48 protein-coding genes (1 of these 48 running past the window's edge) are annotated in these 57,671 nt (G+C 70.7%); 22 read left to right on the forward strand and 26 right to left on the reverse strand.

Annotated elements, in window-relative coordinates:
- Positions 1-724: 724 nt before the first annotated feature.
- Positions 725-1,510: a LytTR family DNA-binding domain-containing protein gene (locus VGC13_RS19965; protein WP_331127050.1), complete on the reverse strand. Its 786-nt coding sequence runs from the start codon at positions 1,508-1,510 to the stop codon at positions 725-727.
- The gene (locus tag VGC13_RS19970) at positions 1,482-2,642 is read right to left on the reverse strand and encodes a sensor histidine kinase (RefSeq protein ID WP_331127051.1); all 1,161 of its coding nucleotides are present in this window, start codon (positions 2,640-2,642) and stop codon (positions 1,482-1,484) included. Before VGC13_RS19970 ends, VGC13_RS19965 begins: the two co-directional genes overlap by 29 nt.
- 431 nt (positions 2,643-3,073) lie before the next feature.
- On the opposite strand from VGC13_RS19970, the gene VGC13_RS19975 reads away from it, so the two are divergent.
- The 9 genes from VGC13_RS19975 (at position 3,074) to VGC13_RS20015 (ending at position 14,832) form a co-directional block, all read left to right on the forward strand.
- Positions 3,074-5,830, forward strand: a complete 2,757-nt coding sequence (locus VGC13_RS19975) for a DUF5916 domain-containing protein (protein WP_331127052.1) — start codon at positions 3,074-3,076, stop codon at positions 5,828-5,830.
- Between the two features lie 443 nt (positions 5,831-6,273).
- On the forward strand, positions 6,274-6,657 hold the full coding sequence (locus VGC13_RS19980; protein ID WP_331127053.1) for a hypothetical protein: 384 nt from the start codon (positions 6,274-6,276) through the stop codon (positions 6,655-6,657).
- 246 nt (positions 6,658-6,903) lie between these two features.
- The gene (locus VGC13_RS19985; RefSeq protein ID WP_331127054.1) at positions 6,904-7,389 is read left to right on the forward strand and encodes a nuclear transport factor 2 family protein; all 486 of its coding nucleotides are present in this window, start codon (positions 6,904-6,906) and stop codon (positions 7,387-7,389) included.
- Positions 7,386-9,032, forward strand: coding sequence for a S41 family peptidase (locus VGC13_RS19990; RefSeq protein ID WP_331127055.1), 1,647 nt, complete (start codon positions 7,386-7,388; stop codon positions 9,030-9,032). The genes VGC13_RS19985 and VGC13_RS19990 overlap by 4 nt, the downstream gene beginning before the upstream one ends.
- Positions 9,033-9,106: 74 nt before the next feature.
- A complete protein-coding gene (locus VGC13_RS19995) occupies positions 9,107-10,843 on the forward strand; it encodes a M28 family metallopeptidase (RefSeq protein WP_331127056.1) in 1,737 nt (578 codons plus the stop codon).
- Positions 10,844-11,256: 413 nt separating this feature from the next.
- Positions 11,257-12,648, forward strand: coding sequence for a tyrosinase family protein (locus tag VGC13_RS20000; RefSeq protein ID WP_331127057.1), 1,392 nt, complete (start codon positions 11,257-11,259; stop codon positions 12,646-12,648).
- 107 nt (positions 12,649-12,755) lie between these two features.
- A complete protein-coding gene (locus tag VGC13_RS20005) occupies positions 12,756-13,277 on the forward strand; it encodes a hypothetical protein (RefSeq protein ID WP_331127058.1) in 522 nt (173 codons plus the stop codon).
- 122 nt (positions 13,278-13,399) lie between these two features.
- Entirely contained in the window at positions 13,400-13,837 is a 438-nt protein-coding gene (dtd, locus tag VGC13_RS20010) for a D-aminoacyl-tRNA deacylase (RefSeq protein ID WP_331127059.1), read from the forward strand.
- Positions 13,834-14,832 carry a nucleoside triphosphate pyrophosphatase gene (locus VGC13_RS20015; RefSeq protein ID WP_331127060.1) on the forward strand — a complete coding sequence of 333 codons (999 nt, stop codon included), beginning with the start codon at positions 13,834-13,836 and terminating at the stop codon, positions 14,830-14,832. The genes dtd and VGC13_RS20015 overlap by 4 nt, the downstream gene beginning before the upstream one ends.
- Positions 14,833-15,596: 764 nt before the next feature.
- Here the strand turns inward: VGC13_RS20015 and tnpA are convergent.
- Positions 15,597-16,058, reverse strand: coding sequence for an IS200/IS605 family transposase (gene tnpA / locus VGC13_RS20020; protein ID WP_331127061.1), 462 nt, complete (start codon positions 16,056-16,058; stop codon positions 15,597-15,599).
- A gap of 512 nt (positions 16,059-16,570) precedes the next feature.
- On the opposite strand from tnpA, the gene glpK reads away from it, so the two are divergent.
- Positions 16,571-18,061, forward strand: coding sequence for a glycerol kinase GlpK (gene glpK / locus VGC13_RS20025; RefSeq protein WP_331127062.1), 1,491 nt, complete (start codon positions 16,571-16,573; stop codon positions 18,059-18,061).
- A gap of 7 nt (positions 18,062-18,068) precedes the next feature.
- Here glpK and VGC13_RS20030 read toward each other — a convergent pair whose 3' ends face one another.
- The 4 genes from VGC13_RS20030 to VGC13_RS20045 all read right to left on the reverse strand — a co-directional run bounded on the left by VGC13_RS20030 (position 18,069) and on the right by VGC13_RS20045 (position 20,042).
- The gene (locus VGC13_RS20030) at positions 18,069-18,539 is read right to left on the reverse strand and encodes a hypothetical protein (protein ID WP_331127063.1); all 471 of its coding nucleotides are present in this window, start codon (positions 18,537-18,539) and stop codon (positions 18,069-18,071) included.
- A gap of 170 nt (positions 18,540-18,709) precedes the next feature.
- Positions 18,710-18,886 (reverse strand): hypothetical protein, encoded by a 177-nt coding sequence (locus tag VGC13_RS20035; RefSeq protein ID WP_331127064.1) that lies wholly within the window; start codon positions 18,884-18,886, stop codon positions 18,710-18,712.
- 288 nt (positions 18,887-19,174) lie between these two features.
- Positions 19,175-19,357 carry a hypothetical protein gene (locus tag VGC13_RS20040; protein WP_331127065.1) on the reverse strand — a complete coding sequence of 61 codons (183 nt, stop codon included), beginning with the start codon at positions 19,355-19,357 and terminating at the stop codon, positions 19,175-19,177.
- 373 nt (positions 19,358-19,730) lie between these two features.
- Positions 19,731-20,042, reverse strand: a complete 312-nt coding sequence (locus tag VGC13_RS20045; protein ID WP_331127066.1) for a hypothetical protein — start codon at positions 20,040-20,042, stop codon at positions 19,731-19,733.
- A gap of 130 nt (positions 20,043-20,172) precedes the next feature.
- Here VGC13_RS20045 and VGC13_RS20050 point away from each other — a divergent pair, with 130 nt between their 5' ends.
- Positions 20,173-20,592, forward strand: a complete 420-nt coding sequence (locus VGC13_RS20050) for a hypothetical protein (protein ID WP_331127067.1) — start codon at positions 20,173-20,175, stop codon at positions 20,590-20,592.
- A 253-nt stretch (positions 20,593-20,845) separates the two neighbouring features.
- Here VGC13_RS20050 and VGC13_RS20055 read toward each other — a convergent pair whose 3' ends face one another.
- Both VGC13_RS20055 and cysK read right to left on the reverse strand, forming a co-directional pair.
- A complete protein-coding gene (locus VGC13_RS20055; RefSeq protein WP_331127068.1) occupies positions 20,846-21,223 on the reverse strand; it encodes a hypothetical protein in 378 nt (125 codons plus the stop codon).
- A gap of 387 nt (positions 21,224-21,610) precedes the next feature.
- The gene (cysK, locus tag VGC13_RS20060; protein ID WP_331127069.1) at positions 21,611-22,606 is read right to left on the reverse strand and encodes a cysteine synthase A; all 996 of its coding nucleotides are present in this window, start codon (positions 22,604-22,606) and stop codon (positions 21,611-21,613) included.
- Positions 22,607-22,836: 230 nt separating this feature from the next.
- Between cysK and VGC13_RS20065 the strand changes: the two genes are divergently transcribed.
- Entirely contained in the window at positions 22,837-24,966 is a 2,130-nt protein-coding gene (locus tag VGC13_RS20065) for a S9 family peptidase (protein ID WP_331127070.1), read from the forward strand.
- Positions 24,967-25,618: 652 nt separating this feature from the next.
- The gene (locus VGC13_RS20070) at positions 25,619-26,545 is read left to right on the forward strand and encodes a lysyl oxidase family protein (protein ID WP_331127071.1); all 927 of its coding nucleotides are present in this window, start codon (positions 25,619-25,621) and stop codon (positions 26,543-26,545) included.
- A 401-nt stretch (positions 26,546-26,946) separates the two neighbouring features.
- On the opposite strand, the gene VGC13_RS20075 is transcribed toward VGC13_RS20070, so the two are convergent.
- From VGC13_RS20075 to VGC13_RS20110, 8 genes are all read right to left on the reverse strand, one after another.
- The gene (locus tag VGC13_RS20075; protein ID WP_331127072.1) at positions 26,947-29,583 is read right to left on the reverse strand and encodes a DUF5916 domain-containing protein; all 2,637 of its coding nucleotides are present in this window, start codon (positions 29,581-29,583) and stop codon (positions 26,947-26,949) included.
- A 125-nt stretch (positions 29,584-29,708) separates the two neighbouring features.
- Positions 29,709-31,745, reverse strand: coding sequence for a M56 family metallopeptidase (locus VGC13_RS20080; RefSeq protein WP_331127073.1), 2,037 nt, complete (start codon positions 31,743-31,745; stop codon positions 29,709-29,711).
- On the reverse strand, positions 31,742-32,140 hold the full coding sequence (locus VGC13_RS20085; RefSeq protein WP_331127074.1) for a BlaI/MecI/CopY family transcriptional regulator: 399 nt from the start codon (positions 32,138-32,140) through the stop codon (positions 31,742-31,744). Before VGC13_RS20085 ends, VGC13_RS20080 begins: the two co-directional genes overlap by 4 nt.
- A 491-nt stretch (positions 32,141-32,631) precedes the next feature.
- Positions 32,632-32,784 carry a FeoB-associated Cys-rich membrane protein gene (locus VGC13_RS20090; RefSeq protein WP_331127075.1) on the reverse strand — a complete coding sequence of 51 codons (153 nt, stop codon included), beginning with the start codon at positions 32,782-32,784 and terminating at the stop codon, positions 32,632-32,634.
- A 25-nt stretch (positions 32,785-32,809) separates the two neighbouring features.
- Positions 32,810-34,984 (reverse strand): ferrous iron transport protein B, encoded by a 2,175-nt coding sequence (gene feoB, locus VGC13_RS20095; RefSeq protein ID WP_331127076.1) that lies wholly within the window; start codon positions 34,982-34,984, stop codon positions 32,810-32,812.
- A gap of 12 nt (positions 34,985-34,996) precedes the next feature.
- Positions 34,997-35,218 carry a FeoA family protein gene (locus VGC13_RS20100; RefSeq protein ID WP_331127077.1) on the reverse strand — a complete coding sequence of 74 codons (222 nt, stop codon included), beginning with the start codon at positions 35,216-35,218 and terminating at the stop codon, positions 34,997-34,999.
- Complete coding sequence (locus VGC13_RS20105; RefSeq protein ID WP_331127078.1) at positions 35,215-35,493, reverse strand: FeoA family protein; 279 nt, start codon at positions 35,491-35,493, stop codon at positions 35,215-35,217. The genes VGC13_RS20100 and VGC13_RS20105 overlap by 4 nt, the downstream gene beginning before the upstream one ends.
- Positions 35,494-35,909: 416 nt before the next feature.
- Entirely contained in the window at positions 35,910-36,461 is a 552-nt protein-coding gene (locus tag VGC13_RS20110; RefSeq protein ID WP_331127079.1) for a DUF2314 domain-containing protein, read from the reverse strand.
- A gap of 224 nt (positions 36,462-36,685) precedes the next feature.
- On the opposite strand from VGC13_RS20110, the gene VGC13_RS20115 reads away from it, so the two are divergent.
- On the forward strand, positions 36,686-40,579 hold the full coding sequence (locus tag VGC13_RS20115) for a bifunctional RecB family nuclease/DEAD/DEAH box helicase (RefSeq protein WP_331127080.1): 3,894 nt from the start codon (positions 36,686-36,688) through the stop codon (positions 40,577-40,579).
- Here the strand turns inward: VGC13_RS20115 and VGC13_RS20120 are convergent, their stop codons facing one another.
- Positions 40,580-40,801: a hypothetical protein gene (locus VGC13_RS20120; RefSeq protein ID WP_331127081.1), complete on the reverse strand. Its 222-nt coding sequence runs from the start codon at positions 40,799-40,801 to the stop codon at positions 40,580-40,582.
- Positions 40,802-41,157: 356 nt separating this feature from the next.
- On the reverse strand, positions 41,158-41,592 hold the full coding sequence (locus tag VGC13_RS20125; protein ID WP_331127082.1) for a hypothetical protein: 435 nt from the start codon (positions 41,590-41,592) through the stop codon (positions 41,158-41,160).
- 309 nt (positions 41,593-41,901) lie between these two features.
- On the opposite strand from VGC13_RS20125, the gene VGC13_RS20130 reads away from it, so the two are divergent.
- The 8 genes from VGC13_RS20130 (at position 41,902) to VGC13_RS20165 (ending at position 49,578) form a co-directional block, all read left to right on the forward strand.
- Entirely contained in the window at positions 41,902-42,063 is a 162-nt protein-coding gene (locus VGC13_RS20130) for a hypothetical protein (RefSeq protein WP_331127083.1), read from the forward strand.
- 35 nt (positions 42,064-42,098) lie between these two features.
- On the forward strand, positions 42,099-42,725 hold the full coding sequence (locus tag VGC13_RS20135) for a hypothetical protein (protein WP_331127084.1): 627 nt from the start codon (positions 42,099-42,101) through the stop codon (positions 42,723-42,725).
- A gap of 40 nt (positions 42,726-42,765) precedes the next feature.
- Positions 42,766-43,413 (forward strand): hypothetical protein, encoded by a 648-nt coding sequence (locus VGC13_RS20140; protein ID WP_331127085.1) that lies wholly within the window; start codon positions 42,766-42,768, stop codon positions 43,411-43,413.
- The gene (locus VGC13_RS20145) at positions 43,410-44,549 is read left to right on the forward strand and encodes an FAD-binding oxidoreductase (RefSeq protein WP_331127086.1); all 1,140 of its coding nucleotides are present in this window, start codon (positions 43,410-43,412) and stop codon (positions 44,547-44,549) included. Before VGC13_RS20140 ends, VGC13_RS20145 begins: the two co-directional genes overlap by 4 nt.
- A gap of 506 nt (positions 44,550-45,055) precedes the next feature.
- A complete protein-coding gene (locus VGC13_RS20150; RefSeq protein WP_331127087.1) occupies positions 45,056-45,793 on the forward strand; it encodes a hypothetical protein in 738 nt (245 codons plus the stop codon).
- A 165-nt stretch (positions 45,794-45,958) separates the two neighbouring features.
- On the forward strand, positions 45,959-46,405 hold the full coding sequence (gene msrB / locus VGC13_RS20155) for a peptide-methionine (R)-S-oxide reductase MsrB (RefSeq protein WP_331127088.1): 447 nt from the start codon (positions 45,959-45,961) through the stop codon (positions 46,403-46,405).
- A 238-nt stretch (positions 46,406-46,643) separates the two neighbouring features.
- Entirely contained in the window at positions 46,644-47,861 is a 1,218-nt protein-coding gene (locus VGC13_RS20160) for an ROK family protein (RefSeq protein ID WP_331127089.1), read from the forward strand.
- 514 nt (positions 47,862-48,375) lie between these two features.
- Positions 48,376-49,578 carry a hypothetical protein gene (locus tag VGC13_RS20165; protein WP_331127090.1) on the forward strand — a complete coding sequence of 401 codons (1,203 nt, stop codon included), beginning with the start codon at positions 48,376-48,378 and terminating at the stop codon, positions 49,576-49,578.
- A gap of 244 nt (positions 49,579-49,822) precedes the next feature.
- Here the strand turns inward: VGC13_RS20165 and VGC13_RS20170 are convergent, their stop codons facing one another.
- The 7 genes from VGC13_RS20170 to VGC13_RS20200 all read right to left on the reverse strand — a co-directional run.
- A complete protein-coding gene (locus VGC13_RS20170) occupies positions 49,823-51,043 on the reverse strand; it encodes an ROK family protein (protein ID WP_331127091.1) in 1,221 nt (406 codons plus the stop codon).
- Positions 51,044-51,200: 157 nt separating this feature from the next.
- Positions 51,201-51,482: a hypothetical protein gene (locus tag VGC13_RS20175; RefSeq protein WP_331127092.1), complete on the reverse strand. Its 282-nt coding sequence runs from the start codon at positions 51,480-51,482 to the stop codon at positions 51,201-51,203.
- Between the two features lie 236 nt (positions 51,483-51,718).
- Positions 51,719-52,957, reverse strand: a complete 1,239-nt coding sequence (locus VGC13_RS20180) for a HAMP domain-containing sensor histidine kinase (protein ID WP_331127093.1) — start codon at positions 52,955-52,957, stop codon at positions 51,719-51,721.
- Positions 52,954-54,414: an ATPase domain-containing protein gene (locus VGC13_RS20185; protein ID WP_331127094.1), complete on the reverse strand. Its 1,461-nt coding sequence runs from the start codon at positions 54,412-54,414 to the stop codon at positions 52,954-52,956. The genes VGC13_RS20180 and VGC13_RS20185 overlap by 4 nt, the downstream gene beginning before the upstream one ends.
- 559 nt (positions 54,415-54,973) lie before the next feature.
- A complete protein-coding gene (locus VGC13_RS20190; protein WP_331127108.1) occupies positions 54,974-55,504 on the reverse strand; it encodes a GNAT family N-acetyltransferase in 531 nt (176 codons plus the stop codon).
- Positions 55,504-56,454: a glutathione S-transferase family protein gene (locus VGC13_RS20195; protein ID WP_331127095.1), complete on the reverse strand. Its 951-nt coding sequence runs from the start codon at positions 56,452-56,454 to the stop codon at positions 55,504-55,506. The genes VGC13_RS20190 and VGC13_RS20195 overlap by 1 nt, the downstream gene beginning before the upstream one ends.
- 414 nt (positions 56,455-56,868) lie before the next feature.
- Positions 56,869-57,671 carry the 3' portion of an EamA family transporter gene (locus tag VGC13_RS20200; protein WP_331127096.1) on the reverse strand. 82 nt of this gene lie beyond the right edge of the window, so only the last 803 of its 885 coding nucleotides appear in the window; its start codon lies beyond the right edge, outside the window; it ends in the stop codon at positions 56,869-56,871.

A 57,671-nucleotide genomic window follows, 5' to 3' on the forward strand; every position in this document is an offset into this window, starting at 1 on the left:
CGTTCTGCTGGCGAGGTCCTTCGGTCGGCGCCAGGGCGCAGCGTACAAGCGAGCTGCGGGGCGGCGCCTCCCTCAGGAAGTCAATCACGCCAGGAGGTTTGGCAACACCCTCTGAGGGAGCGCACCCCGTGTAGCCGGAAATCACACAACCGCCTGCGCGCGACCGAAGGACCTGCTTTCCGGCGAGGCGGGGCCGGCTCCAAGCCGCGGGACCAGCCCCGTCGTTCTGCCGGCGAGGTCCTTCGGTCGGCGCCAGGGTGCAGTGTACAAGCGAGTTATGGGCGGCGCCTCCCTCAGAGGGTGTTGCTAAACCCCAAACTCACAAAGAAGCGGTGACTTCCTGAGGGAGCGCACCACGTAACCCGATTTCACACAACCGCCTGCGCGCGACCGAAGGATCTCGTCTCGGTGGCGCAGGGGCCAGATCCAGGGCACGGGACCAGCCCCGTCGTTCTGCTGGCGAGGTCCTTCGGTCGGCGCCAAGGTGAAGCGTACAAGCGGGTCGCGGGGCGGCGCCTCCCTCAGGAAGTCAATCACGCCGGGAGGTTTGGCAACACCTCTCAGGAAGTCAATCACGCCGGGAGGTTTGGCAACACCTCTCAGGAGGTCAATCACGCTGGGAGGTTTGGCAACACCCTCTCAGGGAATCAATCACGCCGGGCGGTCTGGCAACACCCTCTCAGAAGTCAAATTCTCGTAGGAGGTCAACAACCGCTCTCCGGCTTCACAGCAGCCGGTCGCGGTAGCGGCGGCTCAGGCGCAGCTCGCCGCCGTCATGCAGCTTGACCATGTAGTCGCCCGCGAACCACGGGCGCACCTCCTTGACCCGGTCCAGGTTCACGATGGTGCCGCGGTGGATGCGCGTGAAGCGCCGCGGGTCCAGCTGCTCCTCCATCCCCGACAGCGTGGCCCGCACCAGGTGCGCCTCCTTGCCGCAGTGCAGGCGCACGTAGTTGCCCTCGGCCTCCAGCCAGTCGATGCGCTCCACGGGGACGAAGAACATCCGCTCCCCCTGCTTCACCATCACCCGCGTGGTCGGCCCCGGCGCGGGCGGGGCGCCGGAGAGGCGCGCGTCCAAGGCCCGCCGCTCGCGCTCCAGGTGCTCCAGCAGCTCGGCCAGCCGCTCCGCGGGCGCGGCGGGGGGCGCCTGCAGCTGTTTGAGCGCCCGCTGCACCGCCGCGCCCAGCCGCGCCGGGGTGTACGGCTTGAGCAGGTAGTCCAGCGCGTGCACCTCGAAGGCCTGGATGGCGTACTGGTCGTACGCCGTCACGAACACCACCTGCGGCAGCGGCCCGTCGCCCAGCTCGCGCAGCACGCCAAAGCCGTCCATCTCGGGCATCTGCACGTCCAGAAAGAGGAGGTCGGGCTTGTGCTGCCGCACCGCCCGCACCGCGTCGCGCCCCGTGGCGCAGACGGCCACCACCTCCACCGCGCCGTCCGCTTCCAGCAGGCGCGCCAGCCGCCGGCGGGCCAGCGGCTCGTCATCCACCACCACCGTGCTCATCTTCATGCGGTCGCTCCGGCCAGGGGGGCGCGGCGGGGCCGGAAAGGTCGTCCGGGCCCGCCAGTCTCCAGGGAATCTCGATCAGCACCAGCGTGCCGCCGCCGGGCGCGTCCGCCAGCTCGAAGCGGTGCCCGTCGCCGTACGCCTGCCGCAGCCGCCTGCGCGTGTTGCCCACGCCCACCCGCTCGCGGCGCTGCTCCGGCGGCGGCAGCCCGCGCCCGTCGTCGCGCACCGTAAGCCGCAGTCGGTCGCCCACGCGGCGGGCGGTCAGCGTCACCGTTCCCGGGGCCACGCGCGGGCTAAGCCCGTGGCGCACCGCGTTCTCCACCAGCGGCTGAAGGAGCAGCGTGGGCACCAGCGCATCCAGAACGTCCGGCTCCACCTGTTTTTTGACCGACAGGCGGTCCTGGTAGCGCGTGCGCTCGATTTCCAGGTAGGCGCCCACCAGCTCCAGCTCGCGCGAAAGGGGCACCTCGTGCCGGCCGTCCCCCGCCATCGTCATCCGCAGCAGGTCGCCCAGCTGCGCCACCATCACCTCCGCCGCGTCGGGGTCGGCGTGCACCAGCTCGCTGATGGAGTTCAGCGTGTTGAACAGAAAGTGGGGCTGCAGCTGCATCTCGAGCGCGTGCAGGTGCGCCCGCGCCAGCTGCGTCTCCAGCTGCGCCGCCTGCAGCTCGCGCTCGCGGTAGCGGTGGTGGATGTCCATCAGGTGCCCCGCCGCCGCCACGGCGGCGTACGACATCAGCCCGTAGTGCAGGCTGATCCAGTAGTGGCGCGGCCAGAACGGCCCGTAGACGTAGGTGTAGGTCGAAACCCAGAAGTCGAACCCGATCTCCACGCTGGCCAGCAGCAGCGCGGCCGCCGCGTGGAGGGCCAGGTGCCGCGCCCGCACCCCGCGCCGCACGGGAAAGCGCCGCGCCAGCGCCAGCACCACCGGCGTCAGCAGCGTCCACGCGAACACCGAGGCCGCGTCCTCCACCAGCGCGCGCGGCCAGACCTCGCCCCAGGTGACCTGCGGGTTCACCTGCGTGGCCAGGTTCAGGTAGCTGCGAAAGAAGAAGAAGGCCGCGAAGACGCTCCAGGCGATGAATCCCAGGAGCAGGTCCCGCCGTACGGTCTGCCAGTCGATGCGCCTCATCCGGAGTGCGTGGGGGGAGCCGTGGGGAGCGCGGGGGGAGCGTCCGGAATCTAAGGTGTTCCGCCGCAACGCACTACGGTTTTCCTGGGATGCGGATCGCCTCCGCCGCTCGTCCCCGCCCGGCGGCGGTTCGTCCCCGGCCTGCGGCCGCTCGTCACAAAACACGGGGTCTCGCGCGTTGCAGGGGCGATGGTTCCTGGCGCGTGCGGGAACCGGCCCGGGCAGGGAGGTGGACGATGAAGCTGGCGCGGCGCATCGTGGGATGCTAAGATTTCAGCATCCTGCCCCGGGGACACCCGGAGCGCGGGATACGGGGGGATGCAACCCGGGGCGCACCCGGTGCATCACATTCCCGTCCCACCCGATCGGCACACCCTGAACGTCCCGGCCGGTCCGGACCCGGCCAGACCCTCTCCTGGAGCAGCCACACCATGCCCCTCCGGCATTTCAACCGATCCCTCGGCGCCCTGGCGCTGGCGGCGCTGGCGGCGCTGGCCGCGGCGCCCGCGCGGGCGCAGGGCGTCGCCACCACCGCCCGTCCCGCCGCGTCCTCCCCGCCCGGGCTGGAGGCGCCGCGGGTGATCCGGGCGGTGCGGGTGGACCAGCCCGTCCGCCTGGACGGGCGCTTCGACGAGGCCGCGTGGGCCGGGGTGGACGTGGCGACCGACTTCGTGCAGCAGCAGCCGCAGCCGGGGCAGCCCAGCACCGAGCGCACCGAGGTGCGGGTGCTGTACGACGACGACGCGGTGTACGTGGCCGCGCGGATGTGGGACCCGTCCCCCGACTCCATGGAGGCGCCGCTGGCCCGCCGCGACCAGGCGGTGACGCACTCCGAGTGGTTCAACCTGGTGCTGGACAGCTACCACGACCGGCGCACCGCCTTTCGCTTCGGGGTGAACCCCGCCGGGCTGCGGCGCGACGTGTACCACTACGACGACGGGGCGGCCAGCGACGCCGGGTGGGACGCGGTGTGGGACGTGGCCACGGCCACCGACAGCGCGGGGTGGACGGCGGAGTTCCGCATCCCCCTGTCGCAGCTGCGCTTCGTTCCGCCCGCCGCGGGGGCGGAGCAGACCTGGGGCGTGCAGTTCTTTCGCTACATCGCCCGGCGCGACGAGTGGTCGTACTGGGCGCCGTACCTGCCCACGCAGGCCGGCTTCGTCTCGCGCTTCGGCGAGCTGCGCGAGATCCGCGGGCTGCGCGCGCCGCGCCGGCTGGAGCTGCTGCCGTACACCAGCGCCCGGCTCGACCGCCAGCCCCCGCGCGACGGCGACCCCTTCTACAGCGCCAACGAGCCGGGCGGCTCGGTGGGGCTGGACGTCAAGGTGGGCGTCACCTCGGGCCTTACCCTCACGGGGACGGTGAACCCGGACTTCGGCCAGGTGGAGCTGGACCCGGCGGTGGTGAACCTGACGGCGTTCGAGACGCAGTTCAGCGAGCGGCGCCCCTTTTTCGTGGAGGGCGCGGACGCCTTCCGGTTCGGCCAGCTGCAGAACTTCAACGGCTACGGCAATCCGCAGTTCTTCTACTCGCGCCGGGTGGGGCGCGCGCCGCAGCGCCGCTTTTTCGCCAGCGGCGACGCGCCGTTCGTGGACGAGCCGGAGCAGTCCACCATCCTGGCCGCCGCCAAGCTGAGCGGGCGCACGGCGGGGGGATGGACGGTGGGCTTCATGGACGCCGTCACGCAGCGCGAGGAGGCGCGCTTCGTGGACGTGGAGGGCGAGCACCACTCCACGCCGGTGGAGCCCATGACCAACTACTTCATCGGCCGGGTGCGGCGCGACCTGAACGGGGGCGCCACCACGGTGGGCGGCATGCTGAGCGGCGTGAACCGCGACCTGTCGGACGACGAGCTGGAGCCCATGCTGCGGGGAAGCGCGTACGTGGGCGGCGTGGACTTCGAGCACTCGTGGGCGCGGCGGCTGTGGACCGTGAGCGGGTACGTGGCGGCCAGCCGGGTGGGCGGCAGCGCGGCGGCCATCGCGCGCACGCAGGGGTCCAGCGCCCGCTACTTCCAGCGACCGGACGCGGACTACCTGGAGCTGGACGGCGAGCGCACCTCGCTCGGCGGCACCTCGGCCGCGCTGGCGGTGCAGCGCAGCGGCGACTGGGACATGAGCCTGCAGCTGCGCAACGTGACGCCCGGCTTCGAGATGAACGACATCGGGTTCATCCCCCGCACCGACGTGCGCTCGCTGGCCACCTTCATCGGCCGGCGGGTGACGGAGCCGCTGGGGCCGCTGCGGCAGTACAGCACCGCGCTGTACACCACGCAGGCGTGGAACACGGGCGGCGACCCGATCTACGCCGAACTGGGGCTGGGGCTGCAGGGCACGCTGCACAGCCTGTGGAGCGGCGGGCTGAACCTGGGCGTCTCGCCGGAGACGCGCGACGACCGGCTTACCCGCGGCGGCCCGCTGGCGGCGGCGCCCGCGTCGTGGAGCGTGAACGCCTTCGTGAACTCCGACCCGCGCCCCCGCCTGTCCTTCAGCGGCTCCCTCTTCGCCGCGGGCGACCGCGCGGGGGGAAGCACGCGCGAGGGCGGCGTCAGCTTCGGCTACCGTCCCGATCCCTCGGTGCAGCTGAGCATTGGCCCCAGCGTGAGCGTGGTGCGCGACCCGGACCAGTTCCTGTTCGCGGAGGGCGACGCCGCGGCGGAGACGTTCGGGGTGCGCTGGGTGTTCGGGCGGCTGCACCAGACCACCTTCAGCATGAACACGCGGCTGGACTGGACCTTCACCCCCACGCTGTCGCTGCAGCTGTTCGCGCAGCCCTTCGTGGCGGCGGGCGACTTCCGCGACTTCCGCGAGTTCACCACGCCGGGCGAGTCGGAGTACGCCGTCTACGGCCGGGACCGGGGCACCGTCTGCGCGCTGAGCGCGGGCGGCGGCCGGTCGTACGCCATCCACCCCACGCAGACCGTGGCGTGCCCGGCGACGGGCGCCGAGGCGGAGGCGCAGGGGCTGCTGGTGGCCGAGGACCCCGACTTCAACGTCCGCTCGCTGCGCGGCAACGCGGTGCTGCGGTGGGAGTACCGGCCGGGCTCGGCGCTGTTCTTCGTGTGGCAGCAGGAGCGCAGCGGCTTCGAGGCGCTGGGCGACTTCGACGCGCGCCGCGACGTGGGCCGGCTCTTCCGCGAGCCCGCGCGCAACGTGTTCCTGGTCAAGGCGACGTACTGGATCGGGTGATAGGGAATAGGGAATAGGGAATAGGGAATAGGGAATAGGGAACAGGGAACAGCCGGCAACGGCGGGGTGTTTCCTCGGGCACTCACCGTCCGAAGGGTGATCCGTGGTGAGCGGAGGCATGGCGCGCCGGCCGGCGAGGCACGAGCCGGCGTGAGGTGTCGGGAACGGGGGAGAGATGGAAACGCGGCAGGGGGCCATCCGCGTTTTTTCGAGAAGGATGCGGATCGGCGGATGAAGCCGGCAGCGCACAGGAACCGGCGGTCACGACCCCCTGATGCGCGATCTCGTGAACCATCCGGCACCCCCGCGATCGGGGGTGAGCGGGACGCACGCAAACGTCGAGCTTGTTCGGAACCGGCATGATGTACCCCGTCCGCGCCCTCCGTCCCGCACCCGGGGCGGCGGCGCGCGGCGGATGTGATCCCTCACACAAGGAGGGCAGGATGAAACGCACCCCCGCACTTGCGGCCGCCGCGGCCGCGCTGGGCCTGATGGCGGGCCTGGGGCTGGAAGCCCGCGCCTCCACCCTGGACGGCGAGGTGAGCCCGCACACGGTAACCGTGGCGTGGTTCAGCCCCGGCGCGCCGGCGGGGGTGGAGCTGGACGAGCCCAGCGTGGTGCCGCCGCAGAAGCTGCCGCCCGCGGTGGTGCGCAAGCTCCACGCGGAGCCGCCGCTGGCCCGGCTGGCGCCCATGCGGGCGCGCGTTCCCGGCCACGTGGCCGCGGCGCGCGAGGCCCGGCTGCGCGCCCACCGCACGCTGCTGGCGCGGGACAGCGGCTGCCGCCGCGCGCTCGGCGCGCCGCCCGCCGAGGCGCGCCGCTCGTGACGCGCGGCGCCGCCGGATCAACGCGTTCGCCGGGGGGTACGGCGGGCGCGAAATTCGCTTGGCGGTCCGGCCGGCGGCGAGGCTGCTTCGTTGGATCGATCATCATCCCCGCATCCTTTCCCGCGCGGGCCGGGGGAGAGGATGCACACGCATCACGCCGGATGGCTTCGGCGGTGTGCGCGAGCGCCCTCTTCGGCTGAACCTGAGCGGCCCGTGACCTTTCTCCTCCCGATCCAGACCGGCCCCATGACCCGTATCCTGCTGATCCTGCTCGCCCTGGCCGTGACGGCGCCGGCGGACGCGCGCGCCCAGGCGGCCGCGGAAGACTCCGTGCGCGCCGTGGTGGTGCAGATGTTCGACGCCATGCGGACGCGCGACAGCGCCTCGCTGCGCTCCCTCTTTACCGCCGACGCGCGGCTGCAGACCGCGGTGGTGCGGCGGGACGGGACGCCGTCGCTGACCACGGAGCCGGTGGACAGCTTCGTCCACGCGGTGGGCGCGCCCAGCGAGGTGGTGTGGGACGAGCGGGTGGACGCGTGGCACGTGCGCATCGACGGCCCGCTGGCGGTGGCGACGGTGGACTACAGCTTTTACGCGGGACCGCAGTTCAGCCACTGCGGCATCGACGCATTCCAGCTCTTCCGCGGCACGGACGGGTGGAAGATCTTTCAATTGACGGACACCCGCCGACGCACCGGGTGCCCCGTCCAGCCGGGAAGCAGCCCTCCATGATGCGCAGAAAGACCACGCTGGCCGCCGTGCGCCGCACCCGCGCGCCGGCCGCGCCCCCCGCACGCCGCCGCGGCCTGCGCCGCGCGGCCGCCACCGCGCTCGTCCTTCCCGTCTTTGCCGGCGGGTTCGCGCTGCAGGCGTGGGGCGGGCGAGACGGCGAGCAGATGTTCCACGAAGTCGTGAGCCGCGTGGCGACGATGGGGCTGGACTCGCTCACCGACGCCCAGCTGTACGAAAAGGCCGCCCGCGGGCTGCTGGTGCAGGTGGGCGACCCGTACGCGGAACTGTTCTCGCCCGAGCAGCTGGCGGAGTTCTCGCGCATGGCGCTGCGCAACTCGTACACGGGCGTGGGAATGGTGATCACCACCGTGCGCGACACGGCCACGGTGACGCGCGTGTTCAGCGGATCGCCCGCGGCGCAGGCCGGCGTGCAGCCCGGCGACCGCATCGTGCGCGTGGGCGGCGAGCCGGTGACGGGGATCCCCCTGGAGGCGGTGACGCAGAAGCTGCTGGGGACGCCGGGGACCAGGGTGGAGGTGGACTACGTCCGCCACGGCACCGGCCCCGTGCACCACTCCTTCACCCGCGAGCGCATCCGCTACCCCTCGGTGGGCTACGCCGTGATGGTGGAGCCGGGGATCGGCTACGTGCCGCTGGAAAGCTTCAACGACACCAGCGGCGACGAGGTGATGCGGGCGCTGGTGAGCCTGCGCAAGAGCGGCGCGACCTCGTACGTGCTGGACCTGCGCGGCAACACCGGCGGCAGCCTGGAGCAGGCGGTGCGCATCGGCAGCCTGTTCCTGCGGCAGGGACAGCAGGTGCTGCGCGCCGACTTCCGCGGCGCGCCCGACGAGACGTACGTGGCCCGCGACGCGGCCGTGGCCCCCGACGCGCCGCTGGTGGTGCTGACGGACGGGCAGAGCGCCTCCGCGTCCGAGATCGTGGCCGGTGCGCTGCAGGACCACGACCGCGCGGTGGTCATCGGCACCACCAGCTTTGGCAAGGGGCTGGTGCAGGACGTGTTTCCGCTGGAGGGCGGCTGGGCGCTCAAGCTCACCACCGGCCGCTGGTACACGCCCAGCGGACGCACCATCCAGCGCCCCCGCCGGCTTACCCCCGAGGGGCGGCTGGTGGAGACGCCGGCGGACTCGGTGACGGAGCGCCCCGTCTTCCGCAGCGACGCGGGGCGCCCCGTGTACGGCGGCGGCGGCATCACCCCCGACGTGCTGGTGCAGGCCGACACGCTGGTGGGCGCCGAGCTGGCGCTGATGCGCGAGCTGGCCCCGCGCGGCGGGCTGGTGAACGAGGTGCTGCAGGAGATGGCGGTGGACCTGGGGCCCACCGTGGCGCCCGACGCCGTGCCGGGCGCCGCGTGGCGCGAGGACCTGTACCGCCGGCTGGAGCGCCGCGGCCTGCGCGTGGACCCGGCCAGGTACCGCGCGGGCGCCCCGCTGGTGGACCGGCTGCTGGAAGACCGCGTGCTGGAGTTCGCGTACGGCGACTCGGCCGCGTTCCGCCGCACCATCCCGCGCGACAAGCAGCTGCAGAGCGCCATCCAGGTGCTGCGCGGCGCGCGCAGCCAGACGGAGGCGCTGGCCCGCGCCGCGGCGGCCGGCGTCGAAGCCCCGCGGACGCGCTCCTGATCCATCGACCTTTCGCGGCGGGGCGCCGGCCGGCGCCCCGCCTCTTCTTTCATCCCCCGTAAGAGACGGTCCACGTGAACCACCGCACCGGTCTGGCCGCACTGGCCCTGCCCGCGCTGACCCTTGCCGCGCTGGCGGCGGCCCCCGCGGCGGCCCAGGCGCCCCGCACCGAGGGACCGCTGACGCACGCGCCGCGGCCCACCGCCGCCCCCATCGCCGCGGAAGACCTGCGCACCCACGTGTACGTGCTGGCCGCCGACTCCATGATGGGGCGCGAGTCCGGCACGCGCTTCAACGTGATGGGCACCGACTACATCGCGGCGCAGGCGCGGCGCATCGGCCTGCGTCCCGCGGGCGAGAACGGCACCTTCTTCCAGGCCATCCCGCTGATGACCAGCGGCGTGGAGGAAGGCGCCTCGCTGAGCGCCGGCGGCACCGCGCTGGCGCGGGGCACCGACTTCATCCCGCTTCCCAGCTACGGCAGCATCCTCCGCTTTGCCGACCGGATGCGGCTGGACGGCGTGCCGGTGGTGTACGGCGGCCGCGTGGGTGCGCCCACGGGCATGATCTCGCCCGAGCAGGCGCGCGGAAAGCTGGTGGTGTTCGCCGCGCCGCTGGGGCCCGACGGGCGGCCCGCGTCGCAGTTCTACGCCGCGGGCACCTTCGAGCGCTACGCGGACGCGGCCGGCGTCGCCTTCGCCACGCTGGACTACACCTCGGCGGGGCTCATCGGCTTCTTTGGCGCCACCCGCACCGAGATGGCCGAGGCGGAACCCGCGGCGGCCGCGCGGCGCGACCCCGCCGGGCTCCTGCTGAGCGTGGCGGCGGCCGAGCGGCTGCTGGGCGCGCCGCTGTCCACGCTGCAGGTGGGCGCGGCGGGGCGCACGGCCAGCGGCGGGTTCACCTTCTTCAGCCGGCCGGCGGCGTTCCCGGCGCGCAACGTGGTGGCCGTGCTGCCGGGAAGCGATCCCGCGCTGCGCGGGGAGTACGTGGCCCTCGGATCCCACAACGACCACGTGGCGCCCGCGGGCGAGGCGGTGGACCACGACTCGCTGCTCGTCTTCAACCGCCTGCTGCGCCCCGAGGGGGCCGACGGGGAGCCGGAGGCGTGGACGGACGAGGCGCGCGCGGCGTTCCGCGCGGAGCTGGCGCGGCTGCGCGCCCGGCGCGGCGTGCGGCTGGACTCCATCTTCAACGGCGCCGACGACGATGCGTCCGGCAGCGCGGGAATGCTGGAGATCGCCCAGTACCTAGCGTCGCGGCCCACCCGGCCGCGCCGCTCGGTGCTCTTCGTCTGGCACACGGCCGAGGAGATGGGGATGTACGGGTCGCAGTACTTTACCGACCATCCCACGGTACCGCGCGACAGCATCGTGGCGCAGCTGAACATGGACATGATCGGCCGCGGCGGCGCCGGCGACCGGGAGAACAGCGGGCCGGCGTACCTGGAGCTGGTGGGCTCGCGGCGGCTCAGCACCCAGCTGGGCGACCTGATCGAGGAGGTGAACCGCACCGGCGGCCACGGCTTCACCTTCGACTACACGACCGACGCCGACAACCATCCGCAGAACATCTACTGCCGGTCAGACCACTGGAACTACGCCCGCTACGGCATCCCGGTCACCTTCTTCACCACCGGCGGCCACAGCGACTACCACCAGGTCACCGACGAGCCGCAGTACATCGAGTACGACAAGTTTGCGCGCGTAAGCCAGCTCATCGCCGCCGTGGCCGAGAGCATCGCCAACCGCGACGCGCGTCTGGTGGTCGACAAGCCCGTGGTGGGCCCCAACGGCGAGTGCCGGCAGTAGCGCTCCCTCCGTTTCGGGCTGGACGATGATCCGCCCCTCCTCCGGTTTCCGGGGGAGGGGCGGCGTGTTTCGATGAAGCCGGCTCCGGCAGCGGGATGTCGGTCGTGCATTTCCCACGGGCGTCTCATCCTCATCCCAGATCCTGATAAAGAATCATCGTACAGAGGAACAGAGTCAGACAGGGAAAGCGGGCTGGCGCGGTTCGCGGAGGAGGAAAGAGGACGCGGAGGGAGCCCCTGGCCGCGTTCTCTCCTTGCTCCTGGCGAACGTTCCGCACACGATTTCACCTGCCTGATACTTGCAGGCGTATCAGAACTGTTGCACCGGCCTGGCAGCCGCCTTATCATACGCGGCACCCCTCCCTTTGCGGACCTGCTCCGTGAAGCTGCTCCCTGCTCCCCCCCGGAGAACCGATGGCCGACGAAAACCGTACTTCCATCCCTACGCGCAGGCAGTTCCTGACGGGCGCGGGAGCCATCGCCGGCGGGCTGCTGGTGGCCCGCACGCCGGCCGCCGCCGCCGTGGCGGCGCCGGAGGCGCCCGCGCCAGAGGCTGCGCCGGCGTTTCTTCGCTACGGCCTGGGGACGCAGCAGGCCGTCACCCGGTACGACGTGACCACCTTTACGCCCGGCTCGCAGCAGCTGGCCAGCCTGCAGCGCGGCGTGGCGGCCATGAAGGCGCGCCCCTCCAGCGATCCCACCAGCTGGGCGGCGCAGGCCAACGTGCACGCGGTGTTCTGCGACAACCCGCCGGCGGGGATCACCCGGGTGCACTACAGCTGGCGGTTCCTGCCCTGGCACCGCGCCTACCTGTACTACTTCGAAAAGATCGTCCGCGCCGCCTCGGGCGACCCCACGCTTTCGCTGCCGTACTGGAACTGGAGCACCAACCTGCAGATTCCCTCCCAGTACTGGGGCCCCAACAACCCGCTGTTCGACCCGCGGCGCACCAAGGGGCCCAACGACCGGCTGGATCCGCGCAACACCGCCATCGCCAACCTGCTGCGCATCACCTCCTTTCCTCCGTTTGGCGGAGAAGAGCCCGAGGGTAACGCGGGCGCGCTGGAGGTGGGGCCGCACAACTACGTGCACGGCTGGATCGGCGGCGACATGGGGCGGTTCTCCACCGCCGCGCTCGACCCCGTGTTCTGGGCCCACCACGCCAACGTCGACCGGGTGTGGTACCTGTGGAACCGGGAGGGCAACGCCAACCCCGGCGGCTCGTGGCTGACCACCAGCTACCCGTTCTACGACATCGACCGGGGGGCCATGGTGGACGTGCCCTTTGCGCAGGCTGCTTCGTTCCCGGTGGTCTACGCCGCCCCGCCCGCGCAGGTGCTGGCCGTCAGCGACCCCGCGGGCTCGCCGCGCATCGACGCCGGCCAGACCACGGCCCCCGTGGCGATCTCGGCGGGCGCGGTGGAAAACGTGCTGGGCGTCACGCCGGGCCCCGCGGCCACCCTGCGCGTGGTGGGCGCCACCCTGCCGGCCGACGAGGCCGTGACCGTGCACGTGCTGGCGCGGCCCCAGGCGGGTGCGGCCGCACCCACGGACGACCAGGCCTTCGCGGGCAGCTTTACCCTGGTGCCCACCGGGCCGCACCACGCGCAGCACCCGCCGGTGAACGTGCACGTGGCGCTGGGAACCGGCTTCCTTCGCGCGGTGATGGCCAACCAGGCCAGCGGCATGACGGGGGGTGCCCCGCAGCCGGCCAGCGTCTCCTTCTCGCTGAGCCCCCAGGCCACGGACGGAACCGGCGCGGCGGGCGCCGTCTCGTACGACCGGCTGGAGCTGCACGTGCCCTGAGGCGTGTCGCGCAACCCGCGCGGCACTGGGGGGTACCGGATGGGCAGCCGCCGGTGCCGGGCCCCGTCCGGTGTCCGCGCGGCGGGCAGGCTCACGGGAGGGATGAGATGAACACGATGCAACGGGCCGGACGGGCCGGTGCCGCGCTGCTGGTGCTGGCCGCGTGCACACCCCGCTCCGCGCCGGCCGCCGTCGCCGGAGGGGATTGCGTGCGCCGCGAGGAAGCCACGATACGGACGTACGTGGTGGCGGATCCGCCGGGCGTGGCCGTGCTGGGCGCGCGGCCGTTCACCGCCACCTGCCGGCTTCCCGCCGAAGTGCTGCGCGGCCTGGCGCAGGGCGCCCCGGACGCCGCCGTCCTGTACGTGGAGGGGCTGCGCGCGCCGGCGGACCGCGCGGTGACCGTGCAGGTATACCTGGGCGCGCAGGACGAGCCGGCGGGGTCGTTCACGCTTCTGGCGGGCGGCGGCGCACCCAGGCGCGTGCCGGTGGTGCTGGGCCACGCGCTGGGCGCCGCCCTGCGCGAGGGAGGCGAGGTTTCCATCAGCCTCCGCGCGGGAGATACGTCGGAGCCGGGCGCGTTCACGCCGGAGCTGGGCTTCGACCGCATGGTCATCGAGTTCCGCTGACGCGGGGCTCCACGCCGTCTGCCACGCCCCGGCCGCCCCGCGCGGCCGGGGCGTTCTCGCGCGTCCGTCCCCCGCGCCGTATGTTGGCCGCCGCCCGCTTCCTGAACCTCGTCTCCGCTTCCATGCGCATCGTCCTGCAGCGCGTTTCCCGCGCCCGCGTCACCGTCGAAGGCGAAGTCACCGGCGAGATCGGCCGCGGGCTGCTGCTCCTGGCCGGCTTTACGGACGGGGACGGGGAGGATGCGGTCGCGTGGATGGCGGACAAGGTCGCCGGCCTGCGCATCTTTCCGGATGACGAGGGAAAGATGAACCGCTCCGTGCAGGAGGTGGGGGGCGGGCTGCTGGTGGTTTCGCAGTTCACGCTGTACGGCGACGCGCGCAAGGGCCGCCGCCCCAGCTTCATCGAGGCCGCGCGGCCCGAGGTGGCCATCCCCCTGTACGAGCGGTTCGTGCAGGTCCTGCGCGCCACCGGCCTGCACGTGGGCACCGGCCGGTTCGGCGCCATGATGGACGTGGAGCTGGTGAACGACGGCCCCGTCACCCTGATCCTGGAGCGGTGAATCCGCGCGGGGCGATCGTCGCGCCGCGGACCGGGCGCTGGCCGTCCGGCGACTCGCGCTTCGTGGCGATGCTGGCGCTGGAGCCGGTCCAGCTTGCCGGGCGGTATGGCATCTCGTTCATCACCTGGGAGGCGGATGGGCTTGGTCCCTGCGAAGGGGCCGGAGTCCGGCTGCCGTCCGGCCGCCACCTGCTGCTGACGCGCCACGAGCATCAGCCCGAGCCCGGCACGTGGGTGGAGGCGGACTGGGCGGATGATGCGCGCGAGGCGTGCCGCGAACTGCTCGACGCGCTTGGACTGGACGAGCGCACCTGTACCTGGATGAGCGACGAGCCCGCGCCCGGCCCGGACGAGACCGCTCGCTTTCACGACGTTGCCCGACGATTCACCATGAACCGACCCGCCGTTCCGCCGCTGGTGCTCGCCTCGCAGTCCCCCCGCCGCGCCGAGCTCATCGGGCGGCTGGGGCTGGAGTTCGAGACGCTCCCCGCCGACATCGACGAGAGCTACCAGCAGGGCGAGACGCCGCCCGAGCACGCCGAGCGCCTGTCGCGCGAAAAGGCGCTCAAGATCGCCGCGGACCGTTCCGAGGCGCTGGTGGTGGGCTCCGACACCATCGTCGTCATCGACGGCGACGTGCTGGGCAAGCCCCGCGGCCGCGAGCACGCCATCGAGATGCTGATGCGGCTTTCCGGCCGGGAGCACGAGGTGTGCACCGGCATCGCCGTGGCGCACGGGGGGCGGGTGGAGAGCGGGCTGGAGCGCGTGCGCGTCCGCTTTCGCACGCTGGACCGGTCCGCCGCCGAGGAGTACGTGGACACCGGCGAGCCGATGGACAAGGCGGGCGCCTACGGCATCCAGGGCTTCGGCAGCGCCATCGTCGATGGCATCGACGGCGACTACTTCGCCGTGATGGGCCTTCCCGTCGTCCGCATGCTCTCGCTCATCGAGCGCCACGGCTGGCGGTACGCGTTCGGGCGGCTGCGGGCGGTGTGAGCCGTACCCGGGGCACTCTCCCGGGCGAATGAATTCGCGGCTGGGGAAACGCGATGTCGGCCTTCGCCGACGGGTTCGGCGCCGTCAGCGGGTGCGGGGTGACGAGCCCGGGTTCGCGGAGTCGCGCGCATCATCCATCAGAGCCGGCTGCCAAACCCCAGACATCGAGGCGTTCGCCGCCCGGCCCACCCCGGGCGAATGAATTCGCGGCTGGGAAAACGCAATGTCGGCCTTCGCCGACGGGTTCGGCGCCGTCAGCGGGTGCGGGGTGCCGAGGCGCAGTTTGCGGGTCCGGGCGCATCATCCATCGGAGCCGGGCGCCAGACTCCAGGAATCAGGCCTTGGCCGCCCGGTCCGGCCCGGGGCGAATGAATTCGCGGCTGGGAAAACGCGATGTCGGCCTTTGCCGACGGGTTCGGCGCCGTCAGCGGGTGCGGGGTGACGAGCCCGGGGTCGGGCGTGTGAGCGCATCATCCATCAGAGCCGGCTGCCAAACCCCGGACATCGAGGCGTTGGCCGCCCGGCCCACCCCCGGGCGAATGAATTCGCGGCTGGGAAAACGCAATGTCGGCCTTTGCCGACGGGTTCGGCGCCGTCAGCGGGTGCGGGGTGGAGAGGCGGAGTCGGGCGTGCGGGCGCATCATCCATCAGAGCCGGCTGCCAAACCCCAGACATCGAGGCGTTGGCCGCCCGGCCCACCCCGGGCGAATGAATTCGCGGCTGGGAAAACGCGATGTCGGCCTTCGCCGACGGGTTCGGCGCCGTCAGCGGGTGCGGGGTGGCGAGCCGGAGTTTGCGGGTCCGGGCGCATCATCCAGGAACGTGCGCTCCAGCGTGGCGTTCAGACGGCCGGTGCGGTGGTGTTCCTCCTGGCGGCGGATGTACCGGCGCACGGGCTCGATGTGCGTTTCGGCGATGCTGAACGCGCCGTAGCTCCCTTGCCACTTGAAGAACTCGCCGGGCCTGAGCTCGCGCTGCACCAGGCGCGATGAGCTGCCCTTGATCTGCTTGACGAGGTTCGATACCGCCACCGTGGGTGCACACCGCACCAGCACGTGAACGTGGTCCTCGATTCCGCCGATCGCCCCGACCTCGCACCCCAGGTTGAACGCCTCTCGTTGAATGCATCGATACACCCGCGGCCGGAGCGCGTGATCAAGCAACGGCAGCCGGTCCCACGTGGCCCACACCAGGTGCACGTACAACTGCGTGTACGGCTTTCGCATCGATTCCTCCTCTTTCGTGATGAACCCGTCCGCGAAGGCGGACATCGCGTTTTCCCAGCCGCGAATTCATTCGCCCGGACTGGGGGGGGCGGCCGGATACCTGCCGTCCGGCGCGGACGCTGCGCATCTCACGACCCGGGGTCACGGGGGTTTCGCGTCGATCTCTCTTTTCACATCGAACCCGTCCGCGAAGGCGGACATCGCGTTCCCCAGCCGCGAATTCATTCGCCCGGGCTGGCGGCGCCCATCGCCTGCCGTCCGGCGCGGACGCTGCGCATCTCACGACCCGGGGTCACGGGGGTTTCGCGTCGATCTCTCTTTTCACATTGAACCTGTCCGCGAAGGCGGACATCGCGTTTCCCCAGCCGCGAATTCATTCGCCCCGGCTCATTCGCCCCGGCTCATTCGCCTCGACGTGCGGCTCTCCGTGGATTTTCGGCCCGGCGCGGACTCTGCGGATCGAACGATCTCGGCACCACGGCCTGACCCCTCACCCCATCCGGATCCACCCCATGATCCTCGCCATCGACGAAGGCACCACGGGCGTCACCTGCCTGGTCATCGACCGTGACGGACAGGCGCGCGGGCGCGCGTACAGCGAGTTCACGCAGCACTTTCCGCGGCCGGGGTGGGTGGAGCACGACGCAGAGGAGATCTGGGACGTGACCCGCCGCGTCGCCCGCGTGGCCGCCGCCGAGGCGCGCGTGCGGATGGACGCCATCACCGGCATCGGCATCACCAACCAGCGCGAGACCATCGTGGTGTGGGACCGCGCGACGGGGCGGCCCATCCACAACGCCCTCGTCTGGCAGGACGGGCGCACGGCGGACGTGTGCCGCGCGCTCAAGGAGGCGGGGCACGAGCCGGAGGTGCGGCGGCGCACCGGGCTGGTCATCGACCCCTACTTCAGCGCCACCAAGCTGTCCTGGCTGCTGGACCACGTTCCCGGCGCGCGCGCCCGCGCCGAGGCCGGCGAGCTGGCGGCGGGGACCATCGACAGCTGGCTGGTGTGGCGGATGACCGGCGGAAAGCTGCACCTGACAGACCCCACCAACGCCTCGCGCACCCTGCTGTACGACCTGCGCGCCGGCGCCTGGGATCCCGCCATGCTGGAGCTGTTCGGCGTTCCCGCCGCCGTGCTGCCGGAGGTGCGCGCCTCGTCCGAGGTCTACGGCACGACAGACGGCCGCGCCTTCGACGCCGAGGTGCCCGTGGCCGGCATCGCCGGCGACCAGCAGTCCGCGCTGTACGGGCACGGCTGCTGGAGCCCGGGGCAGAGCAAGAACACCTACGGCACCGGCGCATTCCTGCTCGTCCACACGGGCGATGAGCCGGTGGAGTCGAAGCAGGGGCTGCTCACCACCGCCGCCTGCGGGCCGCGCGGCGAGCGTGCGTTCGCGCTGGAAGGGTCCATCTTCATCGCCGGCGCGGCGGTGCAGTGGCTGCGCGACGGGCTGCGCATCGTGGAGAACGCGGGCGAGACGGAGTTCCTGGCGCGCTCGCTGGAGAGCAACGACGGCGTCTACTTCGTTCCCGCGTTCACCGGGCTGGGCGCGCCGCACTGGGAGCCGGGGGCGCGCGGCACCATCGTGGGGCTTACGCGCGGCAGCACGCGGGCGCACCTGGTGCGCGCCGCGCTCGAGGCCATGGCCTACTCCACCCACGACGTGGCGCAGGCGATGGAGGGGGACGCGGGGGTGCGGATCGAGGAGCTGCGCGTGGACGGGGGCGCCACGGCCAACAACTGGCTGATGCAGTTTCAGGCGGACGTGCTGGGGGTGCCCGTCCGCCGCCCGTCGATGGTGGAGATGACGGCCCGTGGCGCCGCCGGCCTGGCGGGGCTGGCCACCGGCTTCTGGGCGTCGCCCGAGGAGTTTCACGCCGCCCGCCCCGACGAGCGCGTCTTCAAGCCCGCCGCCGACGCGTCCGGCCGCGCGGCCCTGCTTTCCGGCTGGTCGCGCGCCCTGGCCGCCACGCGCGCCTGGGCCACGCACGCGGGGTGACGGTCGGTCAGAGCGGGTGCGTGCTCAGCCAGTCCCGCACCAGGAATCGGAATTCCACGAACTGGAGTTCCGCCGGGCGCAGGTGGATGCGCCGGCAGATGGAGGGGAGCTCCGCGCGAAACCGTGCGTAGCGGCTGCGGATCTTGGTCTCTCCGGGAATGCGTGCGTTGCCGCCCCGCGCGGTGGAGAGCATTGCGCGCACGGCCGCGATCACCCGGGCGGGGCTGTCGCCGTGGGCGCGGATGTCCTGCCCGGCAATGTCGGAGCAGAACTTCTGGTAGCGGTACGGCTCGCTGTCCAGCACCAGCGAGCGTTTCTGCTTCTGGCCGCCGGACCCGTATTCCTGAGCGCCAAGAAAGAGGCCCAGTTCCAGCGGCATGTTGAAACGCGGGAGCTGGTTGGCCCCGTCCAGCTGCACGCGCGAGATGTCGTGGATGCCGTAGCGGCACTCCCGGATGATGCGCTTGATCTTGCCCATCCTCACTTCACCGCTGTCCTCCGCCTCCAGCGCGCATCGGGCGTAGAACCCGCACTCGTGAATTGCGAACACGAGCGCGTAGAACAGGGTCCGGTATTCGACGTCGAACGGACAGTTTACAAAGACACTCTCTTCGTACGCCGAGCCTGGCGAGCGAGGCCCGCCCCCTTCTACTTCGCCCGCTTCGGCGTGCTGGTGCGGGCGCGTTCCCTGGCGCGGGCCTCTCGCTCCCGCGCTTCGCTCTCTGCCTTGACCTCCAGGATGGCCTTCCTTACCTCCACGGGATCCAGGCGGCCGCTCGGGCCGGCGGGTGCGAGAGTACGCCACGGCAGCTTGCTCTTGGGCATGGTTTGGTCTCCTGAGTATGCTTCGTTCCCCACGAATGTAATGCGTCCGGAGCGTCCGTCCAGTCCCCCAAAGTAGCCGGAGCGAACGCAGGCGGAACGTGCTCGCACCGATTTGGCCACAGGCGCGCAAATCGAGTGCTGCCGGAAAGGCAAGTGCTTGCTGCTACGTTACATGCGAAAGCGCGGCCCGGCGAGTTCCGAACCGCGCTTCAGCGCAATTTTAATCTATGACTTCAGCGGGCGGACGCGTGGTCGCGCGGCGGGGAAGGGGATGGGGCCGTCCGGCGTTCAGTCCAGCAGCCGGATGGCGACGGCGCGGCCGCGCCGCTGTGCCTCGTAGTCGGTCAGCACCTCGGCCACGCGCTCCAGCGTGGTGGGGTCGCGCACCTCGCCGCCGACGCGTCCGGCCGCGCGGCCCTGCTTTCCGGCTGGTCGCGCGCGCTGGCCGCCACGCGCGCCTGGGCCACGCACGCGGGGTGATCGCGCGTCAGTCCGCCGGGACTGCGGCCTGGGGTTCTGAGAGCGTGTTCAAGAATCCGACGCTGCGCATCCAGGCAGATCTACCAGCGCTGTCATTCCGAGGCCCGGCCACGCCGCAGCCTGCTTTCACACCAGGGGTTGCAGGGCCGAGGAATCCCCTGTCGGATTGCTGGAGGGCAGACGCGGTAGCCGTGCCTGCTTCGCGGCTACGACACGGGCGGACAGGGCCAGTGCCGGAGCGCTGCAGCGGGGCACCAGCAGCAGACAGCAGATTTCTCAGTCGGCGCGCCGGATTCCGCGTGAGCCGATGGTGCGGTGTGGCGCCTCCTTCGAAATGACATACGGGCGCGAGCGGCAGGGATTCCTAAACACGCTCGGAGGGGAGGGGATGGCCCGCCAGCCACTCCACGATGAACGAGCGCAGCTCCATGAACTGAAGCTCGGCCACCTTCACGTGAAGCGTGCGGCAGATGCCCGGCAGGTCGGCGCGAAAGCGGGTGTAGCGCGCGCGGATGGTCGCGGCGCCGGGCAGCCGGGCGCGTCCGTCCAGCGCCGTGGAGAGCATGGCCCTTACCGCGGCGACGGCGGTGGCGGGGTGGTCGTGGTGGGCGCGGATGTCCTGCCCCGCGATGTCGGAGCAGAACTTCTGGTAGCGGTAGGGCTCGCTGTCCAGCACCAGCGAGCCCTACCGCTTCTGGGCGCCGGAGCCGTACTCCTGGGCACCCAGAAAGAGCCCCAGCTCCAGGGGCATGTTGAACCGCGGGAGCCGGTTGGCGGCGTCCAGCTGCACCCGCGAGATGTCGTGGATGCCGTATCTGGCACTCGCGGATGATCCGCTCGATCTTGCGGATGCGTTCTTCGCCGCTGTCCTCCGCCTCCAGCGCACAGCGCGCTTCGAAACCGCAGTCGTGGATGGTGAAGACCAGCGCGTCGAACAGCGGCCGGTACGCCGCGTCGAACGGGCAGTTCAGAAAGATGCTGCGGTCGTACCTCCCCGCGCGGTCGCCGCGGACCAGCAGGGGAGCGCCGGCCGCCGCGCTCCCCCGCCCGTGTCCTACTTCCGGGTCTGCTGCTTCTTCCGGGCTGCTGCTTCCCGGGCTTCGCGCTGGGCCTTTACCTCCAGCACCGCCTTCCGGATCTGCTCGCGGGTAAAGCGGCCGGTCGGCCCGCCGGTAACCAGAGTCCGCCACGGCTTCTTTGTCTCGGGCATCGGTTTTTCTCCGTGAAAAGCTGCTCTCTGGACGAATGTAATCTCCCTGCCCGGTGCGTCCAGTCCCCCCTGAAAAGCCCGTGCCGGAGCAGACTTCACGGGCGCGCGCCTATGTAGCCAGTCGTGGACCAAGTGCTTGCATCGCAGGCAGATACGAAAAGCGGCCCGGACGATTTCCGGGCCGCTTCTCTCGAAATCCTAATGATCTATGACTTCAGCGCGCGGACGCGGGGCCGCGCGGCGGGGAAGGGGATGGGGCCGTCCGGCGTTCAGTCCAGCAGCCGGATGGCGACGGCGCGGCCGCGCCGCTGTGCTTCGTAGTCGGTCAGCACCTCGGCCACGCGCTCCAGCGTGGTGGGGTCGCGCACCTCGCCGACGATGAGGCCGTTGGCGCCCAGGGTGGCGGCGCGCTTGCGCATGGCGCGGATCAGGTCCGCCTCGTCCGTCCAGCCGGCGTCGCTCTTCGCGGTCACCAGGGCGATGCGCTCGTACTCGCCGGGAACGTCGTCCTCCGTCAGGAACACGCGGACGTCGTACGGGTCGAGCTCGGGATAGGTGCCGGTGCCGCCCAGCAGGACGGCGTTCGTAGACGTGCAGGCGCCCAGGACCAGGGCGAACAGGGCAAGGAGAAGGGCTCGGGTCTTCATCTCAGGGGCTCCGGACATCGAATCGATCAGGGAAGAACTGCCTGTGCCATCCACATAAGCAACCCTCCTTCCACTCTGGTCCGGATCTGCAAGATGAGGTATATCAATCAGTTACGCTTGTCGATCGATTCTGCCCATTCCTGCATGTGTCCTGCGAGGAGGACACTTTCGGGAGCGTTGCGGGACGCGAAAACGCGGAAGGCGCCGAGAGGAATTCTCTCCGCGCCCTCCGCGTCAGACCGCGGTTCCTTTATACCAGATCCGGGAAAACAACACCTTTATGGGTACAGAGGAACAGAGTCAGACAGAGGAAGCAAGACCATATCTCAACTCGCTTTCTCTGTCTGACCCTGTTCCTCTGTACGATTATTCTTTTTCAGGATGGCATTACGCCGGCACCGCCTCCGTGGCCAGCGCGTCCTCGAACTCGCCGAAATCCGGGTCCGGCTGTTCGGCGTAGACCGGGTTGGACAGGTACCGCTCGCCGAAGTCGCAGATGATGGAGACGATGAGCTTGCCCTCCATCTCCGGCCGCGCCGCCACCTGCAGCGCCGCCCAGGTGATGGAGCCCGACGAGATGCCGGCGAAGATGGCCTCTTCGCGCGCCAGCCGCCGGGCGGTGGCGATGGCGTCTTCGTTGGTGACGGTGACCACCTCGTCGAAGATGCCCATGTCCAGGTTGCCGGGGATGAAGCCGCCCCCGATTCCCTGCTGCTTGTGCGGCGCGGGCTGCCCGCCGGAGATCACCGGGCTTTCCGCCGGCTCCACGCAGACGATGCGGATCCCGGGATTCTTTTCCTTCAGGAACCGCCCCGCGCCGGTGATGGTGCCGCCCGTGCCCACGCCGGCGACGAATACGTCCACCCTGCCGTCCGTATCGGCCCAGATCTCGGGGCCGGTGGTGCGGTAGTGGATGGCTGGGTTGGCGGGGTTGTCGAACTGGCGCGGCAACCATGCGCGGTCGCCCAGCTTGCCGCCGATCTCCTCCGCCCGCGCGATGGCGCCCTTCATCCCCTTGGGCCCCTCCGTCAGCACCACCTTGCAGCCCAGCGCGCGCAGCATGTTGCGCCGCTCGAGCGTCATCGTCTCGGGCATGGTGAAGATGCAGCGAAAGCCGCGCGCCACCGCCGCGTACGCCACGCCGATCCCCGTGTTGCCGCTGGTGGGCTCCACCACCACCATCCCCGGCCGCAGCACTCCGCGCTCGATGGCGTCGTCCACCATGGCCGCGCCGATGCGGTCCTTGACGGAGTTGAACGGGTTGAAGCCTTCGTGCTTGACCACCAGGCGTCCGGGAAGGCCGGCGGCCAGGCGGTTGAGCTGGATGAGGGGCGTGTCGCCCGTGGTCTGGGTGATGTCTCCGTAGATCGTTCCGCGCGGCATCGGGTCCTCTCAGGGTCAGTACCGGATGATTGGGCTGGTCCGCCGCGCCCGGAGCGCGGCGCGGCGGGGGGACGGGAGGGCCCGCGGGGCGCGGGCCGGTGTTTGTGATAGTGCGCAACGCGGAATCGGTTCCGCCAGGGTGCACCCGCGTCCCCCTGTCGCGCACGGCACCAGACGACTATCGTATATGTGTTAATTTTTTAGCATCCACCTCCCACTCCGCCGCAGCCATGCAAAGAACCGCCCTGCGCCTGCTCTCCCTCCTCGCGGCTGCGACCTTCGCGCCACCCGCGGCGGGCCAGACCGCGCGCGGCCTGCCGGCGCCGCCGGTCGCCCGCGTGATCGCCCGGACGGACACCATGCACGGCGACGTGCGGGTGGACAACTACTTCTGGCTGCGCGAGCGCCAGAACCCGGAGGTCATCCGGTACCTGGAGGCGGAGAACCGCTACACCGACACGGCGATGGCGCCCACGCGGCGGCTGCAGGAAACGCTGTTCCAGGAGATCATGGGCCGCACCCGGCAGACGGACACCAACGTGCCCGACCGCATGGGCCCGTACCTGTACTACTCGCGCACGGAAGAGGGAAAGCAGTACCCCATCTTCGCGCGGCGGCGGGGGAGCATGGAGGCGCCCGAGGAGGTGCTGCTGGACGCCAACCAGATGGCGGAGGGAAAGCGCTTCTTCAGCCTGGGCGGGTTCGAGGTGAGTCCCGACCACGGGATGCTGGCGTTTTCGGTCGACACCACCGGCTCCGAGCGGTTCACGCTGATGGTGAAGGACCTGCGCACGGGGCGGGTGGACCCGGAGCACGTGGACAGCGTGTACTCGGGGCTGGCCTGGGCGGCGGACAACCGAACGCTGTTCTACACCAAGACCGACTCGGCGCACCGGCCCGACCGCGTGTTCCGCCACACGGTGGGCACCCCCGCCGCGCGGGACCAGCTGGTGTTCCACGACCCGGACGTGCTGTTTCGCGTGGGCGTGTACCGCACCCGGGACAACGCGTACGTGGTGATCGCCAGCGGCGGCTTCACCACCTCGGATGCGCGGGTGGTGCCGGCGGACCGGCCCGGCGAGCCGTTCCGGCTGGTGGCGCCGCGGGAAAAAGACGTGCTGTACACGGTGGAGCACCAGGAGGGGCGCTTCGTCATCCGCACCAACGCGGACGGCGCCAACAACTTCAAGCTGGTGACGGCGCCGGAGTCCGATCCCTCCCGCGCCAACTGGCGCGAGCTGGTGCCGGAGCGCCCGACGGTGCTGCTGGCCACCTTCGACGTGTTTCGCGACTACCTGGTGCTGTACGAGCGCACGGACGCGCTGCGGCAGATCCGGGTGCGCGACATCCGCGGCGGCGGCGAGCACGTGATCGCGTTCGACGAGCCGGTCTACACGGCGGCGCCAGGAAGCAACCCGGAATACGACACGCGCACGCTGCGCTTTGGCTACCAGTCGATGGTGACGCCGTACTCGGTGTACGACTACGACATGGCCACCCGCCGACGCGAGCTGCGCAAGCAGACCGAGGTGCTGGGCGGGTACGATCCGTCGCTGTACGCCACCGAGCGCACCTGGGCGCGCGCCGCCGACGGGGCCATGGTGCCGGTGTCGCTGGTGTACAAAAAGCCGCTGGTGCGCGACGGCTCGCGCCCCCTGCTGCTGTACGCGTACGGCTCGTACGGCACCAGCACCGACCCCACCTTCTCCACGGCCAACCTGAGCCTGCTGGACCGCGGGGTGGTGTTCGCCATCGCCCACGTGCGCGGCGGGCAGGAGATGGGGCGCGCCTGGTACGACCAGGGCAAGATGCTCAACAAGCGCAACACGTTCAGCGACTTCATCGCGGCGGCGGAGCACCTGGTGGCCCAGCGGTACACGTCCAGCCAGCGGCTGGCCATCCGCGGCGTGAGCGCCGGCGGTCTGCTGATGGGCGCGGTGGTGAACATGCGCCCCGACCTGTTCAGGGTCGTCGTCGCCGACGTGCCGTTCGTGGACGTGATCAACACCATGGCCGACGCCAGCATTCCGCTGACCACGGGCGAGTGGGAGCAGTGGGGCAACCCGGCCAACGAGGCGGAGTACCGCTACCTGCTCTCGTACTCGCCGTACGAAAACGTGGAGCGCAAGGCGTACCCCGTCATGCTGGTGACGGCCGGCCTGAACGACCCGCGCGTGCCGTACTGGGAGCCGGCCAAGTGGGTGGCGCGGCTGCGGACGATGAAGACGGACGACAACCTGCTGCTGCTGCGCACCAACATGGGCGCCGGCCACGGCGGCTCGTCCGGCCGCTACGACGCGGTGCGCGAGACGGCGTTCCGGTATGCGTTCATCCTGCACCATCTGGGCGTGGAGAGGTAGGGACAGGGGACAGGGGACAGGGGACAGGGGACAGCAGGAACCCGGTTCCCGCACCCTCCATCGGTACGACGCAGACGGGCGCACGGAAGATTCCGTGCGCCCGTCGAGCTATGTCCGCAGATCCTCTCCGGCCGGGTGGCGCAAACACTCGATCGGCCAGGGTCCGGCAAACATTTCCACCATGACCACATTCTTCCGGACGCAGCGTGACCTGATCCTGATCCCTCCACTGGGAATGCCCGTTCGGGTCGCGGAGAACTGCTGCTTGGCTGTGGCATGCGTCTTGTACTGACACGTACTGTATCCGACTGGATTTGGCCGCCACGATCCCCTGCGGTGGTCACTCCGGACCCGGCCGCACCCTTCCGCCCGTCTCTCCCTGTCCCGCCGAGACACAGCGGATCCCCAGGTTAAAACGCTGCATCTACACGCCGCGCGCAGTTCCGCGGCCGATTTCAGGGTTTGTGGTCCCCGGGGCGGCCTTCTCCTTGGTGACTACTGCAATCCGCCATAAAGAGCGTAACACGCGGCGTCTCACGTGGCACCAGAACGCGCCCGTGGTGCACCATTGTTGTTCAACCGCCCGTGCACAGGTCGCGGGCACCCCCGGGGAGATGGCTCCCCACACACTCCCATCATGTGGAGACGACGGATGCGCAGACTTACGGTACTCGGTTTGGGTGCGGCCGCGCTGGCGGCGGTGGGCACGATGGCGGCGTGCGAGCGGATCGCCGGCGGCGTGTCGGCGCCGGAGGGCATCTCCATGGCCGCCTCGCAGGACCTGGTGGGCACGCCGGACCTGGTGGTGGACACCCGCACCATCGCCAGCTCGTGGGTGGTTCGCGAGGAAGACTTCCTTGCAGGCCAGTGCGGCGTGGAAGAGGGCAACATCCCCACCGGCACGCACCGCTCGCTGCGCTTTTCGGTGCTGATCAACAACCTGGGCGACGCCGACCTGTACGTGGGCGATCCGCTTGCGCACATGGACCCCAACGGCGACGGCGACTTCGCCGACCAGGACGGGCTGTTCGAGTTCGCCAGCTGCCACGCGCACTTCCACTTCCGCAACTACGCCACGTACGAGATCATCCGCGTGAACGCGGACGGCTCGCTGGGCGGCTCGGTGCAGGCCCGCAAGCGCGGCTTCTGCATGCTCGACACGACGCCCTGGGCGCAGGACGGCACCGCCCCCAAGGCGCGCTACTACACCAACTGCGGCAACCTGACCATCCACGGCAACCAGGGGATCAGCACCGGGTTTGGCGACATGTACGTCAAGCAGCTTCCGGGGCAGCTGTTCCTGTTGAGCGACCCCAACGAGCCGGTGCCGCCCGGGCGCTACGTCATCCGCATCACGGCCAACCCGCCCTTCGCGCAGAAGAAGGGTGAAGTGTGCCCCGTGAAGGACTCGCAGGGCCTCTGCCACATGTTCCGCGAGCAGCGCTACGACAACAACGTCGGCGAGGTGGTGATCGAGGTGCCGAACCGCGTCGGCCGCACGGGCTACGGGCCGGGCGCCGGGCAGTTCAAGGAGGAGCTGGACGCCTATCACCACCCCGAGGCGCACGGCAACCACTGAGCGGTTCCGTTCACGGCAGCAGCCGCAAAAACGAAGGGGCGGGGAGCGATCCCCGCCCCTTTCGTCGTTCCGGGGGGAGGCTGGATCCTGCTGGCTCCAGCAACGGATCATTCGCATCCAGAAGAGGAAGAAGGATGGCTTTCTCTGCTTCCGCTGCGTGATGCCGGCCCCGGAAAATACAGCGTCTGGCCACATGCCGCTCGCGACCATGGACGGGGGCGGATGGTCCTCAAGATCGCGCATCAAGGTGGTGCGTTCGGCCTGGGTCCGTGCGTCTCGGAGATCCATCGTGTGATCCGCATCCTCCCTCCTAAATCTAGCCGCGGGCTTTAGCCCGTGGCGCCGGCGGCGCGGTACGGAGCCGGCGATCATCCCCATCACCCCATCACCCCCTCACCCGTTCACCGAATCGGGATCCAGTACGTCGCCTTGAGCGCCAGAAAGTTCTCCCCGCGCGCACTCAGCGAGTCGAACAGGTCCCCGGGGCCCAGGCGGCTCCAGCGGGGCGCGTCGCGGCCGCGGTTCTGCTGCCAGACCACGAAGAGCGTGCTCCCCGGCCGCCACTCCCACCGCAGCACGGCGTTGCTGCGGAACGAGCGCACGTCGAAGTCGCGGTTGTCCAGCGTGAACGCGGCCGCCCCGTCCGTCACCCGCCGCGCGCCCGTCTCCGGGTCCGCCGTGATCGTGGTTCCCTCCCGCCCGTACGTGCGCAGGTGGCGGCTGCGCGCGGCCCGCAGCTCGCCGAAGTCATGGAAGCGGCCGCTGCTGGCGAAGGGCTCGGCGTACGTCTCCAGCGTCAGGTCCGGCGAAAGGGCGTAGTTCAGGCGGATCTGCGCGGCCACCTCGTTCAGCTCCACGTGCGCGAACACGTAGCGCCGGCCGAACGTCGACGCCGGCCCGCCCTCCAGCTCCTGCACGTACTGCCGCGCGGTGACGCCGCGCGCCCAGGCGGGCTGCAGCGAGAGTTCCCAGCGCGGGCCGGGGCGGAACGACAGGTCGCCGGCCACCTCCATCCCCCATCCCCCCAGCTCGTCGTGCTCCAGGGCCGCGTCCACGCTCCAGCGGGTGCGGTTGGCGGGGTTCCCCGACAGCTCGGCCTCGGCCTGCCAGGCGGCGCCGGTGCCCATCAGCGGGCCGCCGCGGGTAAGGTCGTCGCTCAGGCCGCGGGCGATGTGGTAGAGCGACGCCTCGAAGCCCCAGTAGTTGCGCAGCTGGCCCCACGTCCACGTCCCCACCGCGAACTGGTTGCGCACGCCGTCGAAGTTCCACTGCGCCTCGGGATAGAGGCCGATGTTGAAGCTGCGGAACAGCCGCCCCGGCTCCGTACGGCGGTAGCGCAGGTTGGCGGAGAGGTAGCGGTTGTCGGCGGATCCCTGCTGGCCCACGTCGTTCAATTCAAGCCCGGGGCGCTGCTCGCTGTAGTCCACGTCCCACAGCCACCGGCCGCTCATCTTGCTGTGGGCCACGGCCAGCATCAGCCCGCCCAGCGAGGTGCGCGACGGGTCCACCCGCACGTGCCCCGCGTCGGGCCGCTGAAAATAGCGGCGGGGCGAGCGCTGCAGGCGCAGGATGGCCAGCGAGTCGCCGGTGACGTGGCTGTAGCCGGCGTAGGCGGCCAGGTCGTACTGCCCGCCGTTCCAGCGCAGCCGCCCGTCCACCAGGCCGGTGACGGCCTGCTCGGGAACCAGCGCCAGCAGCGGGCTGTCCCCGTCCAGGTCGCGCCGCACGCCGGTCAGGCTGGCGGCCAGCGTGGAGCGGTCGCGCCCGAACTCCTGCTGCGCCGTCACCACGCCGTACGCCGCCGGGGGCGCCACCTCCGCGCGCCCAAAGCCGCGGGTGGCGGTGTCGAAGGTGGCCGCGTTCTCCCGTGCCGTTACGGCCGCCAGCGCGCCCACGCTGAGCCCCGTACGGGTGCGGCCGGTGAGCTTGGCGGCGCCCAGGATGGTGGTGTTGTCGATGCGCTCGGCGTAGTCCGCCCCCGCCTGCCCCGGCGGCGGCGCGCCGATGCGCCGCGAGTAGAACAGGCCGCGGCTGCCCAGCAGCGACGTCCCTTCCACGAAAAAGGGGCGGCGCTCGGAAAAGAAGGTTTCGAACTGCGACAGGTTCACCTCCGCCGGGTCCGCCTCCACCTGCCCGAAGTCGGGGTTGATGGTGGCCTCCAGGGTAAAGCTGGGCCCCAGCCCCATCTTCAGGTCGCCGCCCACGCGCATCCCGGCCTCGCGGTCCGCCACGAAGGGGTCGCGCGGGTCTTCCGGCTGCGCCAGTCGCCCCTCCGCCGCCACGTACGGCACCAGCTCCATCCGCCGCGACGGCCGCAGCGCGCCCAGCCCCGCCAGCTCGCCCATCCGCGAAGACCAGCCGGTGACGTTGCGGCCCACCAGCTGCCAGTACGCCACCTCGTTCCGCGCGGGGACGCGGCGGACCACGTTTACGCCCCACACCTGCTCCGGCGCGCCCGTAAAGCGCAGCTGGGACAGGGGGATGCGCATCTCCGCCGTCCAGCCGGCGGAGTCCACGCGCGCCTCCGCCTGCCACACGGGATCGAACGAGTAGCTGCGGCTGTCCTCGCTGTCGGAGGGATGGTAGTAGTCGATGCGCGTCCCCGCCGCGCTGACGGCAAAGGTGTAGGCGGTGCGGCGGTCGTGATACGTGTCCAGCGAGACGGCCAGCTGCTCGGCGTCGCCCTCGCGGTCGCGGCGGGCCAGCTGCGCGCGCACGTCGCCGGGCGCGGCGCCGTGCATCCGCGCGCCCACGTACAGGCTGCCTCCGTCCACCAGAAAGGCGATCTCCGTGGCGCCGGCGGGCTGCCCGCCCTCCACGGGCTCGCGCGTGGTGAAGTCGCGGTTCCACGCCGCCTGCCGCCACACCGCCTCGTCCAGCCGACCGTCGACCGCCGGCGCGGCGGCGTCTATGCGGGTGGCGCGGAGCTGCGCCTGCGGAGCGGGTGCGGACGGCGCCTGCGCGGCGGCGGGAAGCGCGATGCAGAGAGCGAGGAAGAGGCCCGCAAGGCGGCTGCGATGGTCGGGTGCTTCGGTCATGGGACGCATCCGGGTAGAGCGGGGGCCATGAGGCCACCGCCGGTGTCGGTTCGACAGGATTTTTGGATACGGGAGGTCCGCGGAGCGGAGGTCAGCCGCCGTCGTTCAGGCGGCTGGCTCCACGGTCAGGGTTCGGGATCGTCTGGATCGACGGAGATCTCGTGGTCTGCGTCCGCATGGGCGGCGGCGTCGGCCTGGACGGTGGCCGCGGCCTGGATGGAGGCTTCGTCGATGGCCTCGATCCCGTCGGGTTTGGGATCAGGATCCACTTCGATCTCACCCAGGGCTTCGGCCGCGGCCTGCCTGACGCTGGCGGAGCGGCCTTCGATGGCTACGCCGCGCAGGATGGCGGCGGAGCGCGGGTGCCGCATCGCCGCGATCGCCTCTACCGCCGCGCGGCGGGCGTCGTCGGAGCCGTCGCGCTGCACGGCGGTCAGCAGCGCGTCCAGCGCGTCGTCGGTGGGATGGCGGACCAGGGCCTGCGCCGCCGCGCTGCGGACGCCGTTGCTGCCGTCGCGGCCCAGCACGGCGGCCAGGTACGGCACCATCGCGTCCCCCTGGTGCACGCCGATGGCCTCGGTCAGGCTCTCGCGCAGGTCGGGGTCGCGCAGGCCGTCCGCCAGCCGCCGCAGCTGCGCGAAGCTCTCGCCCCCCTCCGCGCCGCCCAGCCAGAGCACGGGCTTCTGGCCGAACTCAAACCCCGCGGCGCTGCGGCCGGCCACGCGCTCCACCACACCGTCGCGCGCCACGCGAAAGATCATCACCAGGTCCTCCTCCGGCGCGCCCACCACCTGGTTCACGGCCGCGCGCCCCAGCTCGCCAATCCCGAAGTCGCCGCTGTCCGCCACCCAGGTGTGGCCCGGCCGCATCTGCGCGGGGACGGAGTAGGCGATCCACGCGTGCTCCACCCCCCGCCGCCCGATCTTGGCCACGGCCCACTCCCAGCGGCGCGCCAGGGGCTCGGCGGGGCGGGGATGACGGATGATCCCCTCCTGCGCGTCCGCCTGGATGCGCCCGGCGCCATCCACCTGCGCTTCGACCTGCCCAGCGCCCGAAGACGCCACCGCGGGCGCCGCGACGGCCACGGCCAGCACCAGCGCCGCCGCGCCGGCCGCGCGCGGGAGGCCGCTTGCCTCGCTGCTTCCGCCGCGCCACGTGGTCAGCCGCTGCACGCGCTGCACGAGCGGAGAGCCGCCTTCCGCCATCGCCATGGTGCCGGCGGGAATGGGCGAGCGGCCGGGCGCCACCCACGACGCCACCGCGGCCAGGCAGCGCGCCAGCCCCAGCGGCGAGCCGGTCTGCCGCGCGGCCCACTCGTCGCACAGGAACTCGGCGGATTCGCGCAGGCGCAGGCGCGCCAGGCGGTTGAGCGGCTGAAAGAAGAAGACGGCCTCGATCATCCCCACCGCGAAGTGCCACGCGGGATCGCGCCGCGCCAGGTGCGCCAGTTCGTGCGCCAGGGCGCTGCGCTGCTCCTCCGGATCCAGGTCCGTCAGAAAGCGCGGCGGGACGCAGATTTCACCCCGGCCCAGCGCCAGCGGTGTGGGCGCGGCATCGCACACCGTCAGGCGGACGGAGCGCCAGATCCCCGCGTTGCGCCGCAGCCCCGCCATCATCCCCAGCACCTGCTCGTCCGCCACCGCATGCCGGCCGCGCAGCATCCCCCGCAGCCGCTGTTGACGCCATGCGATGCGCACGATCAACAGCGCCGCGATCACCGCCCACAGCGCGACGGCGAGATCCACGAGCGGCGCGATGGAGAGCGAAAGCGTGGAATCGGTATGGGTGGAGGATTCGGTTTCCGCCGCCGCGGGTGTGCCTGGGGTGGCGGCTTGGGTGGATGCGATCGATGCGGATCGTGGCTCCTGCTTGTCGATCGCGGGCAGCGGCTGCGTGGGCGTCGCGGGAGCCTCGGCCGGCAGCGAGGCGGTGATCTCCACCGCGTCCTGCAGCCGCCACGTGCCGACCGGCGGGCGGTAGCCGGAGACGGACTGCGCGGTCGCCGTCACCAGCCCGCCGACGAGCGCCGCCTTCCACAGCGTCTCGCGCCACGCCTCTCCGCGGACGCGACGGGCGAGCAGCGCCGTGGCGCAGAGCAGCAGGGTGCTGTGCAGCGCGTAGGTCAGCAGCCACGCCGCCGCGCGCAGGGCCAGGTCGCTCATTCCGCACCTCCCTTCAGCTCGGCTTCGCGCTGCTGGATCATCTTGCGAAGCCGGGCCAGGTCGTCGGCCTCCACCTCGCTCTCGTGCAGCAGGTGGCTCACCATCGCGGTGACGTCGCCCTCGAACAGCCGGCCAAAGAGCCCCGACACCTCGGCCACGACCGAGCGGCGCACCTGGCCTTCGCTGACCAGCGCGCGGTACAGGTACTGGCGCCCGTCCTGGCGGTGCGTGACCAGGTTCTTCTTCTCCATCCGCGCCAGCAGCGTGGCCACCGTACTCTGTGCGATCTTGCGCTCCGCGCGCAGGGCGTCGTGCAGGTCGAGCACGCTGGCCTCGCCCCGCTCCCACATCACCTTCATCAACGCGAGCTGAAGCTCGGTCAGCGAATAGCTCATCACGCCCCGCACGGTCGGAGGATCGGCTTCCTTCTACATCCATAGAATACAGGTGTAGAATTCAGGCGCAAGGGTTTTGATTCAGGGCGGGTCGTCAGGCTTGTCGAGAGCGAGTGAACTCGCCGCAACGACTGCGGGAAGCCCCGCAAACTGCGCGGGGCTGTGTCGGAGGGCTCGGAGCGTCGCCGGACCGGGTGGACGCGAGGGGCATGGGGCGCGTTGCCGCCGGGCTCATCCCCGGGCGGGTGAACCCGCGGCTGGAAAAGCGGGAAGCCCCGCAAACTACGCGGGGCTGTGGGCGCGAGCTCTCCACGCGCACCAGCCCTCGCGTAACCGCGGGAGCCGCCAATCCGCGAAGGCGGATTTCGTGTGGTTGTTGCAGCGAATTCATTCGCCCTTGCCAGCCCTTGCCAGCCCTTGCCGCGGACGCAGAAAAGCCCCGGACTTCGCCTGAAGTCCGGGGCCTGCTCGTGTGGATCGACCGTAGCGGCTCAGTGGGGCGAGCAGCCGCAGTCGGGCCCGCAGTTCTTGCCGCCCTTGCCGGTGGTGGCGCGGGCGGAGAGCAGCGTGCGGCGAAAGCGGTTGCCGATGAACAGCGCCGCCGCGAGCACGATCAGAAATACGATCAGCGTCTGGATGTCCATCCCGCTATTCCCTGTTCCCTGCGGTTCATCCCCACCCCAGCGCCCGCCCGCCCTGGTACACCAGCAGCGCGGACCCGTACGCCAGCGCCAGCATCCACCCGAACTGGAACGCCGCCCAGCGCACGCCCGCCCATCCGCCGCCCGTCTCGCGGACGACGACGGCGATGGTGCTCATGCACATCATCGCGTAGACGTAGAACACCATCAGCCCCACCGCCACCAGCGGCGTGTAGACGATGGCGCCGCTGGACCCGTGCCGCTCGTTGCGCAGCTTTTCGCGCAGCGTGCTCGATCCCTCGTCCGCGTCGCTGCCCACGCCGTAGATGGTGCCCATGGTGCTGACGAACACCTCGCGCGCGGCGAACGAGCTCAGGATCCCCACGCCGATCTTCCAGTCGTACCCCAGCGGGCGCACCAGCGGCTCCACCGCGTGGCCCATCCGCCCGAGCGTGCTGTTGGCCAGCTGCGCCTCCTGCGCCTGCTGGTCGCTGAGCCCCGCCGCCGGCTCCGTCTTGGGATAGGTCGCCAGCGCCCACAGCACGATGCTGAGCGCCAGGATCACCGTCCCCGCCTTCTTGAGGAACATGCTGGCCCGGTGCCCCACCGACAGCGCCAGGCTGCGCGGGCGCGGCAGGCGGTACGGCGGAAGCTCCATGATCATGGGCCGCGCCTGTCCCTTCAGGAGCGTCCGCTTGAAGATGGACGCCACCACCAGCGCCGTCACCGTTCCCAGCAGGTACATCGCCAGCAGCGTGATCCCCTGCAGGTTCCACACGCCGCCCACGGCGATGGGCGGAATGAAGGTGCCGATGAGCAGGGTGTAGATGGGGATGCGCGCCGAGCAGCTCATCAGCGGCAGCACCATGATGGTGGCGACGCGGTCCTTGCGGCTCTCGATGGTCCGCGTCGCCATGATGCCGGGGACGGCGCATGCGTAGCCGGAAAGGAGCGGGATGAAGGAGCGGCCGTGCAGCCCCACGCTTCTCATGAAGCGGTCCATGATGAACGCGGCCCGCGCCATGTATCCCGTGTCCTCCAGGATGCCGATGAACAGGAACAGGATGGCGATCTGCGGCAGGAACACGAGCACCGAGCCCACGCCGCCGATCACCCCGTCGACGATCAGGCTCTGCAGGTCGCCCTCGGGGATGGCCGAGGCCACCGCGCCGCCCAGCGCGCCGAAGATCCCCTCCACCGCGCCGATCAGCGGCTCCGCCCAGGCAAAGATGGACTGGAAGACAATCGCCATCAGCGCCACGAAGATCAGCGGCCCGCCGATGCGGTGCAGGACGACGGCGTCCACGCGGTCGGTGATGGTCTTTGCCCCCGTGCCGGCGCGGTGCACCGTCCGATCCACCACGTCCGCGATCCACCCGTAGCGCGACTCCGCCTCCAGGCTGATCGGCGACAGCCCCGCGGCCTCCACCTGCGCCCGGGCGGCGGTGACCGCCGGCTCCAGGCCGGGGACGCCCTGCAGGTGCCGGCCCACCTCGCGCACGGCCAGCAGGCGCAGCGCCTCCATCCCCGCGGCGGACGGGTTGAAGCCCGCCTCCGTCAGCCGCTGCTCCACCGGGCGCATGGCGGCCACGGCTTCCGCCGGCAGCGCGAACTGGCGCGCGGGGCGGGGAAGGGCGGGCGCCTTGCGGATGGCGGACTTCAGCACGTCCAGCCCCTCGCCGCGCATCGCGACGGTGGGGACCACGGGCGCGCCCAGCTCCAGCGTAAGCTCCACCGCGTCGATGCGGATGCCGGCCGCCTCGGCCGCGTCCACCTGGTTGAGCGCGATCACCGTCGGCAGCCCCAGCTCCAGCACCTGCGAGGCCAGGAACAGGTTGCGCTCCAGGTTGGCCGCGTCGGCCACGACGACGACCACGTCCGGCTTGTCGATGCCGGGGGCGTGGCCGGTGAGCACGGCCAGCGCGATCTCCTCGTCGGGGGACGACGCGGAGAGCGAGTAGGTGCCGGGCAGGTCGATGAGGGTGACGAGGGCGTCGCCGTCGCGGTAGCGTCCCTCGACGCGCTCGACGGTGACGCCCGAATAGTTGCCCACGCGCTGGCGCATGCCGGTCAGCGCGTTGAAGAGCGTGCTCTTGCCCGTGTTGGGATTGCCGATCAGCGCCACATGCAGCACACCCCCGCCGCGCGCAGCTTCCGCGGGCGAGGGTGCCGGGGGCGCGGAGATCGTTCCGGCCTCTTCCATCAGCACTCGTGATTACTCCACTTCGATGTGCTCCGCCTCCGCGCGGCGCAGCGTGAGCATGAACCCGCGGACCTTTACCTCCAGCGGGTCGCCCATGGGGGCCCGGCGCACCACTTCCACCGTGATGCCGCGCATCAGCCCCATCTCCATCAGCCGGCGGGCCGCTTCGGCGTCGCCCGCCACCGTGACCACCTTGCCGCGGTCGCCCGGGGCAAGCTCCGACAGCTTTCTCACCCGGCCAGCGGCAGCACCCGGATGGTGCGCGCCAGCGCCTGCCCCAGCGCCAGGCGCGCGCCCTTTACCTCCAGCAGCATGCCGTTGCGCGAGTCGATCACCTGCACGCAGCTCCCCTCGAACAACCCCATGCCGCGCAGGCGGTGGGCGTCGTCCATGGGGCAGTCCATGCGCAGCACGGCCGCGCGGGCTCCCGTGGCGCACGCGGCCAGCGGGCACTCGGCGCAGCGCGCGGGTGCGGCAGGAGCCTTCTTGGCGAACAGGCGCTTCAGCATCTGGTGTGCGGCTGCGCTACGGGCTGCGGGTGAGAATCAGTTTCAACGAGGGATGAAGATACCGAAGTGTTTGCGCCAAGGCAAGTACAGCGCGGGAGCGTGAGAGTGTCCGTCGCCGGCGGATCATCGCGGGCAGATTCCGGCCCCGCCTGTCGCCACGGGCTAAAGCCCGCGGCTACAAATGCCATAAGCCCCGCCCTGGGCGCGCTGCGCTTGCCCGGCGGGGCTTCACCCCCATGGGCGCTGCGCGCAAACGGTGGTGGGCCGACGCGCCCGCGCATGCCGCTCGCGCCGGGCGCGGCCCACGCGAGCAGGTGAAGCCCCGTTTTGTGAGGAACGAGCAAAGACGGGGCTTATGGCCCTCCTGGCCGCGGGCTTCAGCCCGTGGCGGAGGTCCGTGGCGGCGGCCGGGAGCGTCAACGTCGGGGTGGGAGGTTCCAGACCGCGGTGTCGGGAGGAAAGCCGTACCCCGCGGCGCGATCGTGCTCCTGGCGCTGTTTGGGCGACAGCAGCCGGCGAACTTCCATGATGGTGAACCCGCCGATCATCATGTCGTCCTCCACGACGACCCAGTCCGTCACGTCGGACGGCGACACCCACACCCGGTCGCCCGCCGCCACGCCGCGCAGGCGGACCGGGACGCTGCTCAGGGTGCCCCGGTAACGGCCGTTCTCCAGCGTCACGCCGGTAACCCACATGTGCTCCCGGATACCGACCTCCTCGAAGGTAACCCGCAGGTCGGCCACAACCTCGCCGCGCGCCGCACGGGGGAGATAGCGGTTGAACACGTCCAGCGTAGCGCGCGCCCGTTCGCTGGCTTCCGCCATCCTGGGCTGGTTGCGCGGCAGGTGATACGCGGGCGGCGAGCCGCTGTCCGCTTTGCGGATCACCTGCTGCGCCTGGCCCGGCGCGGCGGCAAGGAGCAGCGGGACCAGCACCAGGCTGCACATCAAACGAGACGGTCGCATTCTCCCCTCCGGAATCGTGGTCTACAGATATTGCCTCGAACGGGGCTCTGTTTTCACAACGCGCCACCGCTCGCGATGCGCACACACGCCGTCTCGTCGCTGCGGCCCTCCCGCCTTGACCCGTTTCGCCGCATCGGTGTACGATGCGCACACCCGGAAACGTCCGTGCGAAAGAGCCACTCACGCACTCACGCACTACCGCACTCACGCACTTTTCTTCGCACTTGCAGTCCTCCACCGCCTCCGACGCGCTCCGCCTCACCGGCACGCTCGTCTCGCAGTACTTCCGCTTCGGCTGCGACCGGCAGCTGCGCTGGCAGATGGTGCCGCGCGGCCTGCGGGGCGCCGACGTGCCCGCGCCCAACGCCGATCCGTCCGCGGGGCCGCTGGTGGGTGTGCGGCCGGGGATGGGGCTGCTGACGCAGGCGGGGCGCCGGTTCGAGCGCAACGCGCTGGCCGCCCTGGTCCGCTACTACGGCGAGGGTCGCGTCATCGGCGCGGGGCGCGACGAGCACGGGGACGCGGCGCGGCTGCCGTACGAGGCGGTGGTACGGGCGCTGCGCGATCCGGGTGAGGCGCTGTGGATGATCCAGCCGGAGCTGCGCATCCCCGATCCCGCGGCGTTCGCGGCGCGCTTCGGGCTGGACGAAGGGGTGCGGATCGCGCCCGCGCAGCCGGACCTCATCCGCATCGGGCGCGACCGGCGGGGGCGGCTGATGCTTGGCGTGGCGGACGTGAAGTGGAGCCGCGAGGCCACGGTGCAGCACTACGCGCAGGTGGCGTTCTATACCGTGCTGCTGGAGGAGATCTGCCGCGCGGAGGGGATCGAGGGCGTGGTGGAGACGCGCTGGGGGTGGCTGTGGACGCGCGGCTCGCGGGGCCCGAAGCGCTTTCCGCTGGCCGCCTATCGCCATCACGTCGAGGAGTTCCTGCGCACGGACCTGCCCCGCGCCGCCTCCGCCGCGCCCGCGGAGGCCGCGTGGCACCTGCGCCCGCGCTGCACCAGCTGCGCGTTCTTCCATCACTGCCGCGCGGAGGCCGACCGCACGGACGACCTGGCGCGCGTCGTGGGACTGACGCCGCTGGCCAAGCGCGAGCTGCTGGGGCGCGGCATCCGCTCCGTGCGCGAGCTGCGCAAGGCGGAGTTCAAGCGCGGCGTCTACGAAGGGTGCCACGCGCTGGAATCCGCCGAGACCACGCTGAAGAAGCGCGTGCAGGCGCTGGACTACGGCAAGATCAAGGAAGGCGAAAAGCAGAGCTTTCGTATGGGCGCCGGCGAGTCCATCCGCGTGCTGCTGACGGCGGAAGGCGACCCGGTGAGCGGGACGGTGTTCGCGCTGGGGCTCAAGGTGGAGCGGATGAGCGGGCGCGGCGTCACCGAGGTCTTTCTCTCGGAGGACGGGACGGAAGAGGCGGAGCGGGAGATGCTGACGCGCTTCCTTCTGCGCGCGGGGAGCGTGGTCTACGCGGCGGAAGAGGCGTCGCGCGCCGCGGGCGACGGGCGGCGCGGGCAGAAGCCGGTGCACGCCTTTGTCTGGGACCGGGGCGAGGCGGAGCTGCTGCGCGACTGCCTGCAGCGCCACCTGGGCGACCCCGGCACCCAGCCGGGGATCGCGGGCGTGGCGCGCCTCCTCTTTCCCGCCGGCGACGCGGGCGGCTCGCCGCCGGGGACGGTGGTGCTGGACGTGGTCAGCGAGCTGTTCGCGCTGCCCATTCCCTACGCGTGGGACCTGGCGTCCGTATCCGCCGAGCTGCAGCCGTCGGAGGGTGCCGCCGTGCATGCGCCGCGCGCGGACTACGGCTGGCCGCTCAGCAGCCAGGTGGCGTACGAGCGCATCCACAACGTGTGGCGCGACCGTCCGTACCGCGCGGGCGGCGTGGAACAGTCGCCGGCGGAGGTGCGCCAGGCGATCGAGCGGGCGGTGGGGTCCAAGCTGGCGGCGATGGATTCCGTCATCCGCGCCATCCGCGAGGCCGCGGCCCGGCGGCGCGACCCCGTGCTGCGCATGGAGGCGGCGTTCGCGGCCGCGGCGGACGGCTCCGGCGACGCCATCCCCCATGCGGCGCTGGAAAAGCTGCGGCTGTTCACCCTGGCCGAGGCGGCGGAAGAGGCCGTCGCCATCCGCCAGCTGCACGCGCTCCCCACCGCGGACCGGGCGCGCCGCTTCGAATCCATCAGCGGGCTGAACAAGGTGGAGGTGCTCCCCAACGGCCACGCGGTGTTCGAGTTCGACGAGGCGTGCCGCGAGGCCAAGTTCCGCCCGGGCGACTTTACCCTGCTGCTGACCAACGACGACGGCCACACGCTGGGCGAGACGGACAGCCGGGCGTGGCTGCGCCGCAAGCTGATGGTGGAGCTGATCGACTACGACCTGGCCGCCCATCCGCCGCGCGTCACCCTGGCGTCGGACTACGCGTGGGAAACGCTGGAGAAGGGGAAGCTGAACGGCCGCCCCATCCTGGACCTGGACCGCGTCTGCGTGGTGGACCGTGCCTCGGTCGATTTCACCACCCGGCGCGTCGTCGGCACCCTGCGCGCGCTGGCGGGCGGGGCGGGGGAGTCGGACTTCGTGCTGTCCGTCCTGGGCGGCGCGGTGCCGGATGGATGGCGCACGCCGCTGGACGCGGACGCCGGCTGGGCGGACACGGTCGGCGCGGCGGAGGCGCGTCTCGGGCGGCCGGTGCTGAACGCGGAGCAGGCGGAGGCGTGGCGGGGTGCGTTCGAGCGCGCCGTGTCGGTGATCTGGGGGCCGCCGGGGACCGGGAAGACGTACCTGCTGGCGTGGCAGCTTCTCGGCCTGGCCGCGGCGGCGAAGCGGGAGGGGCGGCCGCTGCGCATCCTGGTGAGCGCGGCCACGCACCGCGCCATCGTCAACGTGCTCGTCCGCATCGCGCGGGAGCTGCAGGCGGCGGGGATCGAATCGCCGCTGCGCGCGTTCAAGCTGGCGGGGCGGGGGAGCGAGGCGGACGCGGACCTGGCGGGGATGGACGTGGAGGTGATCCGCGACGCCGATCTCCCGGCCGCGCTCGCCGCGTCGGACGCGGACGGCGTGCCGGTCGTCGTGGGCAGCACCGTCTGGTCGCTGTGGAAGCAGATGCGGGCGATGAACGGCGCCGCGGACGAGGAAGAGGCCGGCCCCGACCTTCCCATCCGCCCCCTGTTCGACGTGGTGGTGATCGACGAGGCGTCGCAGATGAAGGTGCCCGACGCGCTGGTCGCGCTTTCGTCGATCCGCCGCGGCGGCCGGGTGATCCTGGCGGGCGACGACCGGCAGCTCGCGCCCATCCTGCACGGCCGCTATCCGCGCGAGGACACGCTCTTCGGCAGCGCGTTCAGCCACTTCGCCGAGCGCTTTGGCCGCTTTGCGCTGCGCGAGAGCCGGCGGATGAACCGCGCGCTGGTCCGCTGGCCGCGCCGGCTGTTCTATCCCGGCTTCGTGTCGATGGACCCGCACCGCCGGCTGGCCCTGGCGCCGGACGCGGTGGACCTTTCCGATCCGCTGGACGCGCTGCTGTGGGACGCGTTCCTGCGCCCGGACGAGGCGGTGGTGTTCTGCACCTACGAGGGGTACCGCTCCACCGCGCGCAACGTGCTGGAGGCGTCGCTGGTGGGGCGCATCGCGCGGCTGGCGCGGGCGGGGATGACGGATCCGGCCACGGGGGAGCGCTACACGGCCGAGGCGTTCCGCTCGCACGGGCTCGCCGTCATCTCGCCGCACCGCGCGCAGAACAGCGCCATCCTGGGCGAGCTGGTGGCTGGCGGCTGGCCGCGCGAGGAGCTGCCGGTGGTGGACACGGTGGAGCGGATGCAGGGGAACGAGCGCGAGCTGATCCTGGTCTCATACGGCGTGGCGGACCGCGAGTATGCGGAGCGCGAGGCGGAGTTCCTGCTGAACCCCAACCGGTTCAACGTGTCCATCACCCGCCCCCGCTCCAAGCTCATTGTCTTCATGAGCGAGGACGTGCTGCGCACCGTGCCGCAGGACGAGGAGGTGATGACGCACTCCACCGCGATCAAGGGCTACCCCGCCCACTTCGCGAGCCCGCCGCGCGAGATCGAGTTGACCGCGCCGGATGGAACGGCGGTGCGGCTGCGCGTGCGGACGGGGCGGGTGTGATCAGGTGGCGGACTTCGCCTCGCGCTCCTGGATGATCCCGGCGATTGCCCGCAGCGCGCGATTCACGGAGTCCGAGTCCGGAAACATGGCGGCCACGTCCGCGTCCAGGCGGACCAGGTTTGTCCCCGCGGCGTAGCGTGCCGCATACTTCCCGCGGACTCCGCCCTTCAGGCTGTACTCGGGCAGAATCTCGTCGTCGGGGATGTTGCTCGGGTCGTTCATCTCAGGCTCAGTGTGTTGAAGAAACAGCGCAGCCGCTTGACTTCCTGAGGGAGGCGCCGCGCCTGATTCGCTGCTACGAAGGCAGCTTGGCGCCGACCGAAGGACCTGGCCGGCATTACGAATGGGCTGGATCGCAACTCATTCTCTGGCCCTGTCGCGTCCGAGAGTAGATCCTTCGGTCGCGCGCAATCGATTGTGTATCTTCCGGGTCTCCGTGTGCGCTCCCTCAGGAAGTCAGGCGCTTGGGTCAGGACCTCGAAAAACCTCAACACTCTCTCAGGCTCAGCTACCTTCGTCATCGTCCCGGCGTTCCCGCGAAGTCATGAGCCGAGCGCTGATGATGCGGATCGATTGTGTCAGCGCGCACCCACGGTTCGTCCGCGGCAGCTGGTCCGGCGGCCGTTCGTGGGCTCGGGGACGGCGAGGTGGATGCAGGTTACGGCGGCGGAGTCCGGTGCGGTGTGCATGTAGTTGTCTGCGTAGAGCGGCGTCATGGGCGCCTCGCCGCCGCACACGGTGTAGCCGAAGACGCGGTCTACCGGGAGCAGAATGACGAACCGCTCCCGGTGCCGGATGGCCGGGAACGCGAATCGGCCCGCCGCGTCGGTGGCGGTGCGCAGGCTGGCACGGGCGCACGTAGAGTCGCCGTACTCCACGGACACGGCCAGCGGCGCGCCGGCCACGGGCCTGCCGTCCTCGTGCCGGTAGCTGCCGGCGATGGCGGGGGCGTGGGTGACGGTGTGCGCGATGGGCAGGCACGCCGCGCAGAGCAGCGCGCCGGCACTCGCCATCAGGAGAGGTGCGCGAGAGATCCGTCTGCGTCGCTCGATCATGGGTATGCAGGGCGGAGGGTGGGGCAAACGTAGGTCGTGGATGCGACGCCCGCGGAACGAACCGGGTTGAACGGTGCCGCGAGGCACGCGTGTGGGCTGCGGGTGCGGACGGGACAGGCTGATTCAGGCGGCGGACTTCGCCGCGCGCTCCCTCGATGATCCCGGCGATCGCCCGCAACGCGCGGCTCACGGAGTCGTGGAGGTGGAGTTGATCGTTGGAGGGAGAATGAGTAGCTTGGATGCCGGCATCGAACAACTGGAGGGCACATGGCCAACGTGAACGGCGCGGGAAAAAACTCGAAGAACGATTCCAAGGCCTCGCCGGCGGCGCCGAAGAACGCCCGGGTGGTCAAGAGCTCCGCGAAAACGGGGACGGTTTCGCGAAGTGCGGCCCGCTCCGCGGCAAAGGCGATCAACAAGCAATCTTGAGTTACGGTTACAGATTCGGCAGCTGAGACGACCTCTTGGGGAAGACGGGCTACTTCGAGCAGGTCTTCATCAACTGTCCCTTCGACGGCGAATACCGGCCCATGTTCGAGGCGCTGGTATTCGCCGTTCACGATTGTGGGTTCGTAGCACGCTGCGCGCTGGAACTGGAAGATGCCAGCCAGGTCAGGATCGACAAGATCCAGAGCATCATCGGCGCGTGCGGGCTCGGCATCCACGACATCTCGCGAACTGAACTCGACGACACCTGGCAACTGCCCCGCTTCAATATGCCGCTGGAGCTTGGCTTATTTCTGGGAGCCAAGAAGTATGGTACAGGGGAACAACGGAAGAAGCTGGCCCTGATCCTGGACCGTGAGCCGTTTCGATATCAGAAATACTGCTCCGACATCGCTGGTCAGGACATCCGATCGCACGGGGGAGACCCGCTGGAGATGGTGAAGATCGTGCGCAACTGGCTGCGCAATGCCTCTGCCGCTTCGGGCGTCCTGATCCCCAGCGGGGCGGTGATGGTTGAGCGATACGAGCGGTTTCAGCGCGAGCTTCCGCTGCTGTGCGACACGCTGCGCCTGGATCGCGAAGACCTGATCTTCAACGACTTCACCACCCTCGCCGCCGAGTGGCTCAAAGTGAACAGCTGGTGACGGATGAGACACTGCTGACTGTGACGAGCGCGCGGTAGCGATGGCGAATCCGTTCTCCAATCGAAAGAAGGTGCGCGGGTGGAAGCGGCGCATCCGGCAGCTGGAGCAGTTCCGCCGGGCGTACCGTGAGCTGGACGTGGAGGCGCTGCGGCACGGACGCGGTGTTCGCTACGTAAAGATCTGGCTCGATCCGTGGAGCCGGCTGGTGCCGCGAAATCCGCCGTACTGGTACCGGCGGCGCATCGTGGCGGCGTTCGTCGACATCCTGGGCGCGTGGCGCGAGCGGCTGGAGGCGGCGGGCGAGCCGTACTACCTGGAGCTCTGGCTGTTTCATCCGGACTTTCACGACACGCAGGTCGTGGCCGCGATGGGCGAGTCCATCGACTACTACCGCACCCTGTTCGAGACGGCCGAGGGCGCCGCCGCGCATCCACCCGCGGAGTACCGGGACCCGGCGTACGATCTTTCCGGCTTTCGGTGGCGGACCGGCCAGGTGATCGACGCCGAGCTGGCAAGCACGTACGACAACGACTTCCAGGCGCTGGCGAAGCTGGTTCCCACGGCGGACCGCATTCGGCAGACCGCGGACGGCGACACGCTCCTGATCTTTCATCGGGGCCTGGTCTGGCTCGGCTCTCTCCCTTCGCAACTCAATCCCGGGTCCGCGGACCCGGTTCGCGATCCATGACCGCTGATCGAAACACCCCCGTCTGGGACGACGGCAGCTGGCGCGGACTCCCGCGTCTGGAATCCGACGTGTCGGCGGACGTGTGCGTGGTGGGGCTGGGCGGCTCGGGGCTCACCTGCGTGGGCGAGCTGCTGCGGCTGGGCGTCTCCGTTGTCGGCATCGACGCGGGGGCGGTGGCGGGGGGCGCGGCGGGGCGCAACGGCGGGTTCCTGCTGGCGGGCAGCTACGACTTCTACCATGACTCGGTGGCGCGCCACGGCCACCACCGCGCGCGCCGCATCTACCGGCTCACGATGGACGAGGTGGCGCGCATCGCCGCGGAAACGCCGGAGGCGGTGCGGATCACCGGATCGCTGCGCATCGCCGACTCGGACGAGGAGCTGGAGGACTGCCGCCACCACCTCGCGGCGCTGATGGCGGACGACCTGCCGGCGGAGTGGTACGACGGGCCCGAGGGGCGCGGGGTGCTGCTGCCCACGGACGGCGCCTTCAACCCGCTGCTGCGCTGCCGCATCCTGGCGCACCGCGCCCTGGAGGCGGGCGCGCGGCTGTACGAGCACACCCCCGCGCTCGACGTCCGCACCGGCGAGGTGCGCACGCCGGGCGGCACCATCCGCTGCCGGCAGGTGATCGTGGCCGTGGACGGGCGGCTGGAGGCGATCCTTCCCGAGCTGGACGGCCGCATTCGCACCGCCCGCCTGCAGATGCTGGCCACCGCGCCCACCGACGAGGTGCGCCTGCCGCGGCCCGTGTACGCGCGCTGGGGCTATGAGTACTGGCAGCAGCTTCCGGACGGCCGCATTGCGCTGGGCGGCTTTCGCGACGCGGGCGGCGAGAGCCAGTGGACGCACCAGGGCGAGCCGTGCGAGCCTGTGCAGGACCGGCTGGAGCGCTTTCTCCGCGAGCGCATCGGCGTGCGGGCGCCGGTGACGCACCGCTGGGCCGCGTGCGTCGCCTTTACGCCCACCGGCCTGCCGCTGCTGGAGGAGGTGCGCCCCGGCGTCTGGGCCGCAGGCGGCTACAGCGGCACCGGCAACGTCATCGGCGCCCTGTGCGGGCGCGCGGCCGCGCAGCTGGCGGTGGAGGGCGCGTCGGCGCTGGGCGACGTGTTTGCGTCGGCGCCGGTATCCGCCTGAGAACGTGTTTAAGGATCAGCCTGGCCGTTTTGACTTCCTGAGAGGGTGTTGCCAAACCTCCTCGCGTGATTGACTTCCTGAGGGAGGCGCCGCCCCGCAACTCGCTTGTACACTGCACCTGGCGCCGACCGAAGGACCTCGCCAGCAGAACGACGGGGCTGGTCTCGTGCCCTGATCTGGCCCCTGCACCACCGAGACGAGGTCCTTCGGTCGCGCGCAATCCGAAGTGTGACTTCTGGTCGGACGTGATGCGCTCCCTCAGGAAGTCACCGCTTCGTTATGGATTCGAGGTTTGGCGACACCCTCCAAGGGAGCGGCCTCGGCCAAGGCGGAGAGCAAGGCGTGCCGCAGGCCTGCTGACGCGGGTCCATGGGGCCGCCGCTGCTCCGGGCGAGCAGCCACGGCGCACCGCTCCTCAGGGGATAAAACTTGCGTTGTCCGCGCGAGTCGTGCATGTTTGGGTCTCCATCCCGCCGGGATCCATCCACCGTCCGCATTTCCCTTCGATGAACGCACCCGCACTCCGCGCCCGCTCCGTGGGCGAGATCCTGGACCTGGGCTTTCAGCTGTACCGCAGCCGCTGGACCCAGATGGCCACCGCTACGGGCCTGCTGGTGTGCCCACTGCTGCTGCTGGAGGCCGTGGCGCCGCTGGGCGCGCTTCCGATGCTGGAGCAGCTGGGCAACCTGTTCTTTCTGGCCGCCAGCGCCGCCGTGGTGGTGATTGCGTCCGAGGCGTACATGGGCCGCGAGATCACCGCCCTGGACGCGGTGCGCGCCGTGGGCCGCAGGTTCTTCTCGGTCTGGGGCGCCGCCATCATCCAGGGCCTCCTGATCTTTTTTGGCCTGCTGCTGCTGATCGTACCGGGGATCATCGCCGCCGCGTGGACCTTTGCCATGCAGCAGGCGGTGATGGTCGAGGGCTGTACCGCGGGCGACGCGTTCGAGCGCTCCAAGTCGCTTTCCAGTGACCAGTTCAAGCACATCCTGGTCACCGGCGTGCTGGTGCTGGCCATCGTGGTGTTCGCCATGCTGGGCTTCGGGATGCTGATGGCCCTTGCCGTGACGGACGTACGGCAGTCCACGCTGCTGGTGAACGTGGCGCTGATCGCCGTCAATCCGTTGGCCGCGGTGGTGGGGACGGTGCTGTACTACGACCTGCGCATCCGCAAGGAAGCGTTCGACGTGAGCGTGGCCACCGATCGTCTGGAGCAGGTGCCGGCCGCTGCGGTGCCGGCGCTGTAACGCGCGTCACGGTGGATGTGGGCGGGGGCGTGCCGGCCGGCGCGCCCCCGCTTTCGTTTCTCCGCATCCACATCAAACCGATTCCGGCGGATGGGGTACAGAGGGATGCGGGGCGCGGATGCATTCGGTCACGCGTGCCGATGGTGACCTGTACCGGGGAGGGAGATGGCGATGGGGACGTCCGCCGAGCAGGATTTCGACAGGCTCGAAAAGCCGCACGATGCGTGGCGCGGGGTGGTGCCGCCCGAGAGCTACCACGTGCTGTTCGAAGAGGGAACCGAACGCGCGGGGACCAGCCCGCTGAACCAGGAGAAGCGCGAGGGTACCTTCGTCTGCGCCGCGTGCAACCTGCCGCTGTTCCGGTCCGACACCAAGTACGAGAGCGGTACCGGCTGGCCCAGCTTCTACGACTTCATCCCCGGCCACCTGGAAACGAAGCGTGACTTCCGGATGATCTGGCCGCGCACCGAATACCACTGCGCGCGCTGTGGCGGGCACCAGGGGCACGTTTTCAACGACGGCCCGCAACCCACCGGCCAGCGCTACTGCAACAACGGCGTGGCCCTGCGCTTCGTTCCCGACGGCGAGCCGCTGCCCGCGCTGCGCGACTGAAAAACCAGAGGACCTCACGCGGAGGACGCGGAGGAACGGGAGAGAGGACGCAGAGACGAATTCTCCGCGTCCTCTCTCGTTTACCCTGCGTGAGGCGTTCCGTCTTGGATCGTCGACACCCCCGTTACGCACGCCGGACTTGTGGATCAGGGGCTTTGGCTAGAAATTGGAAGAGAAGCTTCCAAATGTTGACGGAGGGCTTCCACAGCCCGGCAGGTGCGTGCCACTGGAGGAGAGAATGCGCAAGATCAACACGGGTGAGTTCCGCCGCGCCACGCGTTCTACCCCTCGGGAGATCAACCGCAAGATCGTGCTGAACCTGGTGCGCGAGCACGAGCCGCTTTCCCGGGCAGACCTCGCGCGGCGGATGCACGTGGGGCGGGGGATGATCACCCAGCTGGTGGAAGGCCTGATCGCCGACGGCGTGCTGCTGGAGGGCGCCGTCGCCAACGCGCCGCGCGGGCGCAAGCCCACCCTGCTGCACGTGCGCACCCGCGACCAGTTCGCCATCGCCGTGGACGTGCGCTTCAGCCACACCTGCGTGGCGCTGACGGACCTGGACGGGCGCCAGGTGGCCATGGAATCGTTTCCCACCCAGCTGTTGCCCGACGCGCTGGTCTCGGAGCTCGTCGTCCGCGTAAAGCGCCTGCTGCGCGACCACGCGGTGGCGAACTGCGAGGGGATCGGCATCGTGTTCCCGGGGATGATCCACCGCCGCACCGGGCAGATCCTGAACTCGCCGCAGCTGGGGTGGCGCAACGTGGAGATTCGCGAAGCGCTGCAGGCGGGGACGGGGCTGCGCGTCTTCATCGAGAACGCCCCCACCGCCTGCGCCCTGGCCCACATGTGGCTGCCCCCCTTTGGCGGGGGCGAGCCGGACAACTTCGTCTACGTCACCGTGTCGGACGGGGTGGGCGTGGGGGTGGTGGAGGACGGCGAGGTGTTTCGCGGCCACGGCGACACCGCCGGCGAGTTTGGCCACCTGCCGCTTTCGCTGGACGGGCCGCGCTGCATGTGCGGGCTGCGCGGGTGCCTGGAGGCGTACACCAGCAACGTGGCGACGCTGGCGCGCTACTTTGGCGTGGACCCGTGGGAGCCGGAAAGCCGCGAGCGGCTGCGGCAGAGCGGGTTCACCATGGAAGACCTGATCGCCCGCGTGCGCGCCGGGGACGAGGGCGCGCGCAGGGCGGTGCTGGAGACGGGGCACTACTTGGGGATCGGGCTGGCGGGGATCGTGACGGCGCTGAGCCCGGCGCGCATCATCGTGGGCGGCGAGATCACCGCCGCGTGGGACCTGATTGGCCCGGTGGTGGCGGAGCGCGTCCGCGAGCGCACGCTGACGGCCGCCGCCGCCGCCACGCCGGTGGTCGCCGTGCCCCAGGGCGGCACGCCGCGCCTGGCCGGCGCCACGGCGCTGCTGGTGGCGCGCAAGTTCGCCGCGCCCAAGGTGGCGTAAGGCGCGGTGCCCCCGCTCGCCCCGCGCGCCGCGGGGGGGCAAGATGGTGGCGGCGGATGGGTGGCTGGAGCCGCATCCGCGGCCGCGGCGTGCTCCGGGAGGGCGTGCCGCCGCGGAGGGAGGCGGCGGTGCGCTTTCTCCCCGGATTCCGGGTGGAGGTCCGCGTCTCCCTGCCCCCGCACGACCCGTCGCCCCGGCTCGTTCCATCCCCCGGCCCCGAGCCGATCCGGAAGCGGGTCACAGCGTCTCCTCGCCGTTTTCGATTCGCTCTTTTTGTGCTGATTAGGAGTAGGTTTAGAACCAGCCTTGATTCGCGCCCAAACAGAGGAATTTGTGAGTAACGGCGGGAGATGTAGCCACGTTCGTAAGGTTTGCGTGTCCGCGTGTCACGTGTAAAAAAGACACGCTTAACGACTCTATTGACGTACCTGGAAACCGCGATAAAGTTGAAGATAGCCCCGTACGCACGCCGTACGGAGGCTGCCTCCTTCCCATCCCCACCCGGAACGGTCCCATGACACACCTGCGCACCAGAGTCCTCGCGGCAGCCCTCCTCACCCTGGGCCTCGCCGCCTGCGGCGACGAGCTCACCAGTCCGGGCACCGCCCCCGCGCGTGCCCCCAACGCCCCGCACCTGCTCCTGATGGGCGGCGCGTCGGGGCAGGACTCGTTCGCCGTCAACTCGCTCTCCAGCTACACCATCTACAACAACCCCGGCGCCTGGTCGGTTTCGGGCGGACACCTGCGCGCCGACTCCACGGCGGTGCAGAGCGTGGTGATCCGCAACAACATCAGCTTCAGCGACGGCTACATCGAGACGTTTGCCGACTCGGTGGTGGACGGCGGGCTGGTGATGCGCTTTCAGAGCGCCGGCAACTACTACCTGCTGGCCATCCGCGACGACTCGCGGTACTCCCACGCCAACATCGAGATGTACAAGGTGGTGAGCGGCGTGTTCACGCGCCTGGGCACGCGGCAGGACATCAGCTGGCCGCAGGGCGTGACCAAGAACGTGCGCTTCGAGGCCGAAGGCACCACCCTTACCGCCATGGTGGATACCGTGGTGGTGCTGCAGGTGACCGACAACACCTACACCACCGCCGGCGGCGTGGGCGTGCGGCACGACAACACGCACGGCTACTCCGGCGTGCGCGGCCGCTTCGACCTGATCAAGTGGTACAACGCGCCGTTCCAGGACACGTTCGGCGGCAACACGCTGGGCAGCTACACCATCTACAACACCACCGGCGCGTGGTCGATCTCCAACGGCTTCCTGCGCGCCGACACCAGCGCGCGGCAGAGCGTGGTCATCCGCAACGGCGTAACCTTTACCAAGGGCTACGTGCAGACCACGGTCGACTCCATCCGTGACGGCGGTCTGGTGCTGCGCTTTCAGAGCAGCGGCAACTACTACCTGCTCGCCATTCGCGACGACTCGCTCTTCGGGTACGCCAACCTGGAGATCTACAAGGCGGTCAACGGCGCGTTCACCAGCCTCTCCGGCCAGATCGACGTGAACTTTCCCGCCGGCAGCGAGCACGAGATCAGCTTTGGCGCCAACGGCAACGTGCTGAAGGCCTACTACGACGGCACGGTGGTGGCCACGGTGACCGACAACACCTACAGCTCGGGCGGCATCGGCCTGCGGGCCGACAACACCCGCGCCTGGAACAACGTCCACTCGCGGTTCGACAACTTCCTCTGGCTGCTGGAGTAGTGCCGGAGCCTGAAAAAGAATAGGCGTACAGAGGAACAGAGTCAGACAGAGAAAGCGAGCCGAAATATCGTCTTGCTTCCTCTGTCTGACTCGGTTCCTCTGTACTCATGAGATGTTGTTTTCGCGTGCGATCGCCCGGCCGGCGGTGGAGCACGGCCGCAAAATGCCTCGCGCAAAAGCACGAAGGCGCGGAGAGAACCGATCTTCTCTCCGCGCCTTCGCGCCTCTGCGTGAGGTCTTCGTTTCAGGCGATGGCGGGCGCGGCGAACATGGGGGCGACGACGAGGGCGGCGGCGCCGCGCAGGCGGGTCTGCTGGTCGCTGGCCTCGGGGATCACGGGGGTGGCGGCGCTCCCCTGCGTAAGCGTGCGCTCCGCCATCGCCCGCACCACCACCGGGCCGATCAGGTCCCACGCCGCCGCGATCTCGCCGCCCACGATGATGCGGGCCGGGTTCAGCGCGTTGACGATGGCGGCCAGGCCAAGGCCCATGTACCGCCCGCTGGCGTCCAGCGCCGCGCCCGCCGCCGCGTCGCCCGAGCGCGCGCGGGCGATCACGTCCGTCACCGTGAGGCCGGTGCCGCGGATGGCGGCGTAGCTTTCGCGCGAGGCCAGGTCGCGCCCCAGGTAGCGCGCCACGATGGCGTAGCTGGAGGTGTACGCCTCCCAGCACCCCCGCGACCCGCACGAGCAGGCGGGTCCGTCCAGCGTCAGCGGGATGTGGCCGAACTCGCCCGCCGCGTCGCGGTGGCCGCGCACCACCCGGCCGCTGACCACCAGGCCCGCGCCCACGCCGTCGCTGAAGGTGACGTAGACGTAGCTGTCCAGTGCGTCGGCCGCGGCCTCGCCGGTCCACATCTGCGCCAGCGCGCAGGCCACGGCGTCGCGCTCGATGGCCACGGGCACCCCCACCGCCGCCTCCAGCGCCCCGCGCAGGTCCACGTCGCGCCAGCCCAGCGTCGGCGCGTTGACGAGGCGCCCCGAGGCGCGGTCCACCATTCCCGGCACCACCAGGCCCACCCCCTGGCACGAGCCGGCGGCGGCGTTGGCCTCCAGCAGCCGCCCGACGCGGGCGGCCAGCTCGTCCACCAGCGCCGCGGGGTCCGCCGGGGTGGCGAGGATCTCCATCGCCAGCGTGCGGCCGCCGAAGTCCGACAGCATGACCTGCGTGCCGCTGAGCCGCACGTCGATGCCCACCACCAGCCGGTCGTGCGCGCGCACGTGCAGCAGCGTGGGCTTGCGCCCGCGCGGCGAGGTGCCGGTGGCCGCCTCGTACAGCAGCCCGCACTCGATCAGCTCGTTCACCAGCGGGCTCACCATGCCGCGCGCCACCTCCATGCGCCGCGCCAGGTCGGCGCGGCTGATGGGCTGGTACTCGCGCACCAGGTTCAGCACGATCTGGCGGTTGATCTCCTTGCTGGTCGTGCGCGTGGCACGCTGAAAGTTGCGCGGATCGATCTTCTGCACGGTGGATGATCACGGGTTTCCAGCGCGCGGCGGGGCGCCCGGCAAGTTACATCCCCGCGTCCCCTTTGTCATCCGGACGATACAAAGGCGGGCGGCCGCACCCGTGCGACCACCCGCCTTCCCTCGTCTGGATCTTTCCCGTGGATGATGCCGCGCGTCAGCGCTCCACGCCGTCCACGCGCGTGATCTGGTACGGATACCAGTGCCGCTCGCGCTCGGCGTGGACGATGATCTCGCCCATGCCGGCGGGCCGCAGCCGCAGGTCCGCCGAATGCTCGTCCTCGCTGACGAGCTCGGTGGGGACGAACTCCTGGTCCAGCACCTGCTCGGCGGAGTGCCGCAGGTCCTTGGGGTTGGAGAACACCAGGCCCAGCAGCTCCTCCGCCGCGCCAAGGGGGTTGCCGGCCGTCGTGCCCGGTTCGATGTCTGTGCTGCTCATACTCTACTCCACGGAACGTCGTGGCCCCAATTTGGAAGAGTTGCTTCCAAATTAATGATACCCGCGCCGCGCACAAGGGGTCCCCCCTTCCGATCCACCGTTCGGAGGAAGCCGCCGTGCCCCCCGCGCTTTCCGGTGATCTGGGAGAACAACACCTTCATGGGTACAGAGGAACAGAGTCAGACAGAGGAGATGGACCTCTGTCTGACTCTGTTCCTCTGTACGACGATTCTGTTTCAGGATCTGGAAGAAAGGGGGAGCTGAAGCGTGAACGTGCTGCCCTCGCCCAGGACGCTCTCGGCGGTCAGGGAGCCCTGCATGGCCTCGGCGATGGCGCGGCTGATGGCCAGCCCCAGCCCCGTGCCCTCCTCGGTGCGGGTAAGGTCCGAGCGAATCTGCACGAAGGGCTCGAAGATGGCCTCCAGCTTGTCAGGCGACAGGCCGATTCCGGTGTCGCTCACCCGGAAGCAGGCGTCGGCGCCGGAGGCCTCGCACGACAGGCGCACCCGGCCCGCGGGGGTGAACTTGATGGCGTTGGAAAGCAGGTTGGCCAGGACCTGCCGCAGCTTTTCCTCGTCCGCGCGCACCCACAGGTCCGTGTCCGGCGCGGCCACCTCCAGTTCCAGCCCGCGCGCGTGGGCCTGCGGCGCCACCAGCGCCTCGGCCGACGAGAGCGCGTCGCGCGCCGACACGTCGGCCAGGTCGTAGTGGACGGTGCCCGTCTCCAGCTTGGCGTAGTTCAGCACCTCGTTGATCAGCCCCAGCAGGTGCCGCTGCCCCGCCTTGATGCGCGCCAGGTCGTCGCGCTGCGTGTCGGTGACGGGGCCGCGCACGCCCATCTCGATGAGGTCGGCATACCCGCCGATGGCGTTGAGCGGGGTGCGCAGCTCGTGGCTCATCATCGCCAGGAACTGGCTCTTGGCCTGGTTGGCCTCTTCGGCGGCGGCGGTGCGCTCGGCCAGCCGCTCGGCGGTCCCGCGCAGCTCCTCGGCCTGCTGGTGAAGCCGCTGGGCCAGGGCGCGCGCCGCCTCCACCTGGCCGCCCAGCTGCAGCGAGAACGAGCGGGCGCGCAGCAGCACCTCGATCCGCGCGCGCAGCTCCGCCTTTTCGATGGGGGCCACGATCAGCTCGTCCACGCTGCGCCACACGTGCCGGGTGATCATCTTTACCCCCGGCCGCGAGGTCACCAGCAGCACGGGAAGAAAGCCGGGCTCGTCGCGGGCCTTGCGCCGCTGCACCCGCTCCCACAGGCGGTCCAGCGAGCGCCCGTCCAGGACCAGCAGGTCGAACTCGCCGTCCAGCGCGTCGTCGTCCGTGGCGGGGAGCACCTGGTGGCGGTCGCCCAGCTCGGCGGCCAGCAGCGACCGGTTCTCGCGCTGGTCCAGCAGCAGCAGAATGCGGCTGGGCTCCGCGCGGGCGGGCGGCGGCGCGGGCGCGTCGGCAGAGGACGAGGCGGCGGCGGGGGCGGCGTTCATTCGGTGTGTGGGGGCGCCCACTCGGGGGTGCCGGTCAAAATTCCCCGCAGCCCCGCCAGCGGCTCGCCCACCTGCACGCCGTCGCAGGTGATGGAGATCTCGCGCAGCGTGCGGGCAAAGTCGCCCATCCGCTTCTTGAGCACGCCCACGGCCTTGCGCAGCTCGCCCCCCATCTCCAGGTAGCGCAGGAAGACCAGGTTGTCGCACAGGTAGCTGACGCCCACCTCGGTCGCCCGGAAGTCGCCGGTGATGGCCTCGGTCTCGTTCAGCAGCAGCACCGTGACGCCCATGTTCTTGAGGTAGCGGCCCAGCGAGTGGAGGTGCGCCACCAGGTCGTCGCCCGCCAGGGTGAGCCGGTACCCCGCGATGCCGTCGATCATCACCATGCGCGTGCCGCGCTCTTCCACCTCGCGCCGCACCATCAGCGCAAACTCGCCGGGCGAGTAGCGCAGCGGCTCCACCTCCACCACCGACAGGGTGTCGTCGCGCAGCATGTCGTGCAGCGGCACGCCGATGTTCTCGCACCGGTGCAGCAGCGTCTCCATCTGCTCCTCGAAGGCGTACACCACCGAGCGCTCCCCGCGGCTGGCGGCCTCCTTCATGAACTGGATGCCCAGCGTGGTCTTGCCGGCGCCGCTGGGCCCGGTAAGGATGGTGATGGTGCCGCGCTCGATCCCCCCGCACAGCATCTCGTCCAGCTCGGTGATCCCCGACGGGATGAGCTCGGGGGTGAACTCGTGCCGGTGGTCGCCCGGCACCAGGCGCGGGTACACCTCCATCCCGCGCGCGCTAAGGCGGATGGAGTGGGTGCCGCCCTGGAAGTCGGAGCCGCGGAACTTGCTGACGCCCAGGGTGCGCCGCAGCACGCCGTGCGTGGGCGAGATCTCCAGGTCGATGATGCCGTCGGCCATGAAGCGCAGGTCGTCGTCGGGCGCGCTGGCGGTGGGCTCGGAGCTCATGAGCACCGTGGCGCCGTTCTCCACCAGGTAGCGCACGAACGAGCGGGCCTGCTTGCGGAACTGGAACGCGTCGGGCGCCAGGTAGCGCAGCGTGGTGACGGCGTCCACGAAGATGCGCTTGGGGCGCAGCTCCTCGATGGTCCGCACGATCTGCTGCGTCGTGGGGTCGCGCTCCACGTCGCCGGCCGAGAAGATGTCGTAGCTCTGGTTCTGGGCAAAGAACTCCCGGGTGGGGCTCAGGTCCAGAAAGTGGATGCCCGACAGGTCCAGCGCCTGCGACTCGGCGTCGCGCCGCAGCTGCGGCTCGGACGACTCAAGCGTGATGAGCAGCGCCGGCTCGCCCTGCGCGACGCCGCTGGCCAGAAAGTGCAGCCCCAGCGTGGTCTTGCCCGTGCCGGGGCCGCCCCGGACCAGGTACGCGCGCTCCGGGATGAGCCCGCCGTGCAGTACCTCGTCCAGGCCGGGCAGCCCCGTGGGGTGCCGTGGGGTGCCGCTCAAGCTGCCTCCGTTCCGTCGGATCTTGGAAAGTGTAGCCGGGCCGCGGTAAGATACGTGGCCCGGACGTCCGCCGCTCTTTGCAAACCCCTGACCACGGCTCCATGGCACTGTGTCGCGGCGGGCTTCGGGAAAGAGATTCTCACGCGGAGGGCGCAGAGGACACGGAGAAAACCACTACGTTCCCCCTGCTTTCTCCACGTGAGATCATGCGGGATTTGACGTCCTGAGTCCAGCGGCGCTGCGCGCACCCTGCCGGAGGAAGACAGGGTTGTCATTCCGAGGCCCGGCCACACTGCAATTGGACGAACACCGCGCAGGTTGCAGGGCCGAGGAATCTACTGTCGGTGTGCGCGAGGCCGGACGCGGCAGCCCGCGCCATGGCCGCGGCGGCGAAATGGCCAGACAGGGCCAGCGTGGAGGCGTCGCGGCAGGCCACGAGGAAACGGAAAGTAGATTCCTCGGTCGCACACCGGCTTCTTGGGGTCGGGTAAGGTGCCGGGTGTGTGCTCCCTCGGAATGACAGATTGGGATGGGACCAGGGGTCTTCATTCCGCGGCGTCTATTCGCCGCCGTCCGGCGGGCCGAGGGGGAGGCGGTAGCCCTCCACCAGCTCGGCGCCGGGGGGCTGAAAGTCGTGCTCGGGGGCGCGGACGAAGCCCATCCGCAGGTACATCCGCATTGCCGCGGCCATGCTCTCGGAGGTGTGCAGGCCCAGCTCCGCGGCGCCCATCCGCCGCGCGCGCCGGATGCACTCGTCCACCAGCGCCTGGCCCACGCCCTGGCCCCGCGCCTGGGGCGCCACGGCCAGCAGCCGCAGCTCCGGCCCGCTCGCCGGGCCCGTCTGGCCGCGGTACGCGTCCACGGCGGGGGGAAACAGCATCACGCTTCCCAGCAGCCGCCCGCCGCGCTCCGCCACGATGCGGTCCGGCCCCTCCACCTCCAGCGCGGCGCGGATGGCCGCGGAGAGCCCGGCCCACGCGTCCGGCCGCATGAGGGTGGCGTACTGCTCGTAGGCCTGCAGCGTCAGCGCGCGAAAGGCGTCGCGCTCGTCCGGGCGGGCGTCGCGGATCACCAGCGCGTCCGTCGTCATCAACCCAGACGCTCCCGGCCGTGGGGACTGTCCCAGTCCATCACCGGCCCCTTCGGCACGATGCGGGTGGGGTTCAGCTGGTCGTGCGTCATGTAGTAGTGGCGCTTGATGTGGCCGAAGCTCACGGTTTCGCCAAAGCCCGGGCGCTGGTACAGGTCGCGGGCGTACGCCCACAGGCTGGGGTAGTCCACCAGCCGGCGCAGGTTGCACTTGAAGTGGCCCACGTACACCGCGTCGAAGCGGGCCAGCGTCGTGAACAGGCGGATGTCGGCCTCCGTCAGCTGGCCGCCGACCAGGTAGCGCTGCCCGGCCAGCCGCGCCTCGAGCCAGTCCAGCCGCGCGAACAATCCATCGACCGCCGCCTCGTACGCCTCCTGCGACGTGGCGAACCCCGCGCGGTACACCCCGTTGTTCACCTCGCGGTAGACGACGTCGCTGATCTCGTCGATCTCCGCGCGCAGCGCCTGGGGATACAGGTCGGGCGCGCCGGGGCGGTGAAAAGCGGTGAACTGCGTCTCGAAGTCGAGGGTGATGTCGGGATAGTTGTTGGTCACCAGCCGCTGCGTGACGCGGTCCCAGATGCACGGCACGGTGTAGCGCCCGGTGTACGACGGGTCCGTGCGCAGGTACGCCTCGGAAAGGAACTGGAAGCCGCAGACGGTGTCCGGCCCGTGCCCGTCGCCGTCGCGAAACGCCCAGCCCCGTTCGTCGCGGATGGGGTCCACCACGGACATGGAGATCACGTCCTCAAGCCCCAGCAGCTTGCGGACGATGATGGCGCGGTGCGCCCACGGGCACGCCAGCGAGACGTACAGGTGGTAGCGGCCCGCCTCCGCGGGAAAGCCGGACGATCCGTCCGCCGTGATGCGGTCGCGGATGGAGTAGCGCTGCCGCACGAACGCGCCGTCCGCGCCCGTCTCCGCCGGAAACTGCCCCGCCGTGGTGCTCATCGGCCCTGTCTGTGGATGTTGATGCTGGTCGAGCGCGCAATCGTCCGCATCCTCCGTTCCCGGCGCGACCCGCGGCGCCCCCTCCGGGCTCGCATGACTCGCCCACCTCCCCCAAAACTGCTGGGGGAGGTTGGGGTGGGGCAGGGGGTGGAGGATCGGCGACGTGAATCGAACTGGCGCCCGACGGCGCCCCCACCCCGGCCCTCCCCCGCAAACTGCGCGGGGGAGGGTGACGCGCACGACAGGCATTTCGGAGCGGGATCGAAGTTCAACCTCCCCCAGCAGTTTTGGGGGAGGTGGCGAGCCTAGGCGAGCCGGAGGGGGCGCCCGCGGACGCAGCTCGATACCTCCGCAGCGCGCTCGAATCTTCCCCTCTCCCCGAGGAACGAGCGCGGCGGTGCCGGGGAGGTCCCGCTACCCGAACACCGCGATCAGCGCGGCGCCGGCGCTCACCAGCAGGGCGCCGGCGATGCGGTTGCGGGCGGCCGTGCGCTCGGCAAGGAACAGGATGCCCAGCCCCGTCGCGATCAGCAGGCCCGTGGACGTGATGGCGATGACGTAACCGGTCTGCGCCAGGCGCAGCGCCAGGTACAGCCCGGTCTGCTGCAGCGCGAAGGCCGTCCCCGCCAGCAGCACCCAGCCGCCCCAGGCCAGCGGCGCCCGCGGCAGCCCCACCGTGCCCGTTCGCCACGCCATCCCCGGCAGCGCCGCCACCGCCAGCAGCAGCGCCGAGCCCACGGCCAGCGTAACGCCCCACGGAAACGGCCCCACGATGTCGATTCCCGCCCGGTGCATCAGGCTGGTGACGCTCCATGCCACCGCCGCCGCCACCGCGTACCAGCTGGCGCGCTCGCGGGCCAGCGCGCGCAGCGGCTCCAGCGCCGAAAGCCCCGGCCGCAGCCCGATGCAGTACACGCCGGCGGTCACCAGCACCACGCCCGCGGCGGCGGGAAGGGTGGGGACTTCGCCCAGGAACAGCCAGCCGCCCAGCATCACCATGGGCGGCAGCAGGCCCATCAGCGGCTGCACGTGCGACAGGTCGCCCGTCCGCAGGGCCAGGGTCAGGAAGAGCATCCCCAGCACCTCCGGCACCAGCACCAGCCCCGCCACGCGCCAGTACGCGGGCGGCAGCGCCGGCCATCCGCCCGTCGCCGCCACCACGATCGCCAGCAGGAGCCCCGCCAGCAGCCGGAACGCCACGGTCGACACGACGGCCC

The organism is Longimicrobium sp. (genome assembly GCF_036399255.1).
In the GTDB taxonomy this organism is placed as follows: domain Bacteria; phylum Gemmatimonadota; class Gemmatimonadetes; order Longimicrobiales; family Longimicrobiaceae; genus Longimicrobium.

Bases quoted from the DNA above. Each gene is read 5' to 3' on its own strand.
- VGC13_RS19965 (WP_331127050.1), bottom strand. From the start codon at position 1,510: ATGAAGATGAGCACGGTGGTGGTGGATGACGAGCCGCTGGCCCGCCGG.
- VGC13_RS19970 (WP_331127051.1), bottom strand. From the start codon at position 2,642: ATGAGGCGCATCGACTGGCAGACCGTACGGCGGGACCTGCTCCTGGGA.
- VGC13_RS19975 (WP_331127052.1), top strand. From the start codon at position 3,074: ATGCCCCTCCGGCATTTCAACCGATCCCTCGGCGCCCTGGCGCTGGCG.
- VGC13_RS19980 (WP_331127053.1), top strand. From the start codon at position 6,274: ATGAAACGCACCCCCGCACTTGCGGCCGCCGCGGCCGCGCTGGGCCTG.
- VGC13_RS19985 (WP_331127054.1), top strand. From the start codon at position 6,904: ATGACCCGTATCCTGCTGATCCTGCTCGCCCTGGCCGTGACGGCGCCG.
- VGC13_RS19990 (WP_331127055.1), top strand. From the start codon at position 7,386: ATGATGCGCAGAAAGACCACGCTGGCCGCCGTGCGCCGCACCCGCGCG.
- VGC13_RS20000 (WP_331127057.1), top strand. From the start codon at position 11,257: ATGGCCGACGAAAACCGTACTTCCATCCCTACGCGCAGGCAGTTCCTG.
- VGC13_RS20005 (WP_331127058.1), top strand. From the start codon at position 12,756: ATGAACACGATGCAACGGGCCGGACGGGCCGGTGCCGCGCTGCTGGTG.
- dtd (WP_331127059.1), top strand. From the start codon at position 13,400: ATGCGCATCGTCCTGCAGCGCGTTTCCCGCGCCCGCGTCACCGTCGAA.
- tnpA (WP_331127061.1), bottom strand. From the start codon at position 16,058: ATGCGAAAGCCGTACACGCAGTTGTACGTGCACCTGGTGTGGGCCACG.
- glpK (WP_331127062.1), top strand. From the start codon at position 16,571: ATGATCCTCGCCATCGACGAAGGCACCACGGGCGTCACCTGCCTGGTC.
- VGC13_RS20030 (WP_331127063.1), bottom strand. From the start codon at position 18,539: ATGGGCAAGATCAAGCGCATCATCCGGGAGTGCCGCTACGGCATCCAC.
- VGC13_RS20035 (WP_331127064.1), bottom strand. From the start codon at position 18,886: ATGCCCAAGAGCAAGCTGCCGTGGCGTACTCTCGCACCCGCCGGCCCG.
- VGC13_RS20050 (WP_331127067.1), top strand. From the start codon at position 20,173: ATGCCGTATCTGGCACTCGCGGATGATCCGCTCGATCTTGCGGATGCG.
- VGC13_RS20055 (WP_331127068.1), bottom strand. From the start codon at position 21,223: ATGAAGACCCGAGCCCTTCTCCTTGCCCTGTTCGCCCTGGTCCTGGGC.
- cysK (WP_331127069.1), bottom strand. From the start codon at position 22,606: ATGCCGCGCGGAACGATCTACGGAGACATCACCCAGACCACGGGCGAC.
- VGC13_RS20065 (WP_331127070.1), top strand. From the start codon at position 22,837: ATGCAAAGAACCGCCCTGCGCCTGCTCTCCCTCCTCGCGGCTGCGACC.
- VGC13_RS20070 (WP_331127071.1), top strand. From the start codon at position 25,619: ATGCGCAGACTTACGGTACTCGGTTTGGGTGCGGCCGCGCTGGCGGCG.
- VGC13_RS20075 (WP_331127072.1), bottom strand. From the start codon at position 29,583: ATGACCGAAGCACCCGACCATCGCAGCCGCCTTGCGGGCCTCTTCCTC.
- VGC13_RS20080 (WP_331127073.1), bottom strand. From the start codon at position 31,745: ATGAGCGACCTGGCCCTGCGCGCGGCGGCGTGGCTGCTGACCTACGCG.
- VGC13_RS20085 (WP_331127074.1), bottom strand. From the start codon at position 32,140: ATGAGCTATTCGCTGACCGAGCTTCAGCTCGCGTTGATGAAGGTGATG.
- VGC13_RS20090 (WP_331127075.1), bottom strand. From the start codon at position 32,784: ATGGACATCCAGACGCTGATCGTATTTCTGATCGTGCTCGCGGCGGCG.
- feoB (WP_331127076.1), bottom strand. From the start codon at position 34,984: ATGGAAGAGGCCGGAACGATCTCCGCGCCCCCGGCACCCTCGCCCGCG.
- VGC13_RS20105 (WP_331127078.1), bottom strand. From the start codon at position 35,493: ATGCTGAAGCGCCTGTTCGCCAAGAAGGCTCCTGCCGCACCCGCGCGC.
- VGC13_RS20110 (WP_331127079.1), bottom strand. From the start codon at position 36,461: ATGCGACCGTCTCGTTTGATGTGCAGCCTGGTGCTGGTCCCGCTGCTC.
- VGC13_RS20120 (WP_331127081.1), bottom strand. From the start codon at position 40,801: ATGAACGACCCGAGCAACATCCCCGACGACGAGATTCTGCCCGAGTAC.
- VGC13_RS20125 (WP_331127082.1), bottom strand. From the start codon at position 41,592: ATGGCGAGTGCCGGCGCGCTGCTCTGCGCGGCGTGCCTGCCCATCGCG.
- VGC13_RS20130 (WP_331127083.1), top strand. From the start codon at position 41,902: ATGGCCAACGTGAACGGCGCGGGAAAAAACTCGAAGAACGATTCCAAG.
- VGC13_RS20140 (WP_331127085.1), top strand. From the start codon at position 42,766: ATGGCGAATCCGTTCTCCAATCGAAAGAAGGTGCGCGGGTGGAAGCGG.
- VGC13_RS20145 (WP_331127086.1), top strand. From the start codon at position 43,410: ATGACCGCTGATCGAAACACCCCCGTCTGGGACGACGGCAGCTGGCGC.
- VGC13_RS20150 (WP_331127087.1), top strand. From the start codon at position 45,056: ATGAACGCACCCGCACTCCGCGCCCGCTCCGTGGGCGAGATCCTGGAC.
- msrB (WP_331127088.1), top strand. From the start codon at position 45,959: ATGGCGATGGGGACGTCCGCCGAGCAGGATTTCGACAGGCTCGAAAAG.
- VGC13_RS20160 (WP_331127089.1), top strand. From the start codon at position 46,644: ATGCGCAAGATCAACACGGGTGAGTTCCGCCGCGCCACGCGTTCTACC.
- VGC13_RS20165 (WP_331127090.1), top strand. From the start codon at position 48,376: ATGACACACCTGCGCACCAGAGTCCTCGCGGCAGCCCTCCTCACCCTG.
- VGC13_RS20175 (WP_331127092.1), bottom strand. From the start codon at position 51,482: ATGAGCAGCACAGACATCGAACCGGGCACGACGGCCGGCAACCCCCTT.
- VGC13_RS20180 (WP_331127093.1), bottom strand. From the start codon at position 52,957: ATGAACGCCGCCCCCGCCGCCGCCTCGTCCTCTGCCGACGCGCCCGCG.
- VGC13_RS20190 (WP_331127108.1), bottom strand. From the start codon at position 55,504: ATGACGACGGACGCGCTGGTGATCCGCGACGCCCGCCCGGACGAGCGC.
- VGC13_RS20195 (WP_331127095.1), bottom strand. From the start codon at position 56,454: ATGAGCACCACGGCGGGGCAGTTTCCGGCGGAGACGGGCGCGGACGGC.